The organism is Sodalis praecaptivus, from assembly GCF_000517425.1.
Taxonomy (GTDB): Bacteria; Pseudomonadota; Gammaproteobacteria; order Enterobacterales; family Enterobacteriaceae; genus Sodalis_A; species Sodalis_A praecaptivus.
The window spans coordinates 402,088-459,758 of the sequence record NZ_CP006569.1; the positions used below are offsets into that span (position 1 = coordinate 402,088).

The window sequence follows — 57,671 nt, forward strand, 5'->3', positions numbered from 1 at the left end:
GCGTTGCGGGTCCAGGCGCCTTTGGCGTGGGGATAGTAGTGAGCCAGTTTTTCCAGCGCATGTTCGGCCAGCTTGCGGTAAGTGGTGAGTTTGCCGCCAAATACCGACAGCAGCGGCGCTTTACCGTCTTCATCGCTTAACGATAGCGTATAGTCGCGAGTCACCGCCTGCGGCGAATCGGATTCGTCGTCGCACAGCGGGCGCACGCCGGAGTAGGTCCAGACGATGTCCTCGCGGCCCAGGGGCCGTTTGAAATGGGCGTTATAAACCTTGAGCAGATAGTCAATTTCACCGTCATCGATATGCACCTCCCCCGGATCGCCATGATATTCCACGTCGGTGGTGCCGATAATCGAGAACGTTTCCATCCAGGGAATGACGAACACAATGCGGTGATCTTCGTTTTGCAGAATGTACGCCTGCGGCTGGGAATGGACCCGCGGCACCACGATATGGCTGCCTTTTATCAGGCGGATGCCGTACTGCGACGGTAAATGCAGGCTGTCATCGATGAAATGTTTCACCCAAGGGCCGGTGGCGTTGGCCAGCCCCTTGGCCTGCCAGCGTTGGCTCTTGCCGGTCAGGCTATCGCGCGCCTCGACGTGCCACAGACCGTTTTCCCGCCAGGCGCGGGTCACCTGCGTACGGGTTTTGACATCGCCGCCCCGCGCCACCACTTCCTGAGCGTTGAGCACCACCAGACGCGCATCGTCCACCCAACAGTCTGAATACTCGAAACCGCGCACGATTTCCGGTTTCAGGACCGAATCCGCGCCAAATCGAACGCCCTCACTTGCCGGCAGACTGGTGCGTTTGCCCAGATGATCATACATAAACAGGCCCAAGCGGATCATCCACGCCGGGCGCAGGTGCGGCCGGTGCGGCAATCGAAAGCGCATCGGGAAGGCAATATGGGGCGCCATTTTTAACAGCACCTCCCGTTCGGCCAGCGCTTCGCTCACCAAACGAAATTCATAATGTTCGAGATAGCGCAGGCCACCGTGAATGAGTTTGGAGCTGGCGGACGACGTGGCGCACGCCAAATCCTGCGCTTCCAACAGCAATACGGACAGTCCACGCCCGGCGGCGTCGGCAGCGATGCCGGTACCGTTGATCCCGCCGCCGATGACGATCAAGTCTTTGGTTTCCACGTTACCTTCCTCCCAATGCGCGTTACAGTTCTTTTATGTTCGTTTTCGCTCATAATTGTATGCGCAAACCAACATCCACGCCAAGAACTCTGTGCAAAAAAGAGGCCATGCGTGACGCAGTTAACGTTTTTACCCGGTCAGCGCGTGTCGCCGCCACGGCGATGGGGGTTACATATCGAGTCAGACGCCGATAGGGCGCGGCCGGATGCCGGTGAAAAGCGCTGCATGCCGGCCAACGGCTTGCTACACTCTTTTCGCTGCCGCGAGGCGTGCTATCTTTTGATCAAACGAGGCGACAGGGTATGGATCAATTTGCAACAATCAGCGTAGAACTGGCCAGAGAGCGCTGGCAGCGGGGGGATGCGGTGCTGGTAGATATCCGCGATCCGCAAAGTTTCGCCGCCGGGCATCCCCGTGGCGCGTTCCATTTGACCAATGACACCCTGCCGGCATTTCTGGCGCAACAGGATGCCGCCCGGCCGGTACTGGTGATGTGCTATCACGGCAATAGCAGTAAAGGCGCCGCCCAATATCTGCTGAGCCAGGGGTTTGAGGCCGCCTACAGCGTCGATGGCGGGTTTGACGCCTGGCTGAAAGCCTTTCCGCAGGATACGGAATCGCTATAGCGACAAAAACGCGTCACGGTTCACCGGCCGTCGCTGCACGGAGAGGGGGAAGGTGGCTGCGTTGCGCTCCTCGCTTTGAGACTTAGATCGCAAAATTGGCGGGCGTCGGCGAGGCGCGTCGCAATCTACCGCGCCGGCATTTCGCCTGCCGGCGTTTCTCCTTTATCCTCAGTACATTGCCTGGACGTCTAGCGGCGTTGGCGCGCGGGGGAAGCCGTCGTCGGGCCGCGCGTTTAGCCCGCGAATCGTGTATTCTGTTCCACCATTACCTGATTATGGCAGCGTGAGTAAAACATGATTCGAGTTACCGCCTTGTCTAACGCGCGCCTGGCGTTGGCCTTCATTGATTATATGAAAACCCAGGGCGTGGACATGGAGTTGCGTCCGCAGGGGCGTTATACCGAGCTGTGGCTGGCCCAGGACGAAAAACTGGAACAGGTCGAGGCGGCGCTGGAGGCGTTTTTACTTGAACCGCAGCATCCGCGTTATCAGGCCGCCAGCTGGCGTACCGGTTCGTTGCATTACCGCGGCGTGACGGGAGCCGGCCTGCGCGCCTGGCTGCCGGCGCTGCGTCAGCAGGCTGGCCCCTTGACGTTGGGGGTAACGGCACTGTGCGTGCTGGTCTTTGTGCTAATGGCCCTGCTCGGCGATGATCGGGTAATGGCCGCGCTGGCGTATCCCGCCGGTCCGGCCCAATACGCCCAGGGCTGGCGCTGGGTCAGCCATGCCTTTTTGCATTTCTCGCTATTGCACCTGGTGTTCAATGTGGTGTGGTGGTGGTATCTGGCCGGCCTGACGGAGCGCTACCGCGGTAGGGAGTCATTACTCATTTTGTTCCTGCTCTCGGCAATCGTCAGCGGCGTGGTGCAGTCGCATTTCAGCGGGAGCTTTTTCGGCGGTCTGTCTGGTGTCGTGTATGCGCTGATGGGCTATGTCTGGTGGCACGGCGAGAAAAATCCCGGCGGGCCGTTATCTATGCCGCGCGGGGTCATCGTGTTCGCCCTGGTATGGCTCATTGCCGGCTATTTTAATATTTTGGGTATCGCAATAGCCAATGCCGCGCACGTGGCGGGTCTGGTAACGGGCCTGCTGATGGCGTTCTGGCAAACGCGGCGGCGTCGGAGTCACGGCGATCAGCGCTGATCGGCCGGCAGCAGAGGAGTCAATGTGAAGCAAACGCAGCGGCATGATGCCATTATCGAGCTGGTTCGCCAGCAGGGCTACGTCAGTACCGAGGAGCTGGTGGATCACTTTGCCGTCAGTCCCCAGACAATACGGCGCGATCTGAACGATTTGGCCGAGCAGAACAAGATCCAGCGTCATCACGGCGGCGCGGCGCTGCCGTCGAGTTCGGTCAACGCTGCCTACCACGATCGCAAGGTGATGTGGTCGGCGGAAAAGGCGCGCATTGCGGCGCGCGTCGCCAGCCAAATCCCCGACGGCGCCACGCTGTTCATCGATATCGGCACCACGCCGGAGGCGGTGGCGCACGCGCTGCTGGGTCATAAAAATCTGCGGGTGGTTACCAATAATCTTAACGTGGCGACGTTGCTTACCGCCAAAGAAGATTTCCGCCTGATTTTGGCCGGCGGCGAAGTGCGCACGCGCGACGGCGGCATTATCGGCGAGGCCACCCTCGATTTCATTTCTCAATTTCGGCTTGATTACGGCATCCTCGGCATCAGCGGCATTGATTTGGATGGCTCGCTGCTGGAGTTCGATTATCATGAGGTGCGCACCAAACGGGCGATTATCGACAATTCTCGCTGCGTGATGCTGGTGACCGACCATTCCAAATTCGGCCGCAGCGCCATGGTTAATCTCGGCAAAATGGACCTGGTAGATTATCTGTTTACCGACCAACTGCCGCCGCCGGGGGTGATGACGCTTATCGAACACTCCGATGTGAAATTGGAGCTGTGTTGAGCGTAAGGGCTCGAGCGTAAAAATTCACGCCGGCTCTCCCCTTTTTAACGCCGTTGTCTATTCTTTGATCATCACGGCGCTTAGCCAGACCCTTCCGCTAGCTTTTGCACGGCGACATGAACGGCGACCCCTTGGGGTACGCCGCGGGGGGCGTCGTGGTTTGACATGGCCACAGGCGCGGCGTGCCGCTCCGCTAAACCTTGGGATAACCGTAGTTTGCCATGGCGGTCGCTTGCGGTGGGCGCCGGGATCGCCATGACGATGGCAGGATCAGGGGGCCGGTTTTCCGGCGCTGTCCACTTTAGCCTAACAGGATAGAGACGTTCATATGCCAAAACCCAAATTTGATAAAGCTGCGTTCCAGGCGGCGCTAGATCGCCAGTGGCAACGTTATGGTCTCGCCGGCGCGCAGGAAATGACCCCGTTTCAGTGGTGGCAGGCGGTCAGCGCGGCGGTCAATGAAAGTATCGTCCCCCCAAGCGCCCAACCGGGCAAAAGTAACAAGATCCTCCGTCATGTCAATTACCTGTCCATGGAGTTCCTGCTGGGACGTCTGACCGGCAATAATCTTATCAATCTTGGCGGGTACGATACGGTCAAAAGGGTGCTCGAAGCTTATCAGGTGAGTCTTGCCGATATCCTGGAATACGAGGTCGATCCGGCGCTGGGTAACGGCGGCCTGGGCCGCCTGGCCGCTTGCTATATGGATTCCATGGCGACCGTGGGCCAGCCTGCCATCGGCTACGGGCTGAATTATCAGTACGGCTTGTTTCGCCAGACCTTCGCCGAAGGCCAGCAATGGGAATCCCCCGACGACTGGCATCGAGAAACCTATCCCTGGTTCCGTCATAACGCGGCGCTCAATGTGGAGGTCGGGTTTGGCGGCAAACTGGTGAAAGACGATCAGGGCGGCAGCCGCTGGGAACCGGCGTTCTCGCTTATCGGCGAAGCCTGGGATTTGCCGGTGGTCGGTTTTGGCAACGGCGCGGTGCTGCCGCTGCGTTTATGGCAGGCGACGCATCCGCATCCGTTCAATCTGGCGCTGTTCAATGACGGGAAATTCCTTAAAGCCGAACGGGACGGGATCGACGCCGCCAAGTTGACTAAAGTACTTTACCCGAACGATAACCATCAGGAAGGCAAACAGCTGCGGCTGATGCAGCAGTATTTCCAGTGCGCCTGTGCGGTGGCGGACATTTTGCGCCGTCACCATCTGGCCGGCCGCAGTCTGGAAACTCTGCCGGATTATGAAGTTATCCAGCTTAATGATACCCATCCGGCTATCGCCATCCCCGAGATGCTGCGCGTGCTGCTCGACCAACACCGGCTCACATGGGATGAAGCCTGGTTGATTACGTCACGCACTTTCGCCTACACCAACCATACGCTGATGCCGGAGGCGCTGGAATACTGGGATGAAAAGCTGCTGCAGACGCTGCTGCCGCGCCATTTCGCCATTATCAGGCACATTAACGACCGGCTGCGGGTGCTGGTGGAGCAGCGCTGGCCGGGCGATAACGCGGTATGGCGCCGCTTGGCGGTCGTGCAGGATAAACAAGTACGGATGGCGAATTTATGCGTGGTATGTGGCTTTGCGGTCAATGGCGTCGCCGCGCTGCATTCCGAACTGGTGAAAAGCGACCTGTTTCCCGAGTATTATCAGCTGTGGCCGCGGAAGTTCCATAACGTCACCAACGGCATTACTCCGCGCCGCTGGCTGAAACAGTGTAATCCGGCGCTGGCGGGGCTGATTGACGAAACCATTGGCAAAGGCTGGATCACCCGGCTTGAAAGATTGCAAGCGCTGGCGCCCTATGCGGACGATGCGGCGTTTCGCGCCCGTTTTCAGCAGATTAAATACGACAACAAACGGCGGCTGGCCGATAAAATCCATCAGATGACGGGCATTGTCGTCGACCCGCAAGCAATGTTCGATGTGCAGATCAAACGGCTACACGAATATAAGCGCCAGCATTTGAATCTGTTGCACATTCTGTCGCTCTATCGCCGGCTGCGGGATAACCCGGATCTCGACATTGTCCCGCGCGTCTTTTTGTTCGGCGCCAAGGCGGCACCGGGTTATGCGCTGGCAAAAAATATTATCTACGCTATCAATCAGGTGGCGCATAAGATCAATAACGACCGCAAGATAAACGATCGCTTGAAGGTGATTTTTATGCCCGATTACCGCGTGACGCTCGCCGAATGGATGATACCCGCGGCGGATCTGTCCGAGCAAATATCCACCGCCGGTAAAGAGGCATCGGGTACCGGCAATATGAAACTGGCGCTGAATGGCGCGTTAACCATCGGTACCCTCGACGGCGCCAATGTGGAAATCGCCGAGCAGGTGGGCGAGGAGAATATATTTATCTTCGGCCACACGATAAGCCAGGTAAAGGCGCTGCTCGCCGACGGCTATAAACCGGCGCGGTTTCTGAAGCAGGATAAGGCGCTAAAAGGGTTGTTGGCGGAGTTGGCCAGCGGTAGCTACAGCTACAAAGACAAGCACGCCTTCGAGCTTTTACTGCACAGTCTGCAAAAAGGCGGTGATCCTTATTTGGTGCTGGCGGATTTCGCCGCTTATTGCCGGGCCCAGCAACAGGTGGACGCGTTATATCGCCGCGCCGATGACTGGACGCGCAGCGCGGTGCTAAATACCGCGCGGGTGGGCTTCTTCAGCTCGGACCGCGCGATACGCGATTATCAGCAGCGTATCTGGCAGGCAAAACGTTGAGGCGCCACGATGGCGCTGCCGGAGATGAGCATGGTCAAGCACGGGACATGACGATGACAGGGGCGGAGGCGCTTTATCAGCGCGCGCGGCGGGCCGGCATTATCACCGACTACGTCGACGCATGGCAACGGCCGCGCAGCATCAGCCCGGAAACGCTGCGGCTGCTGCTGGACGCGATGCCAGGAGCCAACGCCGGTGACAGTTCGGCGCCGCTGCCGCCCGTATGGGTCACCGGCGGTCACCGTGAGCGCTCGCTGACGCTGCCCGCCGGGATCGTTGGAGCTTGGACGCTGACCGAGGAGTCGGGCAAACAACATCACGGGCAGACCCGGGCGGCGCCTGCGGTGGACGACGAGGCGCTTGAACCGGCGACGACGGGGCGCGCGCATCTTCTGACGCTGCCGATGGGGGTGTCCGATGGCTACCACCGGTTGACGCTGTGCGTTAAAGATGCGCGCTGGGAGTGTAGGGTGATTGTCGCCCCCGAGCGCTGTTATGAGCCGCCGGCGATCCGGGCGGGACAGCGGCTATGGGGCAGCACGGTCCAGCTCTATACGCTGCGTTCAGCACGCAATTGGGGCATCGGCGATTTTGGCGATTTGGCGCAAATGATCGCCGGGACCGGCCGGCTGGGCGGCGCTTTTGTCGGCGTTAACCCGCTGCACGCGCTGTATCCGGCGCTGCCCGATTGGGCCAGTCCTTATAGTCCCTCTTCGCGCCGCTACTTGAATATTATCTACCTTGATGTCGGCGGGCTGGACGATTTTCTGCACAGTGAGCAGGCGCAGCTTTGGTGGCGAGAGCCGGAAACCGGCCGCCGGCTACAGGCGCTGCGCGCGAATGACCAGGTGGATTATGCGCAGGTGATGACGCTGAAACTGACGGCGCTGCGTTACGCTTGGGCGCAATTTAATCGACGTGCGGCAGACGATCCTGAACGCCAATCGCTGGCGGAGTTTATCGCGGCCGGCGGTGATAGCCTTTATCAGCAGGCGACTTTTGATGCGCTGCACCTTGAACAGGTTGCGCACGGTTGCCTGAGTCCGGGCTGGCGCGACTGGCCGGCGGAATATCAGCAGGCCGACAGCGCGGCGCTGGCGCGTTTTAGGCGACAGCACCAGGACGAGATCGTTTTTTTCAGTTATTTGCAGTGGCTGGCGGCCAGGCAGTTGGATGGCTGTTACCGCCTCAGCCAACGGCTGGGGATGCCGATAGGGATCTATCGCGATCTGGCGGTGGGCGTCGGCGATGGCGGTGTAGAAACCTGGGCCGATCCCGTCCTGTACTGCTTATCCGCGTCGGTGGGCGCGCCGCCGGACCGATTGGGCCCGCAGGGGCAGAATTGGCAACTGCCGCCGCAGGATCCGAACGTGTTGCGTGAACGCGGCTATCAGCCGTTTATCGATATGCTGCGCGCCAATATGCGCTATTGCGGCGCGCTGCGCCTGGATCATGTAATGGCGTTAATGCGCTTGTGGTGGGTACCGCGGGGCTATGGTCCTGAGCACGGGGCCTATGTGCGCTACCCGGTGGCGGATTTGCTGGCGGTGTTGGCCCTCGAGAGCCAGCGCCAGCAATGTATGATCATCGGCGAGGATCTCGGCACCGTGCCGGATGATATCGTCGAGAAGCTGCGCGCCGCGGGCGTGTATTCGTATAAGGTGCTGTTTTTTGAACGCGGACAGGACCAGCAATTCCGCGCGCCGGCGGAATATCCCCCACAGGCGATGACGACGCTTACCACCCATGATTTAGCGACATTAAGCGGTTTCTGGCAAGGGGCGGATATTGATTTGGCCCACCGGCTGGGTCTATATGATGATGAGCAGACCTGGCGGCGGCTGCTGGAGGAACGACGTCTGGAACGGCAGGCGTTGCTGGACGCGCTGCGGCGCGCAGGCTGCCTGCCGGCCGCCACCCCTTTGCGGGCGGAGGAGGTGGCCATGTCGCCGGCGTTGAACGCCGCTATCCACCGTTTTGTGGCGCAAAGCCGCAGCGCGCTGCTGGGGCTACAGCCCGAAGACTGGTTGCAGATGGCAACACCGGTCAATGTGCCCGGTACCACCGATGCCTATCCTAACTGGCGGCGCAAGTTGACGCGGGATCTCGAGACCCTGTTTAACGACCCTGAGATTATCCAACTGCTGACGGCGGTCGGCCGCTGGCGGGGGCGGGGCGGCAAAGGGAACGTCGAGGATTAAGTCGGGCAAACGCCCGCTTGCCGGTCGGTTTTAACGCCGATGGCCAGGCAGGGCTAACGCCCGTTCACGGATCGGGCTTAACGCCGATGGTGTGTTTTGGCGGACGCCATCGACAGATTAGGCCTAACGCTGCTAGTCAGGTCGGGCCTACCGCCGATCAATAGTAGGAGTGTTCGCCGCGCTGATGCTCGGTCAAATCGCGCACGCCCTTCAGTTCGGGGAATTTCTCCAGCAGCTCTTTCTCGATCCCTTCTTTAAGCGTGTAATCCACCATCGAACAGCCGTTACAGCCGCCGCCGAACTGAAGGATAGCCAGCATATCATCCGTGATTTCCATGAGCGTCACCTGACCGCCGTGGCCCGCCAGCTGCGGATTAATCTGCGACTGCAGCAAATACTCAACCCGCTCGATAAGCGGCGCGTCGTCGCTCACTTTGCGCATTTTGGCATTGGGGGCTTTCAGCGTCAGCTGGGAGCCGAGCTTATCCGTGACGAAGTCAATTTCCGCATCCTGCAGGTAAGGGGCGGAGAGCTCATCCACATAGGCCGAGATTTTATCGAATTTCAGCTCCGTATCGGTGGCCTCCACCGCATCCGGCGGGCAGTATGAAACGCCGCATTCCGCATTGGGCGTGCCAGGATTGATAACGAACACGCGGATTTGGGTGCCGGGTTCCTGATTGGACAGCAATTTAGCAAAATGTTCCTGGGCAGCATCGGTAATACGGATCATAACATTCACTCAATAGTTGACTAAACTAGTCGGATATTATACGCCCTTTCCCCCACAGACTACAAGGTGCGACAAATGCTCCACAGCTGCACTTCGCGCGCGTGGTGGCGCAGCAGCAGCCGGCTTATCTCGCCGGCGGTACTGCCCGTGGTAACAACATCGTCCAACAGCGCCACCCGTTTCCCGGCGACATCCACGCGGCACAAGAAGGCACCGCGGAGGCTATGCCGGCGTTGACGGGCGCCTAAGCGCTGCTGGGGCGGCCCGCCGCGGTAGCGGAACAGCCCCTGAGCCTGCCAGGGAACCTTTAGCCAGCGCGCAAGCGCACCGGCGAGCAGTTCGGTTTGATTATAGCCCCTACACCAGTGACGATAGGCATGCAAAGGCACATTAAGCAACAAATCCGGCTTTTCATCCCCCTCGGCGGCGCGATCGCGCCAGCGCAACCACAGCAGTCGCGCCAGCACGCGGGCAAGGCCAGTGTCGCCCTGATATTTAAGTTTTGTCACCAGCCGGCTAAGCGGCGCACGGTAGTCCCCTACCGTAAGCAGACTTTGCCAGGGCGGGGCCTGCAGCCGGCAGCGTCCGCACGGCTGGCGTTCGCTGCCGGCCGGTAGTCCGCAGCGCGGGCAGGCGATTCCCTGCTCCGCAAGCAGCACTCTAACGCAGCCGCGGCAAACGCCGTGATGGCTGAACCAAAGCGGTTGCCGGCATAGCCAACACAGGGCGCTGATTGTTAGCATAGGGTTAACCTTTTTTGTTTCCGACTTTTGGACGATAACAGATGACGTCACTGTTTTGGCAAACGACCGGTACCGGCGATCGCGATCTTGTGCTGCTGCACGGATGGGGACTGAATGCCGGCGTCTGGTCTTGCATTATTCCGCGGCTAGCGCCGCATTTTCGCCTGCACCTGGTCGATCTGCCGGGCTATGGCCGCAGCCGCGGATACGGGGCGCTGACCTTGGATCAGATGGCGGAGGAAGTGGCGTCACGGGCCCCCGCCGGCGCGCTATGGCTAGGCTGGTCGCTCGGCGGGCTGGTGGCGACCACGGTGGCGTATCGGCGCCCTCAAGCGGTCGCTGGCCTGATTACCGTGGCCTCTTCACCGCGTTTTTGCGCCGACGGCGACTGGCCAGGGATAAGGCCGGAGGTGCTGGAGGGCTTTGCGCAGGAGCTGCGTTCGGATTTCACCCGAACCGTCAGCCGTTTTCTCGGTCTGCAAACGCTGGGAACCGAGTCCGCGCGTCAAGATGCGCGCTGGCTGAAAAGTGTGGTATTGGCGCAGCCGACGCCCGAGACCGAAGTGCTGGCCGGCGGGCTGGCGCTGCTGCGCGCCAGTGATTTGCGCTCGGCGCTAGGACGGCTTGACGTGCCGCTGCTGCGCCTGTACGGCTATCTGGACGGCCTGGTGCCGCGTAAAGTGGTCCCCTTGGTGGATGAATGCAGTCCCGCCAGCCAAAGCATCGTCTTTGCCGGCGCGGCGCATGCGCCGTTCATTTCTCATCCCGCGCTTTTCTGCCAGGCGCTGTGCGACTTCAGCCAGACCGTTACCTGATTGCATCAGCGGTGGCGCTGCGGCCCAAGCCGGAACCTAGGCTGATTGCGCCAATGCCCAAATCGGACCGCTGCCCGATTGCGTCAGCGCTCGGTTAGGGGTTCAAGCCAGTAGAACGTATAGGGCGCGAGGGTCAGGGGGCCGCCGCTGACCGAACCGTCGGTGGTCAGTTGGCGATAATCGCCGTCAGGCAGGGTGCAGCTCACCGCTTTATTTGCCAAATTATAGATACACAGCAGCCGCTGGCCGGCGGCGCGGCGGTAAAAGGCGAGTAGCGCATTATCCCACTCCAGCACCTCCATGGCCGCATCGGGGTGAAACGCCTGTTGCCGCCGACGCAGCCGGATAAGGGCGCTCAGCGCCCGGAATACGCGCGAGCGCAAGCCGGTCTCCTCATCCAACATCGCTTCGATGTTTTTCAGCGGGTATTTTTCGCGATTGACCGCGCGGTTATGCCCGGCGGCCTTCACCCCTTCATAATCATTACGTGACCCGAGGATACTCTGTACATAAACAGCCGGCACGCCCGGAAACGCCAACAAAATGGCATGGGCGAGGATAAAGCGGCTTAGCCGCGTCTCATCGCTATCCTCGCGCCGGTTAAGCGCATCCAGATAGGTAACGTTGATTTCATAGGGGCTGGTGGTGCCATCGGTATTTTGTTTATAGGACACCAGCGCACCCTCGCTCTCCAGATCGCGCACGAGCCGGATGATTTCCGCCTCCGGCAGAATGCCGCGCAGCGGATTCATACCGATGCCGTCATGGGAGGCGAGGAAGTTAAAAAAGGTCGTAGTGCCGCCGCCGATGTCCAGCCCGGCGGCCCAGTGCCGCAGGGCGCGGCTGCTGCCGTTGTGCAGCGCGTGCAGCACCAGCGGCGGCAGCGGAAACTGGTATACCATCTGCGCTTCATCGCGGCCGTTGCCGAAATAGCTAATGTTATCCTGATGAGGCACGTTGGTTTCGGTAATAATCACGGTTCCCGGCGCGACCTCATCGCAAATGGCGCGGAACAGTTTCACCAGCAAATGGGTGCGGGGTAAATGGATACAACGGGTGCCCACTTCTTTCCACAGATAGCCCACCGCGTCCAGGCGAATATAGTCCGCGCCTTGAATTAAATAGTGCAGCAATACGCCGATAACGGCGATCAGTACTTGGGGGCGGCCAAAGTTGAGATCCACCTGATCGGCGCTGAACGTGGTCCAGAGATAGCGAGTGCTGCCGTCTTGCGCGGTAAACGGCGTCAACAGCGGAGACGTGCGCGGGCGCGTCACGCTGCTAAGATCGGTGGCGGGGGGGAGGGCAATGAAGAACTCCTCATAGGCCTGCTGACCCGCCAGATAGCCTTTCACCCACCGACTTTCGGCGGACATGTGATTACAGACAAAATCGAACATCAACCGGGTGGAACGATTGAGCTGGCCGATCTGCTGCCAACTGCCGACGATAGGATTGACCTGTTGATAATCGATGACGGAAAAACCATCGTCGGAAGAGTAGGGATAGAACGGCAGCAAATGCACCAGGGAGAACGTGTTGCGCAGGCGGTGATTAAAAAAAGTGGTGAAGGTATCAAGGGTGGGTTTTTCCGCCTCCATAAACTGGTCGGCGTAGGTGATAAGCACTACATCGTCCTGATCCCAGTGTGTTTTGCGCGCCTGGTGCGGCGTGGACTTGGCGAAGCTGATTTGGCTCTTGATGGTGTCCAGTTGCCCCTGGCTTAAGGCGGTGGGGTAAATCTCTCTCAGCAAGCGGGTTATGGCTTCCATCATGGCACCTTGTTGATGTGACGAACGTGCTGACACAGCATAAACGTGGCAATGATACCTAGTTGTCACTGTAGCTACTGGGAGCGAAATCGCCAAGGGGATTGATGACAGTTGCGGGCGGGGAAGGCGGTAGAAATGCGGAAAACGATCGGTATATCAGTGAATTAATTCCTATGCTAAGAATGCGCCGGAAAGCGTATTTTTCCGGCGCTGCCCCGATTCAACGCACCGCCGGTGGACGCACCGTTAATAGGGCAGCCGGCAGCGGTAGCGGCGGGTGCGGCGGGTGCGGCGGGCATCGACAACCCTGTCGTCACTTGTTTGGCGCTCAGCGGGCGGCCGCCGGTGGATGCACCGTTAACAGGGCAGCCGGCAGCGGCGGCGGCGGGCATCGGTGAGCGTAGGGTCCTTTGCTTTGAGCGCAGCAGACTAAGCGGCCGGCGAACGCAATCGATAGCAGGGCAGCCGGCAGCGGGCGCTACGCGAACAGGCGCGGCAGGCGCCGGCGGCTGTATCGTCGCCGGTCACCCGCTCGGCCTGGCCCATCATCTCCAACCGTTCCAGCATCGCCGCGGCCATCGCCTGGGGCAGCCGCAGGCGCAGGCTCAGCGCGCGGGCGTCCGCTTGGCCCATCAATTCCAGCGCGTCGCGCAGCTGCATCAGTCCAGACACCGCGCCTCCTTAGTGACAGCTTTCGCCGCCGGCGGGCTGGCAACAGGGTGAGGATTCCGCCGCGGACAGCCCCGGCTGGAAACGATCCCGACAGCGGTAGAGGCAGGCAATCAAAAGACCGTTGACCACGATAACCGCCGCTATCGCCGTCGCGCTGTAAAGCGGATGCTGCATGAAAGTGGCCGCCTGATAGAACAGCGTTGCCAGCGAATAAGCCACATTAACGCCCCAGAGTGCCGACAGTAGCATCCAACCGCGGCTGCTTTCGCGGGTAATGGCGCCGAGGACCGAAATACAGGGCACATACAACAGAACGAAGATCAGATAACTGTAAGCGGCGGTGGCGCTGCCAAATTTGCTGCTCATCATTCCCATGGCGCCGCCGCTCATCTCGCCGTCGCCTTTACTGGCTTCGATAGGGTTGGCAAGAACGCTGAAGCTGAAGACATCCTGTAGGCCCTGCCAGGTTTCCGTCATGGCGCCGGACAATTCATCCAACAAATCGAACGCGTCCGGCTCAAACGGGGTACGGGTGATCTGTTCGGCGGTATACAGCGTGTTCAGCGTCCCCACCACCACCTCTTTGGCCATCGCGCCGCTAATCAGCCCGACCGTGGCCTGCCAATTATCCTCATGGACGCCCATCGGCTTGAGCAGAGGGGTCAGGGTTTTACTCACCGCCGCCAGCGCGGAGTGATTGACGCTGTCCGCCGCTTCGCCGTGCAGCGTGAAGCTGTTAAGCGCGCCGATGAGCATGCTGGCCAGGACGATGACCTTACCGGCCCGAAGCACGAAGCCTTTCAGCCGCTGCCAGGTTTGCAGCAGCAGACTTTTGATGTGCGGCACGTGGTACACCGGCAGCTCCATGATGAACGGAATCGCTTCGCCGCGCATGAGCGTATATTTCAGCATCAATCCGGTAAGGATCGCCACCACAATTCCCAGCAGATACAGCGAAAATACCAACGTTGCGCCGTGCTGGCCGAAAAAAGTCGCGGCGAAGACGGCGAAAATCGCCAACCGCGCGCCGCAGGACATGAAGGGCGCCATCATGATGGTCATCAGGCGCTCGCGCGGCGCGTTGAGCGTGCGGGCACCCATTACCGACGGCACATTGCAGCCGAAACCGACAATCAGCGGCACGAACGACTTGCCCGGCAGGCCGAGGGACTGCATCAGCCGGTCGATGACGAACGCGGCGCGCGCCATATAGCCGGAATCTTCCAAAAACGACAGGCACAAATACATTATGCCGATTTGCGGAATAAGCGGCAGCACGGTATTGATGCCGCCGCCCACGCCCTGGGCCAGCAGCAGCGTTAACCACTGCGGCGCGTGCAGCTGATAGCCCAGCCATTGGGTGCCGTCGATGAACAACGCGGCGGATCCGCCCTCAAACAGCGGCTGCAGTGCGCCGCCGAGATTGATGGCGAGGATGAACATAAGATACATCACCATAAAAAACAGCGGCACGCCAAGCCAGCGGTTGAGCAGCACGGCGTCAAGACGCGCGGTCAAGCGGTTGGTCTGCGTCAAATGGCCGTTACTGACGGCCTGACAGAGGGCGATGATGGTGGCGTAGCGGGCATCGGCGATCGCCAGCGCCGCATCCTGCTGCAGGCCCGCGCGCAGGCTTTCCAGCCGTTGGGGCGAGGTCAGCAACTCACGGCTGTGAATGTCCCCTTCCAGCATATGCAGCGCCAGCCAGCGCCGCAGGCGTGGCGAAAACGCGTGAGGGGTGAATGGCTGTAACTGTTCTACCGCCTGGCGGACGGCGGGCGGATAGTCGACCGTGAGTGACGGTGCCGCCGGTAGCGGGCCGTCCAGCCGTGCCTTCAAGGTTTCAATGCCCTCAGCGCGGGTGGATACCAGCGGGATCACCGGACAGCCGAGCCGTCGCTCCAGTGCCGGAATATCGATGTTAATGCCCTGACTGCAGGCGATATCCAGCATATTCAGCGCCACGATGCAGGGAATACCCAGCTCCAGCAACTGTAGCGTCAGATAAAGATTACGCTCCAGATTGGCGGCGTCGACCACGTTGATAAGCACATCGGCCTGGTGTTCGAGGATATACCGGCAGGCGATTTGCTCGTCCAGCGAGGATTGCTGCGACAGCGTGGTCAGAGAGTAAGCGCCCGGCAGATCGACCAGCGTAATATGCTGTGCGGCGGTGGTGAAAAAGCCTTCTTTACGTTCCACCGTAACGCCGGCCCAGTTACCGACCCGCTGGCGGGCGCCGGTCAACTGGTTGAACAGGGTGGTTTTGCCGGCGTTGGGATTACCGATCAAGGCCACAGTGCGTGTAGTGATCATGAATAAAACCTGTAAGCAGTGACAAATACAAACGGATTACCCCGGGCGCACGGCGCGTTCGGAGCAGGGCGGGTCAATGGTCGGCACGGCTCAATAGCAGCAATGACAGATCTTTTTTTCGCAATACCAGCTGTACCCGCCGCACCTCGATTTGCACGGGATCGCCCAGCGGGGCGACGCGCACCACCTGGAACGAACTGCCGGGCAACATGCCAAGGGACAGCATTTTTTGCCGAAAGGCGGGAGGGATCTCTTTGGCATAGCCGGTAATTTTATAATGGTGCTGCAATTGCAGTTGCATAGTGACCTTCTTGATGGTGACCGAAAGCACGGCGGAAACGGTAAATACCCCGGCGTCCGGGGGTATGATTTGTCAGAACGGACAGGCGCAGTGTTAATTAATGCAAATGGTAAAAGTAATAGTTATCAATAACAATAATTTTATCACCTTATCACCCGCGCTAAATAAAACAAACCATCAACCAAATTCTTTTTTTCAGCGGCGATCGCAAAAATCTATTCCCTGCGGTTTGATGCAGTGCACTGTATTTACAGTATTTAAGTTTTTTAAGCGTCTCGAAGATTCCGGGCGATAGCGTGGGGTTCGTCTATTTTTATTAGCCATGGCGCACGGCGGAAAATGAAAATAACCCTGTGCCAATAGGCAGTAAATATTAAATAAGCGTCGAAAAATAGTGTAATGAAAATATTATGTTAATTATTAAAACTTGATGTAATTATCGCCCGCATAGTGAATATAGAAATAATTATAATATTAATTTATTTACCAGTCCTCCATTCTGTGGCCGTGGTAAACACCAATGTGAGCCTAACCGCACCGGTGCCGCCGATGCCGAGAAAAAGCCGCACGGAGACCCTCACCCTGGACGTTAGGGAGACGGCGGACAGGACCGGCGCTGCGCGCCCCACCCGCAGTTAAGGCGCGCTGACCCGCGAGAGGCGCTAAATGGCAGGGGACTGGGGGCGTCGCCCAGGCAGGGCGCAGGCCCGTATTCACAGGGCGTTTAGCGCCGGTCTACCGCCCGTCAATTAGGGCGCAGGCCCCTATCCACAGGGCGTTTAGCGCCGGTCTACCGCCCGTCAGCTAGGGCGCAGGCCCGTATTCACAGGACGTTTAGCGCCGGTCTACCGCCCGTCAATTAGGGCGCAGGCCCCTATCCACAGGGCGTTTAGCGCCGGTCTACCGGCGCACAGGGATGATGGGGCCCGTCTCTACGGCCCCGCCGTTGTTAACGCCGTTTGCCCAGCGCGGCCGCCAGCGCATCGCTCATCGCGCTATTGCCGCCCGCGGCATTACCGGATTGGCGGCCGCCGCCGCGAGCGGGGGGACGAGACGCCGTTGCGCCGTTGTCCCGCCGGCGTTCACCTATATCCCGGCGCGCCGGCGCCTCCCCCGGCTGTTCGTCGAGCCGCATGGTCAAGGCGATGCGTTTGCGCGCCATATCGACGTCCATGACTTTCACTTTGACAATATCGCCGGCTTTCACCACCTTGTGCGGATCGTCGATGAACCGATCGGACAGAGAGGAGATATGCACCAACCCGTCCTGATGTACGCCGATATCCACGAATGCGCCAAAGTTGGTCACGTTGGTCACCGTACCCTCGAGCACCATACCCTGCGTAAGATCCTGGAGCGTTTCCACGCCGTCGGCGAAGGTGGCGGTTTTGAACTCGGGCCGCGGGTCGCGTCCCGGCTTTTCCAGCTCTTTGATGATATCGGTGACGGTGGGCAAACCGACGCGCTCATCGGTAAAACGGGACGGACTCAGGCCGCGCAACGTAGACGGATCGCCCATCAAATCGCTTAACGATTTCTCCGTGGCCTGTAAAATCCGCTCTACCACCGGATAACTCTCCGGATGCACGGTAGAGGCGTCAAGCGGGTTGTCGCCGTGATTGATGCGCAGGAAGCCGGCGCATTGCTCAAAGGCCTTGGGGCCTAAGCGGGGGACTTTCAGCAGCTGTTGACGGTCGCGGAAACGGCCGTTCTCATCGCGCCAGTTGACAATATTCTGCGCCATCATACGCGTCAGGCCGGCGACGCGAATCAGCAGCGGCACCGAGGCGGTATTCAAGTCGACGCCGACGGCGTTGACGCAGTCCTCCACCACCGTATCCAGTTTTTTCGCCAGCTGGCTTTGGCTGACATCGTGCTGATACTGGCCGACACCGATGGACTTTGGATCGATTTTGACCAGCTCCGCCAGCGGATCCTGTAGTCTGCGGGCGATGGAGACCGCACCACGCAGCGAGACATCCAAATCGGGGAATTCCTGCGCCGCCAACGCCGAGGCGGAATAGACCGACGCGCCGGCCTCGCTGACAATCACCTTTTGCCCTTTCACGTCTGGATAGCGCTTTTGCACCTCGGCATAAAAGCGCTCGGTTTCGCGCGATGCGGTGCCGTTGCCGATGGCGACCAGCTCGACATGATGTTTCAGACACAGCGCAGCGACCGCCGCCGCGGCTTTATCGGCCTGGCCGGTATGCGGATAAAGGGTATCCGTCGCCACCAGTTTGCCCGTGGCGTCGACGACCGCGACCTTAACGCCGGTGCGCAGACCCGGATCCAGTCCCATGGTGGCGCGCAATCCCGCCGGCGCCGCCATTAATAAATCATGCATGTTGCGGGCGAAGACTTGGATCGCTTCCTCCTCGGCCTTTTCACGCATGCTGCCCATCAATTCGGTTTCCAGGTGCATCAGAATTTTAATGCGCCAGGTCCAACTGACGACCGACTTGCGCCAGCCGTCGGCCGGCGCCTGGTTGAAGCGCACCTGCAAATGATCGGCAATCATCTCCTCGCAGTAGCTGGCGCGCGGCGGCTCATCCGTGTGCGGATCGGCGTTCAACGCCAGTTGCAGCACGCCTTCGTTGCGTCCGCGCAACATGGCCAGCGCACGGTGGGACGGCACCTGGGACAGCGGCTCGTGGTGGTCGAAATAGTCGCGGAATTTGGCGCCGTCTTCTTCTTTGCCGGGGACGACCCGCGACACCAGATGGGCGTTTTTCCATAAATAGGCGCGAATTTTCGCCAGCAAGGCGGCATCTTCGGCAAAGCGCTCCATCAGGATATAGCGCGCGCCGTCAAGGGCCGCTTTGACGTCGGCCACGCCGGCGTCGGGGTTCACAAATTCGGCCGCCGCGCTCTCGGGATCCGTGGACGCGTCCTGCCAGAGCCTATCCGCCAGCGGCGCCAGCCCAGCCTCAATGGCTATCTGGCCGCGGGTGCGGCGTTTGGGCTTGTAGGGCAGGTAGAGATCTTCGAGCTCGGTTTTGCTCAAGGTCCCCTGGATTGCCGTGGCCAGCGCCTCGGTCAATTTGCCCTGTTCGTCGATGGATTTCAGAATACTCTGACGTCGCTCGTCCAGCTCGCGCAGGTAACCCAGGCGCGTTTCCAGCGTACGCAACTGCGTATCGTCCAGGCCGCCGGTGACTTCTTTACGATAGCGGGCGATAAAAGGCACGGTGTTGCCTTCATCCAGCAGCCGCACCGCGGCGTCCACCTGCTCCGCCCGGGCTTTCAGCTCGCCGGCGATAAGATGGTTCAATGACTCTCTATTCATGCGTTACAGTTCATTTTGTCATAAGGATTGCTCGGGCCTGCACAGTTATACGGTTTGCGGCGGCAAAATGCCAGCCGCCCGGGTTCGTTAACCCTCGGCGTCGCTATGGTATATTGCCGTTATTGGCGATGTATTGCGACGATAGGTGACGATGAAGAGCAACCTTATTACCCGTCAGGGCTACCGGGAATTACACGATGAGCTGGACCACCTGTGGAAACGCTACCGGCCGGAAATTACCGAAAAGGTGGCCTGGGCCGCCAGCCTCGGGGATCGTAGTGAAAATGCGGATTATCATTATAACAAGAAGATCCTGCGCGAGATTGACCGGCGGGTGCGTTATCTGCGTCGCGTGCTGAAAGAGGCGCGGGTGGTGGATTATTCCCCGCAGCAGGAGGGGCGGGTGTTTTTTGGCGCCTGGGTGGAGGTGGAAAGCCCGGAGGGGGAGACAAAACGCTTTCGTATCGCCGGTCCCGATGAAATCTACAAACATAAGGACTACATTTCCATCGACTCGCCTATGGCGCGCGCTTTAATAACAAAGGCGGTGGATGACGAGGCGGAGGTCATGACCCCCGGCGGGCGCCGCACCTGGTATATCACCGATATCGCCTACCGCGAATAATGCCCACGGCAGGGTGACGCCGCCGTTAAACTGCGCACCGACGTGGACGTTAATTATTATTCGCGACGGCACGACAGATGTTATTATCGGGGTGATCAGGCGCGGAAAGTGTTGATAACTACGCATCTTCATATGCTTTGTAACAATTTCGCTTAGAATGGTCACCTGAAATCGCTGTCAGTGATCCACCGGTTTTTGAACAATATCCTTTACGGGCGTTTCGCCTTTGGGAGAGAGACAATGCAAGAGAATTACAAAATCCTGGTAGTGGATGACGATATGCGCCTGCGGGCGCTCCTTGAGCGGTATTTGACCGAACAGGGCTTTCAGGTACGCAGCGTCGCCAACGCTGAGCAGATGGATCGTCTGCTGACGCGGGAATCTTTCCATTTAATGGTGCTGGATCTGATGCTACCGGGTGAAGATGGCCTGTCTATCTGCCGCCGGCTGCGCAGCCAGAGCAACCCGATGCCTATCATTATGGTCACCGCCAAAGGGGAAGAAGTGGACCGGATCGTTGGCCTGGAAATCGGCGCCGATGACTATATTCCCAAGCCCTTCAACCCGCGCGAGCTGCTGGCCCGCATTCGCGCGGTACTGCGCCGGCAGGCCAACGAGCTGCCGGGCGCGCCGTCGCAGGAAGAGGCGATTATCGCTTTTGGCAAATTCAAGCTCAACCTCGGTACGCGCGAGATGTTCCGCGAAGATGAGCCGATGCCGCTGACCAGCGGTGAATTCGCGGTGCTCAAAGCGTTGGTCAGCCATCCGCGCGAACCGTTGTCCCGCGATAAGTTGATGAACCTGGCGCGCGGCCGCGAGTATAGCGCCATGGAGCGCTCCATTGATGTGCAGATTTCCCGTCTGCGGCGCATGGTGGAAGAAGATCCGGCCCATCCGCGCTACATACAGACCGTATGGGGTCTGGGCTATGTCTTTGTGCCGGACGGCAGTAAAGCATGATGCGATGGCGCATCTCTCCGCGCAGTTCCTTCGCCCGCAGCCTGCTATTAATCGTTACCTTGCTGTTCGTCAGCCTGGTAACGACCTACCTGGTGGTTCTGAATTTCGCTATTCTGCCGAGTCTGCAACAGTTCAATAAGGTTCTGGCTTATGAAGTCAGAATGTTGATGACCGACCGGTTGCAGCTGGAGGACGGTACGTTACTGGAGGTGCCGCCGGCGTTCCGGCGCGAAATTTACCGTGAATTGGGTATCTCGCTGTATACCAATCCGGCCGCGGAAGAGAGCGGTTTGCGCTGGGCGCAGCATTATGAGTTTCTGAGCCAGCAAATGGCGCAGCAGCTGGGCGGCCCCACCGACGTGCGCGTCGAGGTCACCAAAAATTCCCCCGTTGTCTGGCTGAAAACCTGGTTATCGCCGGATATTTGGGTACGCATCCCGCTGACCGAAATCCATCAGGGGGACTTTTCGCCGCTGTTCCGCTATACCCTGGCGATTATGTTATTGGCCATCGGCGGCGCGTGGCTTTTTATTCGTATTCAGAACCGGCCGCTGGTGGATTTGGAACACGCCGCGCTGCAGGTGGGGAAGGGCATTATTCCGCCGCCGCTGCGGGAGTATGGCGCCTCGGAGGTGCGCTCGGTGACCCGGGCTTTCAATCAGATGACCGCCGGCGTTAAGCTGCTGGCGGATGATCGGACTCTGTTGATGGCCGGCGTCAGCCATGATTTACGCACCCCGCTGACCCGCATCCGCCTGGCGACGGAGATGATGAGCGCGGAAGACGGTTACCTCGCCGAGTCGATCAATAAAGATATCGAAGAGTGCAACGCCATTATCGAGCAATTTATCGATTATCTGCGCACCGGCCAGGAGATGCAGACCGAGACGGCGGATCTGAACAGCATTCTGACCGAAGTGGTGGCGGCGGAGAGCGGTTATGAGCGCGTGATTGAAACCGATATCTGCGGCGAGGAGCTGATTGTTAACGTTAACCCGCTGTCCATCAAGCGGGCGGCGCTGAATATGGTGGTGAACGCGGCGCGCTACGGCAACGGCTGGATCAAGGTGAATAGCGGCCGTGATACCAACCGCGTTTGGTTTGAGGTCGAGGATGATGGTCCAGGCATTAAGCCGGATCAGCTACAGTATCTGTTCCAGCCGTTCGTGCGCGGCGACAGCGCGCGCAGCACCAGCGGTACCGGCCTCGGTCTGGCCATTGTGCAGCGCATCATCGATGCCCATGCCGGTAAGCTGGAAATCGGCCGCAGCGCCCGGCAGGGGCTGCGTATCCGCGCCTACTTACCGCTGCCGGTCGCATCAATGGATCAAGGCGCCAGCGTCAGTAAAGCCAAAGCCGCCGGCAAAAGCGCCGACTAAGCGGTGGCTTGAGCCGAGTGCGCCGTCGCCGGGTCGGTCAACGTCAAACGCCAGATGACATGGCCGCATGGCCGGCGGGCGGGTCAAAGCGCCACCCGCAAGAGAGCATGGTCGCATGTGGGCCAATCGGCGGTCGGTCAGCAAGATGGCATGACCCTATGCGGGCCGATCGGCGCGCGCAGGGCAAACGCCACACGCGTGACGGTATGGCTGCTTCCTGAGCGGCTGTCTTGCCAAGGTGTCACGGCGCGGGGGCTGACGCGCGGCCCAGCAAGTTCAGCGCTGCGGACCCGCGCTCACCAGCGCCGCCCCTGCCGGGGTGTCGGTAAATTTGGCGAAATTATCGCTAAAACGCTGGGCCAAATCTTCCGCCTTGGTCCGCCATTCGCCGGCATTGGCGTAGGTAGCGCGCGGGTCGAGGATCGCGCCGTCCACGCCCGGCAGCGCGGTAGGTATCGTAAGATTGAAGATAGGCAGGGTCGCCGTCGGCGCATCGTCAATATCGCCGCGTAAAATGGCGTTGATAATCGCCCGCGTGTCTTTGAGGGAGATCCGTTTACCGCTGCCGTTCCAGCCGGTATTGACCAAAAAGGCGCGGGCGCCGGCGGCGTTCATGCGTTTAGCCAGCACATCGGCGTAGGCGGTGGGATGCAGCGACAAAAATGCCGCGCCAAAGCAGGCGGAGAAGGTGGGCACCGGCGCCACCACGCCCCGCTCGGTCCCCGCCAGTTTGGCGGTAAAGCCGGACAGGAAATGATACTGCGCCTGTTCCATCGACAGGCTGGCGACCGGCGGTAAGACGCCAAAGGCATCCGCCGTCAGGAAAATGACGCGCGTTGCGTGTCCCGCGCGCGACACCGGTTTGACGATATTCTCGATATGATCGATGGGATAAGAGACGCGGGCGTTTTCGGTCTTACTGCCGTCGTCGTAATCCACGCTGCCGTCCGCCCGCACCACCACATTTTCCAGCAGCGCGTTACGGCGAATCGCCTGATAAATCTCCGGCTCGGCCTCGGGGGAAAGGCGGATAGTTTTGGCGTAACAGCCCCCTTCAAAATTGAATACGCCATCGTCGTCCCAGCCGTGTTCATCATCACCGATCAGACGGCGGCGCGGGTCGGTCGACAGCGTGGTTTTGCCGGTGCCGGAAAGGCCGAAGAACAGCGCGACATCCTCATCGGCGCCGACGTTGGCCGAACAGTGCATGGATGCGATCCCCTTTAGCGGCAGCAGGTAGTTCATTACCGAGAACAGCCCTTTTTTCATTTCGCCGCCGTACCAGGTGCCGCCGATAAGCTGGATGCCTTCCGTGAGATTGAAAGCGACAAAGTTTTCTGAATGCAGGCCCTGTTCACGCCAGTCGGGGTTGGTGCATTTGGCGCCGTTAAGCACCACAAAATTCGGTTCAAAGCCGCGCAGCTCCTCGTCGCTTGGCCGGATGAACATATTTTTGACGAAGTGCGCCTGCCAGGCGACCTCGGTGACAAAACGCACCTTAAGTCGGCTATCCTCATTGGCACCGCAGAAAGCATCAATGACAAACAGGCGCTTGCCGCTAAGTTGCTGGCCGACCCGCTTTTTAAGGTGATCCCAGGTCTGCTGGTCAAGGGGATGATTGTCATTGGCGCCTTTGCCCTGATCGGACCACCACAGGGTGTCGCGGGTCTTAGCGTCACGCACCAGATACTTATCGAACGGCGACCGACCGGTGAAAATCCCGGTATCCACCGCCACCGCGCCCGATTGGGTAAGGGTTCCGCGTTCGAACCCGCTGAGGGCGGGGTCGGTCTCTTCTGCAAACAGTTGGTCGTAGTCTGGGTTGTACACCAGTTCGCGGCAGCCCGTTATTCCATAACTGAGCCATTGCTGCGGGGTAATCCTCTCACTTACCATGTCACTGCTCCTTAGTTCAATAAGTATCGTTAGCGATTGTAGGGGTTAGCGGTGGGCGCGCCGAGAGATAAATCAAGGATTGACCTGACCGGGCAGGCTTTAAGTTATTTTGTGAATGGGCGCACGGAAAATAAGTTATTACCTTAACATATGCCGCCGAAGAGGCAATCGTCCGGCGGGGTAATAGGTTAAATCCTAGGCCTGTGGCGCGCGACCTTCCGCCGCCTGCCGCTGTAGGGCCGCGATGGCGTCGGCGTCAAAACGGTAATGGCTGCCGCAAAAATCGCAATGCATATCCACTTCGCCGTCCTGCTCGAGCATGTCGTTCAACTCCTGTTCGCCCAGGGTAATCAGCGCGTCGGCGCAGCGCTGGCGGGAGCAGGTACAGAGGAATTGCACCGATTGCGGCGGGTAAACCGTCACCTCATCTTGATGATAGAGGCGGTATAAAACGTCGTTGGCCGGCAGAGCGAACAATTCGTTGCCCTTCACCGTTGCGGTGAGCTGCGCCAAATGGTCGAAATCATCGGCGCGGGTATCCTGGCCGGGCAATACTTGCAGCAGCAGGCCGGCGGCGGCCACCTGACCCTGATGCTCGCCGGTGCGGATAAACAGTCGCGTCGGCAACTGCTCCGATTGCAGGAAGTAGTTTTCCAGACAGTCCGCCAGATGAGGACCTTCCAGACCGACCACCCCCTGATACCGCTCGCCCTCGGCGGGCGTCAGCGTGATGACCAGATAGCCATTGCCCACCATTTGCGCCAGGGTGGCGTCAGCGGCGATTTCGCCGTCGACACGCGCCAGCCCGCGCATATTCTGCCGATCGTCGCCGTTAATCACCGCCAGACGCAACGGGCCGTCCCCCTGCAACTGGACGGTGATTTCGCCGGTAAACTTCAGCGTGGCGGTAAGCAGGCTGGTTGCCACCAGAAGTTCCCCTAACAGCGTTTTCACCGCCGGCGGGTAGTTGTGTTGGCCCAGCACCTGCCGGTAGGTTTCCTGTAATGACACCAGTTCACCCCTGACGGAATATTTTTCAAAAAGATAACGGTGTAGCTGGTCTTGATGGGTCATTATGGTCTCTCATGCCTGCGGCGCCGGGCGGGTTATTGCGCCTCACCCGGTTCGCCATATTTAAATTTAATCAGATTGCGGCGTTCTTTTTTATCCGGGCGCCTGTCCGGATGGGGCATCGTAAGGGCATTTTGCTTGCGCGCTTCGGCCATTTTCTCCCGCTTGGCGATGCTGGCATCGGTCTCCTGATACAGCTGCTGCGCATCGCTGGCCGGGCGGCGCTGATCGCTAATGGCGCGCACGCTCACCTGACGTTCGTCATTGCCTTGACGCAGCGTGATCTCCGCGCCCAGCTCCATCGTTTTGCCCGGTTTGCTGCGCTGTCCATTGTAATGAACTTTGCCCCCTTCAATCATTTCGCGGGCCAGCGCGCGGGTTTTATAAAAACGCGCCGCCCACAGCCACTTATCCAGCCGCACGGCCGGAATCTCGCCGTTAACGTCTTTGGGTTTCATTTCACCTCCTGGGTGTCAGGCGCCATGCCGGCCAGCGCGGGCAGCAGCGCGCGGTAATCGCTCAGCGCCGGATGCCGCCGGAACGTCTGGGGCGCCAGCCCGGAATCGGGATTGCTGACGCCAAGACAATAGCGGATACCAAAGCGGCTGGCCGCATCAAGGATCGGCTCACTGTCGTCGATAAACAGCGTCCGCGCCGGATCAAAACCGGTATGCTCGCGGACGCGCCGCCACAATTGCTGATCTTCCTTGGGATAACCAAATGTATGGGTGGAAAGTAATAAATCAAGGTGCTGGCCTAAACCGGTGTGGCGCATTTTTACCGCCAGGCCATCGGGATGCGCATTGGTCAGCAGGATAGAGCGACGGCCGTGCTGGCGCAACGCGGCCAGCAGCGGCAGCGTGTCGTCGCGCAGCCGCACGGTATGGCCAAGCTCGGCGGTCATGGCGGCGATATCCAGCGCCAGCCGCCGATGCCAATAATCAAAGCAGTACCAATTCAAGGTATGGCGCACGCTGTGATACTCCAGATCTATCAGCGCGCCGGCCTCATCTGGGGTGATGCCGCGTTGCCGGCTGAGGGCCGCCGGTACGCGAGACAGCCAGAAGTCGCGATCGAAGGCTAAATCCAGCAGCGTCCCGTCCATATCAAGAATAACGGTATCAATATGGCGCCAGTCGATTGCTGCGGACATGCGGACTCCAGGACGTAAGCGGAATAAGGGAACAGGGCCGTGGCCTAACGGCGAACGGTCAGATCAGTTTTCAGGGTAGCATATTTGCCGCCCAAGCGGGGGCCGCAGTGCCCGACGGTGAGCCGCCTTGCCGCCTGAGTGGGGGCCGCAGTGCGCGCATTAAGCCGCTTGGGCGTCTGAGCGGAGGCCGCAATGGGCGGCAGTTAGCTCCGCCAGACGCGGTTGCCGCCCGAGGACACCGCCTCGTGGTTAAAACAGCCATCATAATAGCGTTGGATATCCCGCGCCCGGCGTCGTCCGTTGTGCAGGCGACGTATCAGCAAAATGGTGTTAAACGCGGCGACCGTCAGCAGCAGCAACAGCAACAGCGTGGCGCCCACGTTTCGCCACAGAGAGACTCTTTCGGGCTCGCTGTGCAGCGCGATGTGGCGGGTGCCGTTGGCGTCGACGGTGATATTGGTGATAACGCCCTCGGCGTTAAACGGCGTGTGCAGCAACTGGCTAGACAACCGTTGCAGCTCGTGCCATTGCGCCAGGCCGGCGTAATCATTGAAGCTCGCGCCGGGGGGAGGGGTCTCCACCAGCTGTTTATCTTCGTCGCTGCGGATCAAAAAACCGCCCGGCGGCGGGCTGTTAAGCGCGTTAGTGGCGTTACGCGTTTCGCTGGTAAAATAGTAGGCGGCGGCGGCGTTGACCAGCCCTTCCAGCGTATCGGCGCTTACGGGACGCAGCAGGACATTAATGCCTTTCAATGAACCCGCGCGGGCACGTTTGACGATGGTCGGCCAGTCGCGACCGTTGGCCAAATTCACCAGCGCCGCCTGTAGTCTTTGACAAGGGGCGGCGTCATCCTGACATAACGCCTGGGTCTTCAGCACGATGTCGCTGAAATCATCAAGCAGTATCATGCCAGATTTTTGAATGGCGGAGGCCAGCCCCGGCGTGATTTTATTTTCGTTGTCCTGGACCGGATGCAGCTGATTGTTCACCACCGCCAGCAGCGCTTCGGCGCGATCGACCGTATCGGATTCCGGCATCGGCAGCGGTACGGCGTTGTTCCAATAAATGGCCGAGCAATCGAAAGGGAAAAACGGTGTCTGGCTGCCGTCGCTCTGGATATAGCACATACCGGTGCCCCGGGCCGAAAGGGTATCGCCGATGCGCAGCGAGGCCTGGTTCAAGGCGGCGACGCTGTCGACGCGCACCGTTTGCGCGCCCTGTAGCCAGGCAACGCTCAGCTTCAGCGGCAGCGAGAGCGGCACATAAGCCAACAGCAACGCCAGGACCAACAGCGAACTGCACAGCATTATCAGATTCCCGCCCCAGCGCTGTAGGGGGAAATAGCTTACTTCATCATGTAGCGAGAGATAGCGTCCCTGGCGCACCACCTGGCTGTTGACATAAATATCGATGTCGGTTTTCTGGTCCAGATCGCGGGCAATATACGGCTGCCAATGTGCCGGGTATTTAAGATCGAGGCTGCCGAGGGAAATATTGCTGATGCTGCCCTGGCCGGATTCGCCGAATAGCCCCCAACGCCGTGGGATCCCGCGCAGGCAGTGGATATCCTGGCGGTTGCGCGGCGGCGTCGGGCGAAACCGCAGCCACGCGGCCAGCGCGGCGGGCAACCCGGCCAGCGCCGCCAGCCAGGCCTGGGCCACGATGGGCGCCAGCAGGCTCAGCAGTATCAACAGCAGCGCCGCGCTGCAAAGCAACGCTTCGCGTCGCCCGGAAGGACGACTGATGGCCCGCTCCTGCGGCGTTTCCTTGCGCACTTTGAGCAACTCTACCTGTTCGTTGCCCTGCTCGCGCATCGAAGAATTGGGTACCGCCGCGCGCGCCGGCGCCGGCGCCATCGCGGACGGCGCGTAATTCACCAGCGAATGGCCGTTGAGGGAGATCACCAGCGGCATGCTGTCGGTCCGTATCAGCTCAACATGGTTCTCTTCGGCGATGAATTGTTCCCATTGCGCCGGCAAATGAATTTCGATGTTGTCGAGATAGTAACGCCATTTATGCGGCGCATCGGTCGCCAGGCCATAACGGGTGATGGCGTGGGTAACAGAATAGACATTTTCGCTGCGCGGCGTCAGCGGAGCGCCCGCCGCCGCGGGCTCCGGCGCGCTCAGCGGCGTGGCGCCCGCCAGCGGCTGGCTATGATGTAAGTAATGCTCGATGGCCGCGCGCTCTTCCGCCGTCAGCTTGCGCGGAAAGGGTTGAATGAACGACAGACGTTTGACGGAGACAGGGCGGGCACGCCGGCGATAATAGCGCCAGCCGACAACCAAAACCATCGCACAGGCAAGCACGCCAGCCAATACAAAGACGATTGCGCTCATGCTAACCCCACCCACAACCTCATAAATACCACACCAAAATTAACTGTCGCTGCAAGGACTCACGCCGGTGCTGCTGCTCAAATGGGCCTGCGGCGGGCGCAGGAAGTCATCGGCGTAAAACAGGCATAGTAACCGATACTAGGGGGAGGGTAACAAGCCCACTGTTGCGGATATATCAGCATTTTCCTATTTTATTCGCCGTTTGCCAGATTTGTGCGCCACCGTTTTGACGGCATGAGAAGGGCGTTCGCGCAGACAGGTTGCGGCCTGGTCCCTTATTAACGCACAATGTTGACCAACCCGATGGCCGGGCGTCCCCTGGTCCTCCTGTGCGCAATCTGCGGGAACGATATGGATAAGAATCTGCAAAAACCCAAAATACATCGCGTGGCGACCGTTGCCCAGTCCCGCCTGTTCACCGTTGAATCCGTCGATCTGGAGTTCAGCAATGGCGCGCGGCGGGTGTATGAGCGCATGAAGCCTTCCCAGCGCGAGGCGGTGATGATCGTGCCGGTGCTGGATGACCATCTGTTGCTGATCCGCGAGTACGGCGCCGGCATTGAGGATTACGAGCTGGGTTTTCCAAAAGGGCTTATTGACCCCGGCGAAGGGGTGATGGAGGCGGCCAATCGCGAACTGATGGAGGAAGCGGGCTTTGGCGGGCGCGCCTTTACCTTTTTGCGTCGCCTGAGTATGGCGCCGTCCTATTTCTCCAGCAAAATGCATATTGTGGTAGCACAGGATCTTTATCCCCAGCGCCTACAGGGGGACGAGCCGGAGCCGCTGCCGCTGGTGCGATGGCCGATAAGCCGTATGCTGGCGTTGCTGGATGAACCTGATTTTTGCGAGGCGCGCAATGTGAGCGCGCTGTTTCTCGCTCATGCCTGGCTCAATCAGGCGCCGCGGCCAAAATAACCCCTCCCAGGCGCCCTCGGGCGCTGTGGTCAAAATAGATCCTGCCGGCGCATCAATCGTCGAGGCGAACAGAGCCCATTCCCGACGCAATCCGGCGTCGCGGGGAATACCTTGGCCGGGCCTAAATACCTTCGCCCGGCGCGGCGCTCAATTAAAACAGCTCTTGCTGCTGGCCGTTATCCATAAGTGTCGTACCGACTTCATGCACGACCCGCTCTTTCGGCTGGGTGCCGTCGATAAAGTATTCCGGCCGGCTGTTGCCGCCGCCGTCGGACAACTTGCCGCTGCTCTTATCGATAGTGACGGTAACAATGCCCGGGGGAGGATCCTGTTTCTCTTCGGGAATGCCCTCCAGCGCTATCTTCATATAATCATCCCAGATAGGCTGAGCGCTTTTGGCGCCGCCCTCGGCGCCGGAAATCTGATCGCTGATGGCGCCTGACGCCGTGGTTCTGCCCAAATTGCGGCGATGATCGTCGAAGCCTATCCAGACGGTGGTGACCGTATCGGGGCCGTAGCCGGAGAACCAGGCGTCTTTGGAGTCGTTGGTGGTCCCGGTTTTGCCGCCAATGTCATGGCGCTTCAAATCGCGGGCGGCACGCCAGCCGGTGCCCATCCAGCCGGGCTCGCCGAAGATGTTGCTGTTGAGGGCGTCGCGCATCAAAAACGACAGCGGCGTGCTAATAACGTGGGGGGCATACAGTTGCTCTCCGTCCGCTGCCGCCTGCGCCGGCGAAACCCGTTCCAGCCGCGGCATCGGCACCGTACCGTTAGCGTCGGACTGGCGTGAGACGGCCACATTTTCCATACTGTCGTCCGACAATACCGCCGATTTCGGCGTATCGCCGTAGATAACCGGCAAATCGCAGCTGGCGCACACTACCTTCGGTTTGGCGGTAAACAGCACCTGATCATTCTCGTCGGTGATTTTAGTGATGAGGTAAGGGTCGACCAGATAACCGCCGTTGGCCAACACCGCATAGCCCCGCACCAGCTGTAGTGGGGTAAAGGAGGCGGATCCCAGCGCCAGCGATTCGGTGTGGACGATATTCTGCGCCGGGAAGCCGAAACGCTGCAGGTATTCCGCGGCATAATCGACCCCCATGGCGCGCATGGCGCGGACCATCACTACGTTTTTCGACTGTCCCAGCCCCTGGCGCAGCCGAATCGGGCCGGCATAGGTCGGCGGCGAGTTGCGCGGCCGCCAGTCGGAGCCGGCGCCGGCATCCCAGCGGGAAATAGGCACATCGTTGAGAATGGTCGCCAGGGTCAACCCTTTATCCAGCGCGGCGGTATACAAGAAGGGCTTGATATTGGAACCCACCTGGCGCAGTGCCTGGGTGATACGGTTGAATTTGCTTTGATTGAAGTCGAAACCGCCGACCAGCGCTTTGACCGAGCCGTCCTGCGGATCCAGCGACACCAGGGCTGAATTAACGTCCGGCACCTGGGCAAGCCACCAGCCATCGTCCATTTGGCGCACCCAAATCTGTTGCCCCGCCTGCACCACGTCCGTCGCCTTTTTCGGCGTCGGGCCCTGCTGCGTGTCGCTTCTGAACGGCCGCGCCCAGCGCATACCCGCCAGCGACAGCGACACGTTGCTGCCGTCGGCCATCATCGCTACCGCACCGTCGACGCTGGTCTCGGTCACGACCGCCGCATGCAGCGGACCGTAGACGGGCAGGGTCTTCAGCCTATCGCGGATATGCTGCGCGTCCCAGGGCGACTCGCCGACTTTCCAAAGTACGCTGCTCGGACCGCGGTAGCCGTGGCGCATATCGTAGGCCAGCACGTTGTTGCGCACCACGGTCTGCGCCGCCTGCTGAAGCGGCTTGGTGATAGTGGTATACACCTTGAAGCCGTCGGTATAGGCATTTTCCCCATAGCGTTTGAGCATATCCTGGCGCACCATTTCCGACACATAGGGCGCGGAAAAATCGATTTCCGGCGCGTGGTAATGGGCCACCAGCGCCGCATCGCGCGCCTGCTCGTATTCGGCCTGGGTAATGTAGTTTTCATCGCGCATGCGCGCCAGGACGGTATTGCGCCGCGCCAGCGCCCGTTCGGGGGAGTAGAGCGGATTAAAGGTGGAAGGGGCTTTCGGCAATCCGGCAATCATGGCCATCTCGCTTAGCGAGAGCTGGCTGACGTCCTTGCCGAAATAGACCTGTGCCGCCGCGCCCACGCCGTAAGCGCGGTAGCCCAGGTAAATTTTATTCAGATAAAGTTCAAGGATTTCATCTTTGCTGAGCAACTGCTCGATCCGTACCGCCAGAAACGCTTCTTTGATTTTACGAATAAGCGTCCGTTCCGGGCTTAGGAAGAAATTGCGGGCCAACTGCTGAGTAATGGTACTCGCGCCCTGCGAGGCGTGGCCGGAGAGCAGAGCAATGGAGGCCGCGCGCAAAATGCCTACCGGATCCACACCGTGATGCTCGTAGAACCGGCTGTCTTCCGTGGCGACGAAGGCATGCACCAATTCCGGTGGCATTTGATCGAGCCTGAGCGGGATGCGGCGTTTCTCACCGTATTGGGCAATAAGTTTGCCGTCCGCCGAGAAGACCTGCATTGGCGTTTGCAGGCGGATGTCTTTCAGCGTTGCCACATCGGGCAATTGGGGCGCGATATAGCGGTACATGCCATATATCGAGGCGGCTCCCAACAAAATGCAACACACTGCAAAGATAAATAAATATTTTACGAACTTCACCTGAGAATTCCCATTTTTTGTCATTTGGGCAGTTTATAAACAACCGCGCGCTAGTATAAAGGTTAGCCTTGCTATTGGATACGTAATTTAAGTGACCAGCCTCAGGGAAGGGGGGAATCATGGCGTTTGACCGCTGGCGAATAGGCATGGATATCGAGCCGGACGTGCTGCGCGCGCTGGCTTTGTCGCGCGAACGCACGCAATGGCGCTGTCGCGGCTGGTGGCAATTTCCCTTACCAATGGGGCGTGACGCGCAGGGCGATCCCTGCCCTGTGGCGGCCACCGTGGATGCGCTGCGCCGCTGGCGCCGCCAGCTTCCCCGGCGCCTTTCAGTCCGGCTTTGCCTGACGGGACTGCCCGTCACGCTGACGCGCCTGCCGGCGCCCGACCGTCGCCTCGGCGAGAGCGCCTGCGGCTGGTATCTTGAAACTCAGTTGCGTCGTCGTCTGCCGAGTCTGCCGGCGTCGCTGGCCTGGGACTGGTGTCTTGACGCCACGCAGCCCGGCCGCGTGCTGGTCGTCAGCGCCCGGCTGGCGCCGCTGCTCCCCTGGCGCCGCTGTCTGCGCGCCGCCGGTTTGCCCGCGCAACGGCTGGATATCCCCGCCGCCGCGCTGCGCCGCGCGGCCCGCGCGTGCGCCTTGAACCCCGCTTTGCCGCTAGTGCATCGGTGTGTCAGCGGCGCTTATCACGTCGCGCCGCTGGCGCAGCCGCTCGATTTTGCCTTTGACGTTGGGACGCTGGCGGCCTGCCACTACACCTGTATCGAGCCCGGTCCAGTACCGGAGGGCGGGGATCTGTGGTCGCCGTTCGACGCCTTGCGTCCCTCCGTGGAGCGACTATTCGCGTCCGGCTCCATGCCGCGCGGGCGACGGTGGCCACGCGCTGCGTCGGCGGACCGCAAGCCGGTGGCGCTTCCTGATTGGCCGGCGGCGTGGGTCATTGCCGCCGGCCTGGCGCTGGCGCCGGATGAACGCCTATGGAGCAGGTGAACCTGTGGCCCTGGCGGCAGGCCCGTCTTCGGCGACGCGTTCGCTGCCTGCTGGTGTTGACGCTGGTACCACTATTACTGGCGTTGGCGCTTATCGCCACGCCCGCGGTCTATTGGCGCCATCAGCGCTTAACGTTGGAAACCCGCCTGGCTGAAACGCATCCGTCCCCTGAGGCGGCGCAGGCGGAACCGACAGCCCGCGCCGCCGCGCTGTCGGCAAGCGCGGCGCGAACGACGCAGCGCCAGCGCCGGCTGGCGATCGCCAATCAGCGTTATGTGCACCTGTTTCGGCAGCTACCGGCGCTGTTGCCGCCGCAGCTGTGGCTTACCGAGATTGAGCAGCGCGGCGACCGGCTTTATATCAGCGGCTGCAGCGAGGGTTATCCGCCGGTGGTTACCCTGCGGCGCCGGCTAATAGATCACGCAACGTTACCCGATTTCCGCTGGCGGGAGGTCAGGCGGCGGGATGCGTCGCGCTGGCAATTTTTCCTTGTAGCGGCCTGGCCGCCGGAGGAGGGGGCATGACTTCGCCGGCCGCGGGAACCGGACGCGATCGGCCGGCGATAAAATGGCTGGCGGGTTACGCGCTGGTGGCGGCCGTCGTTATTTTAGTCGGCGGCGTGTGGGTCGTGCTGCCGGAGAAGCGCCGTCTGGAGCAGGTGCAGCGCCAGTTCATTGCCCAACGTTCGCCGCCGCGCGCCGAGAGCCGCGGCCTGTGCCCGTCATCAAGCGCGCAAAGCGGTGAGCCCGGGCGGCGGTTGTCTGCCGGGGGCGCGGCAATCTTGCCGCCGCCGACCGGCGACATAACCGGCGCCGCGCCGGCGGTCGAGAGCAATAGTCACCGGCCCGCGGACGCCGCCGATGCCGCCGGGCAACGGCGCTGCCAGCGGCTGGCGCAGGACCCTTTATCGCTGTTTATGACGCCGGGGCACGATCCCCCCGCCGGGTTACGCTGGCGGGCCATGTCCGCGGGGGACCATGGGGATCGGCCGGGATGGACGGTCGCAGCGACCACGGACTTCGCCGGGGTTGAGCGTTTACTGAGCGCTATTGCGGCGCTTAACGGCTGCATTGGCCTGCAGGCATTATCGTTAAAAGCGACACCCGAAGGACTGATGCTGGATTTCAGATTAACCCGTGCGGACGAATCAACGCCTGCGGTCGCAAAGGAGAACGACGATGGGGAGATGCCGGCTGGGGCATACTAAGACATTCCGGGTGCAGCAGGGAAAGGGGCGGCATGGCGCCAGAGCAGGTTTAGCACGGGGACTTTGGCTGCTGTTGGTCATCGTCCTGGCCACCCCCGGGGCCGATCCGCCGAGCGTCTCAGCGGGCGAGGCCCCGGCGACCGCGGGGGGGTTATCCGCGATCCCCGCGGCGGCGGGCGTGACACCCACGATCCCGGCGGGCGAAGTCCCTGCGGCGGCGGGCGTGACACCCACGAACCTGGCGGGCGGAGTTCCCGCGGCGGCGGGCGTGACACCCACGATCCCGGCGGGCGGAGTTCCTGCGGCGGCGGGCGTGACACTCGCGATCCCGGCGGGCGAAGTCCCCGCGGCGGCGACAGACGATCCGCCTTCTCTCGCCACGAGCAGCGGCGGCGCGGCGATACGGGATCCGTTCCGGCCGGTGCGGATTCCGCCATCCGAGTCTCCCGCTCGGGAAAACCACCGCCCGGGGGTTCACTCGCCGTCTTCCCCTTTTTCTCTGCGGCGTGGTAGCGGGCAGGGCACGCTATCGCTGCACGCGGATGATGCGCCGGTACGGCAGGTATTGCAGGCCCTGGCCGCCCAGCGCGGGATGAATCTGGTAGTGACACCGGGCGTTGAGGGCGAGATCACGCTGCGGCTGCAAGAGATGCCCTGGCGCCAGGCGCTGGCGCTGGTTCTGACGGCAGGCGGCCTGCAGATGACGCGTCAAGGTCAGACGCTGGTGGTATCGCAGCAGGAAGCGCAGGACGAACAGCAGCAGGAAAAAGCGGCGTCGACGGCGTCGCGAGAGGAGGGGGCGCCGCTGATTAACCGGTTAGTCACCCTGCAGTATGCCGACGCGAGCGAAGTGGTTCGCAGCATTGACGCCCAGCGCACGTCGCTATTGTCATCCAGAGGCAGCGTTCGGCTCGATAAGCGGACCAACTCGCTTGTGCTGCGCGATACCGCCGCCGCCCTGGCCGCCGTGAGCGATTGGATAGCCGTGTGGGATGTACCGCTTGAGCAGGTGCTTATCACCGCCCATATCGTCACCATCAGCCGGGAAAATCTGCGCGAGGTCGGGGTTAACTGGCGCTACCCGGGGGGAAGCGCGTCGGAGGATGCGCGCGCCAGCGTGAAAATGCCGGTTGACGGGCATTTTGCCCGCATCGGGCTGCCGCTGGCGCGTCTCAATGGCCGGATGCTGGAGCTGGAGTTGACCGCGCTGGAGCAGGAAAACAAGGTGGATATTCTGGCCAGCCCGCGTCTTTATACCGCCCATCAGCAGACCGCCAGCATCAAGCAAGGCACGCAAATCCCGTATCCGATGACCAGCGGCCACGGCAAACATCCCTCAATTCAGTTCAAAGAGGCGGTGTTGTGCATGGAGGTAACGCCGCGTATTCTGCGCAACGGGCGCATCACGCTGGATTTGCGGCTGAGCCAGAATGTTCCGGGCAGTGTCATCAAGCAGGGAGAAAGCCAGAGCGTGACCATCGATACGGAAGAGATTAAAACACAGGTAACGATTGCAGACGGCGAGACCATCGTGCTCGGCGGCATATTCCAGCATCAAAAGCAGCGGAGCAACGATCGGGTGCCGCTTTTGGCCGATATCCCGCTAGTCGGGGCGTTATTTAAGCGCCAACGAGCTAATTATAAACAACGTGAATTAGTTATTTTTATTACACCCACCCGCATATCAGGATAGACTACCGCCGCTTAAACCGGGCGAAAGCGGGTATGCGGCAACAATTTATGCGTTTTTTTCGTTATCAATTTGACGCTGTCGGCGATTTCGCTTACAAGGGTAACCCATTGAGCATCGCTGATTTTGCGTCAAATATCATACCGGTGATGATACCGGGGATCCTGCTTGCGGTGTAGGCATCAATTTAATCGGTTGCCAAACTACCCGGAGTGTTGAGATAATTTTCGTCTGATTCTCGCACTAACGCTCATGAGGTTTCAGTTTAGGTCCCGCCGCTAATTTGATTGGCGGGGCGGGTTGTCATTAACGAATAATCTTAGTAATACCGAAAAACATGGCAGAGAAACGCAATATCTTTCTGGTTGGGCCTATGGGTGCCGGCAAAAGCACTATTGGGCGTCAGTTGGCTCAACAACTTAATATGGAGTTTTTCGATTCTGATCAAGAGATTGAGCGACGCACCGGGGCTGATGTAGGCTGGGTATTTGACGTGGAAGGCGAAGACGGCTTCCGCGATCGAGAAGAGAAAGTCATCAACGAACTGACCGAAAAGCAGGGGATTGTGCTGGCTACCGGCGGCGGCTCCGTGAAATCGCGCGAAACACGTAACCGCCTCTCCGCTCGCGGTGTGGTTGTTTATCTCGAAACCACCATTGAAAAACAGCTGGCCCGTACGCAGCGTGATAAGAAACGCCCGCTGTTGCAAGTTGAAGCTCCGCCGCGCGACGTCCTGGAAGCGCTGGCTCGCGAGCGTAACCCGCTGTATGAAGAAATAGCGGACGTCACTATCCGCACCGACGAACAAAGCGCCAAGGTTGTTGCTAACCAAATTATCAATATGCTGGAAAGCAGCTAATCTGAATTAACGAGATGCCGAAAAGGTCATTGAGCGTCCCATGGAGAGGATTACCGTTACATTAGGGGAGCGCAGCTACCCGATTACCATTGCCGCCGGATTATTCAATGATCCGGCGTCTTTCTGGCCGTTAACGCGCGGCGATAACGCCATGCTGGTGACCAATGACCGCCTCGCGCCTTTGTATCTGGACTCCCTGAGCGGGCGACTGAGCCAGGCCGGCGTCAAGGTCGATCGGGTGGTCTTGCCCGACGGCGAGCAGAACAAATCGCTGACGGTGCTGGATCGCGTTTTCACCGCGCTGTTGGCCAAACCCCATGGCCGCGATACCACCATCATCGCGCTCGGTGGTGGCGTCATCGGTGATCTGGCCGGCTTCGCCGCCGCCAGTTACCAGCGGGGCGTGCGGTTTATTCAAGTTCCCACCACCCTACTTTCTCAGGTCGACTCGTCGGTGGGCGGTAAAACCGCGGTCAACCATCCTCTCGGCAAGAACATGATCGGCGCCTTCTATCAGCCCGCCTCGGTGGTTATCGATTTGGACTGTCTGAATACGCTGCCGCGGCGGGAACTTTCCTCGGGCCTGGCGGAAGTCATCAAGTACGGTATTATTCTTGATGCGGCGTTTTTCGCTTGGCTAGAGGACAATCTTGACGCGCTGCTGGCCCTGGAGCCCCGGGCGCTCGCCTACTGCATCCGCCGCTGCTGCGAGCTGAAAGCGGACGTGGTGGCCGCGGATGAACGCGAGCAGGGGCAGCGCGCGCTGCTTAATCTCGGCCATACCTACGGCCACGCCATCGAAACCCATATGGGTTATGGCAACTGGCTACATGGCGAAGCCGTGGCCGCCGGAATGATGATGGCGGTGCGCACCGCGCGCCGCCTGGGCCAGTTCAGCGATGCGGAGGCCGAGCGGGTCAGCGCGCTGCTGTTGCGTGCTGGCCTGCCGGTCAGCGGGCCGGCGGAAATGGCTGCGGAAGATTACTTGCCGCATATGATGCGCGACAAAAAAGTCATCGCCGGCCAGCTGCGTCTGGTGCTGCCGGTGACGCTCGGCAACGCGGAAGTGCGCGCCGGCGTGGCTGATGATATGGTGGTGGCATCGATTAAGGATTGCCAGGCCTGAGCCGGTCGGCCGTACGCCAGGGCGCGTCGGCATGGCCGGTTTAGTTGATAACCCTTCCCGCGCTCCGGCGCTGGAAATACCCCTCTCAGTCGGAGAGTTTTATATGGATGAGTTCAAGTCGGAAGACGAACTGAGACCCGATAGCAGCGATCGCCGCCCCCCCCGCCAGCGGAAAGGTCCTACCGTGCCGAAAGTGCCGGTATCCAGGCAGCATTTGATGATAGGTATCGGCATTCTGGTGCTGCTGTTGCTGGTGATCAGCATCGGTTCGGCGCTTAAATCCCCGTCGCGTACCGATTCAAGCCGCCAGGGCGCTGACAATAACGGCCAGCGTAATATCGATCTCTCCGGCTCGACCTCCGGCTCCGACGCCACTTCGTCCTCCCCTGGGGCCCCCGCGCCGGCGGCGAACAATTCGCAGACCAACGGCGCCCCGGCGGCGGTGAACGGCAGCGATGGCGCCTCCTCGCCGCAAGAGCTGCGCGGGCCGCAGGTCGCCTCAACGCCAACGGAAGCCGCGCCGGTCACCACGCCGAGCGGGCAGCAGCGCGTGGAATTACCGGGCAATATGGCCGACGCGCTGACCCAGCAGGGAAATCAGGTTAACGGCGTAGCCGCGCAAATGAACGGTCAGGGGCCGGTTTCGACTCTGCCCACCGCGGCGGCCACGCTGACGCCGGGCAGCCGCAGCAGCACACAACCGCACAAATCAGCGTCGACCGCGCCGGCGAAGGCGCCTGCCGCCGCGCGTCGCGAACCGAAACAAACGCCGATGGTGCCCAGCGCCGGCCGCCAGACCGCCAGCGCGCCGAAAGCGACCTCGAGCGCTCGAGCGCCGTCCGCCCCTGCACCCTCCGCGGCCGCGGGCAGCGCAGCGGGAACGATTCAATCTGCACCGGCCGGTTATTACACGCTACAGTTAAGCAGCGCTTCGCAGCCGGCTACGCTTAACGCCTATGCGCGCCAACAGCAGCTGAGCCATTATTGGGTGTATCAGACCCGACGCGACGGCAAGCCTTGGTACGTGCTGGTCAACGGGGTTTATCCTTCGCTGTCGCAGGCCAAAAATGCGGTGGCGCAATTGCCCGCTGATGTGCAGGCCAAGAAACCCTGGGCGCGGCAAATTGGTCAGGTTAAAAAGGACCAAAATAATTAAGCGTTCCTGAAGATAGCGCTGTAGCGCTATGGTAAACAGGGTACAATCCGCGGCTCTGAAGAGTGTGAGTAAGTAGCGAAGGCATGAAGAAGAACCGCGCGTTTTTGAAATGGGCCGGCGGCAAGTACCCGCTGATTGAGGCTATCCGCCGTCACCTGCCGGCGGGCGATTGCCTGATAGAGCCTTTTGTCGGCGCCGGCTCGGTGTTCCTCAATACGGATTACGACCGCTACATCCTCGCTGACATAAACAGTGATCTCATCAATCTGTTCAATATCGTTAAAGAGCGCCCGAACGACTTTATCCGCGACGCCCGTGAATTGTTTGCCGCTGATGCCAACATCTCGGAGGTTTACTACCTGCTGCGCAGCGAGTTTAATCTCTGTACGGACGCCCACCGGCGCGCGGTATTGTTTCTTTATCTCAACCGGCATTGCTACAACGGCCTGTGCCGATATAACCTGAGCGGTGAGTTCAACGTCCCTTTCGGCCGCTATAAAAAGCCGTATTTTCCGGAGTTGGAACTTTACCGGTTCGCCGAGAAAGCCCGCCGGGCGGTATTTGTCTGTGAGCACTACCAGCAAACGCTGTCTCGCGCCGTACCGGGCTCGGTGGTGTATTGTGATCCGCCCTATGTGCCGCTCTCTACCACCGCGAACTTTACGGCATACCATACTAATAGCTTCAATTTGACCGAACAGCAGAATCTGGCGCGCCTCGCGAGCCAGCTGGCTCGCGAAAGCCGGATACCGGTGCTGATTTCCAATCACGATACCGCGCTGACCCGGAAATGGTATGGCGATGCGGTGCTGCATCATGTCACGGCGCGACGGACCATCAGCAGCAATATCTTCGGGCGCAGCAGCGTAAATGAGCTGTTGGCGTTATATCTTTGAGCGGGGTCGCCCCGCCGCAGACTGACCGTAACTGACGGGAGACATGGATGAAAAACTTTTTAATCGCCCCTTCCATCCTTTCCGCGGATTTCGCCCGCCTGGGTGAAGATACCGCCCGAGTGATATCCGCCGGGGCGGACGTCGTGCATTTTGATGTGATGGATAATCATTATGTTCCTAATCTGACCATGGGGCCGATGGTGCTTAAAGCGCTGCGCAGCTATGGCATTACCGCGCCCATTGATGTGCATTTGATGGTGAAACCGGTCGATCGCTTGATCCCGGATTTTGCCGCCGCCGGCGCCAGCTATATCACCTTTCACCCGGAAGCCTCGGAACATATCGACCGCTCGCTGCAGCTCATCAAGGAGCACGGTTGCAAGGCCGGACTGGTGTTTAATCCCGCCACGCCTCTGAGCTGCCTTGAGTATGTGCTGGATAAACTTGATGTCATCCTGCTGATGTCGGTCAACCCCGGTTTCGGCGGTCAGTCGTTCTTACCCTCTACGCTTGATAAACTGCGTCAGGCGCGGCGGCTAATCGATCTTAGCGGCAGGGATATCCGGCTGGAGGTGGACGGCGGCGTCAAAGTAGACAACATCGGCGCTATCGCCGCCGCGGGCGCCGATATGTTCGTCGCCGGCTCCGCCATATTTAGCCAGCCGGACTACCGTACCGTCATCGATGCCATGCGTCACGAATTGGCGGGAGCGGCGGGGAATGCGTGAAGAACGGCCTATCCGCGGTATCGCGTTTGATCTTGATGGCACCCTAACCGACAGCGCCCCCGGCTTAACCGCCGCTCTCGATCGGACGCTTTCAGAGCAGGGCCTGCCTCCGGCCGGTCTGGCGCGCATCGCCACCTGGATCGGCAACGGCGCCGATGTACTGGTGGAGCGCGCGCTGCGCTGGGCTACCCAGACGGAACCGGACGCCGCGCTGCAGCGCGCCACCCGCCTGCGCTTCGATGAGCACTATGCCGGGACGGTGGCGGCGGGCAGTACGCTATTTCCCGAGGTCGCGGATACGCTGGCGCGGCTGGCGCTTCTGGGGCTGCCGATGGCGGTGGTGACCAACAAGCCCACGCCCTTCGTTGCGCCGCTGCTGGCCTCGCTCGGTATCGAGCGCCATTTCACGCTGATTATCGGCGGCGATGATGTTTCCGCCAAAAAGCCGCACCCGGCTCCGCTTTATCTGGTGCTCGGCCATTTGGGGCTTTACGCCCGCGAACTGCTGTTCGTCGGCGATTCACGCAATGATATCCTCGCGGCCAAAGCCGCCGGCTGCCCAAGCGCCGGCATGACCTATGGCTATAACTACGGTGAAGCGATCACCTTGAGTCATCCGGATTACGTTCTGGACCGTTTTGCCGATCTTTTGCCCGTGCTCGGGCTGTCATCTTCCGTTAATCAGGACGTTTAAAATGAGTAAGCCCATCGTATTTAGCGGCGCGCAGCCGTCAGGGGAACTGACCATTGGCAACTATATGGGTGCGCTGCGTCAGTGGGTCAGTATGCAGGATGATTATGACTGTATTTATTGTATCGTTGACCTGCATGCCATCACCGCCCGTCAGGATGCCCAGCAGCTGCGCAAGGCGACATTGGACGTTCTGGCGCTGTATCTAGCCTGCGGTATCGATCCCGCCAGAAGTACGGTTTTCATTCAGTCGCACGTGCCGGAGCATAGCCAGCTGGGCTGGCTGTTGAACTGCTATACCTATTTCGGCGAACTGAGCCGGATGACTCAGTTCAAGGATAAATCGGCCCGTTACGCCGAAAACATCAACGCCGGGCTGTTTGATTATCCGGTGCTGATGGCGGCGGATATCCTGCTCTACCAGACCAATCAGGTGCCGGTTGGGGAAGATCAGAAGCAGCACTTGGAGCTCAGCCGCGATATCGCCAAGCGGTTTAATGCGCTGTATGGCGACATTTTTACCATTCCGGAACCGTTTATTCCTAAGTCTGGCGCACGGGTGATGTCGTTGTTGGATCCGACGAAAAAGATGTCGAAATCGGATGATAACCGCAATAACGTGATAACTCTGCTTGAAGATCCGAAATCCGTGGTCAAGAAACTCAAGCGCGCGGTAACCGATTCCGACGAGCCGCCGGTGGTGCGCTACGATCCCGTGACGAAACCCGGCGTTTCCAATTTGCTGGATATTCTTTCAGGCGTGACCGGCACGCCGGTGGCTGAGCTGGAGCAGGCGTTTGCCGGCAAAATGTACGGCCATTTGAAAACCGCCGTCGCGGATGCGGTGTCGGAAATGCTGACGTCGTTACAGGCCCGCTACCATGCCCTACGCGCCGACGAGGCCTATTTGAATCAGGTCCTGCGCGACGGGGCGGAGAAAGCCCGCGCTCAGGCCAGCGTGACCCTGGCCAAGGTTTATGACGCGGTGGGCTTTGTCGCCAAACCCTGATTGTTGCACACCCCTCGCGCGCCAGTCTGATGCCGCCATGCTCAGGTCGGCGCGCCTTTTGCCATGCTTTTCTGCCCCTCCCGGCAAAGGTAATGAATTTTAAGCGGTTGTCATTCTGCCGCGGTTACGCTATCTATCATTCAGGCCCCTGATAAAAGCGAGGTAACCCGTGCCTAATCCCCTGCTGCAAACGATCAGTCACGTCCGGCTGCCCTGGCGTGAAGGTTTATGGCAAATCACCCTCGAGCAGGGAATCATCCGCCGCCTGGCACCGCAAAATCACGGCCAGCGGGACGGCGAAGGGGTCCTCAACGCCGAGGGCGGATTGGCGATACCGCCCTTTGTGGAACCCCATATTCATCTTGATACCACTCAAACCGCCGGCGATCCGCGCTGGAATGAGTCCGGCACGCTGTTTGAAGGGATTGCCCGCTGGGCGGAGCGCAAGGCCGAGCTGACCCACGAGGATGTCAAAACCCGCGCCTGGCAGACGCTGAAATGGCAAATCGCAAACGGCATTCAGCACGTACGCAGCCATGTGGACGTCTCCGATCCGTCTCTGACGGCGTTAAAAGCGCTGTTGGAAGTCAAGCGGGAAGCGGCGCCTTGGGTGGATTTACAACTGGTGGCGTTTCCCCAGGAGGGGATCCTCTCTTTCCCGGACGGCGAGGCCCTGTTGGAGGAGGCGTTGCGACTGGGCGCGGATGTGGTTGGCGCGATCCCCCATTATGAGTTTACCCGCGAGTATGGCATCGCTTCTTTGCATAAAGCTTTCGCGTTGGCGCAACAGTACGATCGGCTGGTGGACGTTCATTGTGATGAGATAGATGACGAACAGTCGCGCTTTGTGGAAACCGTGGCGACGCTGGCGCTGGAGGCCCGGCTGGGCGGCAGGGTCACCGCCAGCCATACCACCGCCATGCATTCCTATAATGGCGCCTATACCGCGCGCCTGTTTCGTCTACTGAAACTGTCGGGCATCAATTTCGTTGCCAATCCGCTGGTGAATATTCACCTGCAGGGCCGTTTCGATGATTATCCCAAGCGCCGCGGCGTCACTCGCGTGAAAGAGATGCTGGCGCAGGGCATCAATGTCTGTTTCGGCCATGATGATGTGTTTGACCCCTGGTATCCTCTCGGCACCGGCAATATGCTACAGGTGCTGCATATGGGCCTGCACGTATGCCAATTGATGGGGTATGAGCAGATTAATAACGGGCTGAACCTGATTACCGGCAACGGCGCTCGGACGCTCAACCTGAGTGGGTACGGCATCAAATGCGGTTATCAGGCCAATTTGTTGATCCTGCCGGCGGAAAATGGTTTCGATGCCGTACGGCGCCAGACGCCGCCGCGCTATGTTATCCGCCGCGGGCGGGTGATAGCACACACCTTGCCGTCGCAATCGATGCTCTGCTTGCAGGAGCCGGAGAGCGTGAATTTTCGCTAAAAGCGTCGCTGGCTACTGCCCATCCTGCGCCGCTTCCGCCGCCGGGGTCAGCAAGGCGCAGGCTTCCAACTGCTGCGCTACCGTTTCGCCGATGCATTTTACCGCCGCTTCAATAGCCGGTGTCATGCGGTTGGCGTAATTGAGCCGCAGGCAGTGGCGGTATTTCCCGGAAGCGGAGAAAATGGGTCCCACCGCCACCTGTACGCCTTTGCTCTCCAATTGACGGTTCAGCCGCAGGGTATCAAACGCCGGCGGCAACTCTACCCACAGCAAAAATCCCCCCTGCGGCCGGCTTATCCTAGTCCCTGCCGGAAAATAACGCTGCACCCATTCCGTCATGATGTCGCGATTTAGCTGATAGCGGGCGCGCATCCGGCTTACGTGTTTCAGGTAGTGCCCCTGGCGCAGAAATTCGGCAATGGCCAACTGCGGTTGCGTGGAGGTGGCGCCGGTGCCGATATATTTCATATGCAATACCTGCTCCATATAGCGTCCCGGTTCGATCCAGCCGATACGCAAGCCCGGCGCCAGCGTTTTGGAAAATGAACTGCATAGCAGCACCCGGCCGTCTTCATCAAAGGACTTGATCGTCCGCGGGCGGGGATAGTGATAGGCAAGATCCGCGTAAACGTCATCTTCGATTATGGGGGTATCGTAGCGTTGCGCCAGCGTCAACAGCGCCACCTTGTGGGCGTCAGGCATCAAATAGCCGAGTGGATTATTACAATTGGGGGTCAATTGGATAGCCTTGATAGGCCATTGCTCGAGGGCGAGTTCCAGCGCCTCCAGGCTGACGCCGGTGAGGGGGTCGGTGGGAATTTCCAGCGCCTTCATGCCGAAACCTTTCAGGATTTGGGTGACGCCGTGAAAGCTGGGGGAGTCCACCGCCACAATATCCCCCGGCTGACATAGCGCATGGATGGCGATCGACAGCGCTTCGTGGCAGCCGGTGGTGATGATGACACCTTCCGGCGCCACATGGCTGCCGCTGTCTATCATCAGGCGCGCGATCTGCTCGCGCAGGGGAGCGGAACCGCTTAATTCATCATAATGCAGGCTGCGAAGATCCGGGTGGAGCGCCACGCGGCTCAACAATTTACGTAAAGGTTTCAAGGTATTGGCGGTGACGTCGGGGACGCCGGGGCCGAGGTGAATGACATCGCGCGCGCTGCGGGTGCGGGTGAGCTGCAATACCAGATCCCATTGTGAAATTTCCACCGGTCGCTGTGCGGGCCGGCACATCTCCGGCAGCGCCGGCAGCCCGTGCTGCTGACAGACGAAATAGCCGGATTTGGGGCGGGCGGTGATTAACTGCCGGTGCTCCAGCACCCGATAGGCCTGCTGCACGGTGCTGATGCTGACGCCATGTTCCACGCTCAGCGCGCGCACCGAGGGCAGCCGCTGGCCGCGGTTGTATAGGCCTTGTTTGATGCGGTCGCCGATGATATCGGCCAAACGATGGTAACGGGTCATACATGCCTCATACAGATGGCCAATAAAGCGCAGAAACCGGTACAGATCGCGCAGTAGATTACCATTACAGTTTAATTATTCGCAATCTGTATGATTAAAATAGTGCATTTCTGAATCTGTACCGTAATAGGACAATCTTCCATCATATTCCTGTCACCCCAGCCACAGGAGCTATGATGAAAACGTCACCGCAATGCCTTACCGCCTCAATACCGGCGGCAACCGACCCCGTCGCCCGCCCGACCACCCCTGGATGGTCAGGCTTTGTACGCCGCGGTTGGGCACGGTTACGCCGCTGGCGGCTCTATCGGCGCGACAAACAGATCCTGTTAGCGCTCAGCGACGACCAATTACGGGATATTGGTCTGACGCGTGGTGATATTCATCACTATAACGAAGCGCTGCATCAGCATTGGCGCGCCCGGCGGCGCTGAAAACGCCAACGGCGGGCGGGGGGACATTCGGAAGGTATGGCGCACGGGCGCTAGCGGTAACCTCGCCCGGTCGTTTAACCAAAAGGAACTCTCGGCCGCCCTGGACGCGCCTTGGCGAACCGAGCTTATTGACGACGCGCGGTGGGGCGCGCCCGACGATGTGTCACACGTCGGGCGAGAGCATCAAATGGGCAGTTGATCGTAGCGCCGCCAGCGATAGTTAAGCGCCGAAATGCCCCAGCAGACGGCGAACAGGCCAATTACCACAAAGCCGGCGTTGCCCAGATGATCATTAAGGGACGCCACGAGCCGCCAGGGGGCGCCCTGCAGATCGAACTTTTCCGCCAGCAGTCCCGCCGCCTCAAGCCCGCCTATCACCAGCGCCACCAGTACCGAGGTGGCGGTGACCGTCATATTGTAATAAAGCCTGCGCTGCGGCTTATTCAGCGCCCAGCCATAGGCGTTAATCATCATCATATTATCCAGGGTATCCACCAGCGCCATGCCGCTGGCGAACAGTGCCGGGAAGACCATTATCGACCAGATGGCAATGCCCGCCGACGCGCCGGCGGCGGACAAGCCAAGCAGCCCGATTTCGGTGGCGGTATCAAATCCCAGCCCGAATAAAAACCCCACCAGGTACATATGCCAGCTTTTACGCGTCAGCCGGAACAGTTTGCCAAGCAGGCGGTACATCAGCCCGCCCCCCATCGGCTCCTCGGGTGCCGCACCGTTGCCCTGTTTGAGCCGACGGAAACGGCGCCAGATGCCTTGCAGAATAAGGAGGTTACTCAGCGCCATTAGCAGCAGAAAACCGCTGGAAACGGCCGAGCCTATCAATCCGCCGTAGGTATGCAGCCAACCCATGTGGTCCTGGAAGGCGGAAGCCGTCAGCGCGATAGTCAAGGTGGCCAGAATGACAATCGTAGAGTGCCCCAGGGAAAAAAAAGCCCCCACCCCCGTCGGGCGCTGGCCCTGCTGCATCATTTGACGGGTTACGGTGTCGATGGCGGCGATATGATCGGCGTCGACCGCATGGCGCAAGCCGTAGCTCCAGGCGAGGAGGCTGGCGGCGATAAGGGCGCTATTGTGTCCAAAAGCGAGCAGCGCCCAGGTCCAGCTGAACAGATTGGCCCCAATCAGCGCCGCCAACAACAGCGGGGCGCGGGAAACGGCGGGGGAAGATCCGGTCATGTTCACAAGGTCCTTATAGACAGGGATAAGTTTATGTTCGCGCCCCCGGCGCGCAGGCGCATAGGGCGTCAGGGCGCCAGGGCGACGGCGGACCGGCGCGGCTGTCGGCCCTTCGCTACGCAAACGTTTGCTAGCAAGGCCGATCCTACCCCAGCCGGTGCGCGGGACTACTATGACATGACAGAGATAAGTGAACAAACAGATGATGTTGAGTGATAACACATGCACGGTCAAACTATTGCGCGGCGAGGGCCGCCGGCGCCGGCTCGATTGACAAGCCGGCGCGCAACATCAGACGATCGCTTGAGTATGAGTGCGATGGCGGCTAACGAAACCCAGCAGCAGGCACAGAATGAATACCGTAACATACAGCAGATTGGAGGTTTGCAGCGCCGCGCCCACGCCATAGCGGGCCACGATGGGGCCGGTCACGACAAACGTTAGCATGGTGCCGATGGTGCCGCAGGTCAGGATAAAATTGACCAATCTGGGGGAGGTCACGCGGGTTTGCTGCGATCCCAGCGTGATGATGGTGGTATAAATCGCGCTGGAAACAAAACCCAGCGCCAGCAAACACCAGGGCAACCAGGCGGGATCGCCGGCGTGGATGAACAGATACATGAAGACCGCCGAAAGCGCCGCAAGCACGGTCACGATGCGCTGCAAATCGAAGAACCGCAGCAGAGCGCTAAAGACCCACATTCCGACCATGTAAGCGGTCCAGAAATGACTGACCAATCCGCCGGCCTGCTGGATATCCATTTGGAAACGCGTCGTGGCGTATTCCGGTACCCAAGAAATAAAACCTAGCTGACCCAAGATATAACAGAGCGCGGCCAGCGCCAACAGCGCCACGCCCGGTCCCCAGGGCTCCCGGGTTTGCAGCGTCTGGCCGGCGGTGGCGCGGGATTTCAGCACGGGAAAATCGGACAGCAGGGTAAGGACAAAAATTACCACGTAGATCACGCCGATACAGGCATAAACCCAGTACCAGGTGATATGGCGCGCCAGCAGTACGCCGGCCAGCATCGGGAACAGGGTACCGGCCATACTAAAGAACGAGTCGGTAAACAACAGGCGCGAGCCGCGCTGCCGTCCCGCATACAGATGGGTGATGAGGTAGGTGCCGATAGACATGGTAATGCCGCTGACCACGCCCAGTACAAACATCGACAGGGAGAATACCGTCAGATTATGGCCGCTCATCAACCCCAATACCGCCAGCACCATCAGCAGAAAGCCGAACATCAACTGCCGTTTCAGGGGAATTATCTCCATCAGCCAGGCATTGAGAAATATCGCCGCTAAAATGCCTGAGTTTAGGAAAGTAAAGGTATTGCTCATACTGGAAACGGGTAACTGGAAGTAGTCGGCGATGTTGCCCAGTACCACGCCGGTGACAATCACCAGCGCGCCGGTTAGCCCATAAGAAAAAAAACTAATCCATGTTAGTCTTAATGTGTTGTTTTGATTCATTGTAAACCTAGTTCTCGTCTGATGACGACCGGTGAAAAACGGGTCTGGAAACGGATATCACCCTGCTTGCTCGCGGGAGGCGCGATACTATCATGGCTTATTTATTATTTGCTGTTAAATGTCTAGCAGATAATATTGTTCCCGGCGGCAGGTGGAAAGGATGGGCGCCTCATCACAGTTTGGCCGGCGCCGGCGTAAATACTCCGTTACGTAAAAAAAGGTAAATGGCTGGCACTGCCGGAAGCGGCTCTTTAGAATCTAAGCGCTTCCTGTGGCCTTATCTCTTAAAAGGAATTCTTATGCTCAAACGCTCTCTGGCGACCGCTGCTACCTTGCTTACCCTGACATTTTGCTCTTCGGGTGCTTATGCCGCGGCACAGGACTCCCATGTGCTGCTGACCACTTCAGCAGGCAACATCGAGCTGGAATTGGACAGCGCCAAAGCGCCGGTTTCGGTGAAAAACTTCGTGCAATACGTTAATAGCGGTTTTTATAACAACACTATTTTCCACCGCGTGATCCCCGGTTTCATGATCCAGGGCGGCGGATTCAACCAGGACATGTCGCAAAAGCCGACCCAGGCGCCGATTAAAAACGAAGCCGACAATGGCCTGCGCAATACCCGCGGCACGATCGCCATGGCGCGTACCGCCGATAAAGACAGCGCCACCAGCCAATTTTTCATCAACGTGGCCGACAACGCCTTCCTCGATCACGGCCAGCGCGATTTTGGTTATGCCGTCTTCGGCAAGGTGGTAAAAGGTATCGAGGTGGCGGACAAAATCGCTCAAGTACCCACCAAGAATGAGGGGCCGTACCAGAACGTGCCGGTTAAGCCGATAGTCATTCTTTCCGCCAAAGTCTTGCCCTAAACCCGTCGCCTGACGACATCGACGCGTAACGTCCCATGGCGTTACGCGCTATTCGTCTCTTCGAGGTGAGGTCTGGGATTTACGGCTTCAGGCGCCTGCTAATATTTCGTTTAGGGCGCCCGGCGTTCGGCCCTTCATGCCGTACGGCTTCGGGTGTGCGATGGCGCGCGATGTGGCGGCGGCAGGCGGCCTAACGCGTTGCCGCGCGTGCCCCGCTGACCCGCGATAGCGTGCCGGCGTTGTCCGGCAGACGATTCGGGCATCGTGCCGGCGCTAAGAGGCGTTTGATCCACATGAGTCTCTCTTATTTACGCCTGTTCTGAGTGAGGGGCGTAGGGGGGCTCACCCCGAAATGCCTAACCGCCAGCCGGTTTTCCGCCTCCTCCCGCCACGAAAACCCGCCAGGATCCGCCATTCCTCTCTGGCGCGGTGCGCGCCAGCCCTCCGCGCCCTTCACGGCGAAGCCGCTAATGCACGTTATACTTATTCTTTCCAGGAAACCGGCAGCGTCTGACAGGAGCGGCTGATGAAAAAAATGACCGAAAAGCAAAAAGCGCGGCTATTTGCAAAGCGACGGAATGACAATTTTTGCGCCAGTACCCGGCTCGAAGGCTATGACATTGCGCCGGTCACGCTGGAAGGCGAAGCGCTATCCGCACGCCTGGACGCGCTGAGGAGGCATTATGAACGATAAAATCGGCGACGACCGCGATCCCTATTTTTATCCGGGTCTGAAGGTGCTGCGTAACGTCCTGAACATTCATGAAGCCGCGGGCCTACAGGAAGCGGAATTGGCGTTGACCGCGCTGCGCGCCGCCTCGTTGACGCTGGGGCCCGCCAACATGGGATTGCCTTGGCTGTGCGCCATTCACCACACGCTTTTCCAAGATATCTATCCTTGGGCGGGCCAATTGCGCAGCGTCGATATTTATCAGAACGATGTCCGTTTTTGTCACTTCGCCTATCTGGAAACAGAAGGAAACGCGGTGATGCAGCGGCTGGAAGAAGAGGATTATCTGCGCGATCTGCCGTTTGAGCCGTTCTGTGACCAATTGGCGGTCTTTTACGCCGATATCAATATGTTACATCCCTTCCGCGAGGGTAACGGTCGCGCGCAGCGGATTTTCTTTGAACAGCTGATTATTCACGCCGGCTATGATATCCGCTGGCATCCCCTCGACCGGCAGGACTGGCTGCGCGCCAATGAGGCCGGCGCGTTTGGCGATCCGGCGCCGCTGGCCGCTTTGTTCAAAAGGGCGGTAAGCGAGCCGGGTGACGATGTGTAATGTCCCCGCCACCCGCCACCTACCGCTTGCCGCGCTGAGCCCGTGCTAACCCGGCGTGCGGGGTGCGGAGCGTCAGGTAGATCGTCGCCTCCCCGTCAGCCTGTGGCGTCGTATAGCTGGCGGACGTCCGGGCGGCGTCCACCTCTGTGATGGGAGCGTCTCTTGGCCGTCTGGTCTGCGGCGGCGCCTTCGGTTCATCCCCCATCGCCCGCCGTTAACGCTCACGGTTGAACGGGGCAGCGCTGGTTTCTGCCTGAGTCCAGGCCGCCGCACTGCGCGTAACGCCAAGCCTGTAGGTAAAGCGATTCAGCTACGATAACCAGACACCGCGGGCGCGGTCGACGCCCTGTCTTTTGGTCTTTGTCTCCCGGACAATGCGGTAATGGTCGTAGTCACGTCGCCGCCGTTGTCATACACTCGCTGCTCATCAAGGTTCGGCGTCAATCACCGCGTAACGACGTCGCGGCAAAGGCGCAATAGGTTATGTTTCAAGGAGTATTATGAATGGATTGCTAATAATCGATAATTACGACTCATTCACCTGGAATCTCTATCAGTATTTCTGTGAGCTGGGGGCGCAGGTGATGGTGCGTCGTCATGACAGTCTGGATATCGCGGATATCGAGCGGCTGGCGCCGGCGCGTCTGGTCATCTCCCCCGGCCCGGGGACCCCGGACCAGGCCGGTATCTCCCTGGCCGCTATCCGGCATTTTGCCGGCAAGCTGCCCATCTTGGGCGTTTGTCTGGGGCATCAGGCCATCGCGCAGGCGTTCGGCGCCCGCATTGTCCGTGCGCGTAACGTCATGCACGGCAAAACCTCCGTTATTCGCCACGATGGTCAAGGGGTATTTGCCGGTCTGGCGCAGCCGCTGACGGTAACGCGTTATCACTCGCTGGTGATTGACGCGGCCAGCGTGCCGTCCTGCCTGGCGGTAACCGCCTGGAGTCAGCGCGAGGGAGAACCGGATGAAATTATGGCCATCCGCCATCGCTCACTGCCATTGGAGGGTGTACAGTTTCATCCTGAAAGCATCATGAGTGAACAAGGTCACCGGTTGCTGGCGAATTTCCTCGACCGCTAACGGCGGTCTAATTTGCGTTTCGCTGGCGATAGCGCTTGACTTGGGTGTGATTTTTTATTCATATTCTATGACTATATTTTCATTTCTCAACCCACCTTAGACAGAGTAAACGCCTTATGAAAACAGACGATGCCGCAGTTACCCGGGAAACGTTCGATCAGGTCATCTTGCCGGTTTATGCACCCGCCCAGTTCATTCCGGTGAAAGGCAAAGGCAGCCGGGTTTGGGATCAGCAGGGCAAGGAGTATGTCGATTTTTCCGGCGGCATCGCGGTCACCGCGCTGGGGCACTGTCATCCGGCGCTGGTGGCGGCGTTAAAAACCCAAGGGGAAACGCTGTGGCACACCAGCAACGTCTTCACTAACGAACCGGCGCTGCGCCTGGCGCGTAAGCTTATCAATGCCACCTTTGCCGATCGCGTGTTTTTCGCCAATTCCGGCGGCGAGGCGAATGAGGCGGCGTTCAAGCTGGCGCGCCATTACGCCATTACCCGCCATAGCCCTTATAAGACCAAAATCATTGCGTTTCATAACGCTTTCCACGGCCGCACGCTGTTCACCGTGTCGGTGGGTGGGCAGCCGAAGTATTCAGACGGTTTCGGGCCGAAACCGGCGGATATCGTCCATGTGCCGTTCAACGATCTTGATGCGGTAAAAGCCGTTATCGACGATCACACTTGCGCTATCGTCCTGGAGCCGATCCAGGGGGAAGGGGGCATAACCCCGGCGACGCCGGCGTTTTTGCGCGGCGTACGGGCGTTGTGCGATGAGCATCAGGCGCTGCTGGTGATGGATGAGGTGCAATGCGGCATGGGCCGCAGCGGCAAACTCTTCACCTATATGCATTATGGCGTGCAGCCGGATATTCTCACCACCGCCAAAGCGCTGGGGGGCGGCTTTCCGATAAGCGCGATGCTAACCAGCGAAAATATCGCCTCGGCTATGGCCGTTGGCACCCACGGCACGACTTACGGCGGTAACCCGCTGGCCTGCGCGGTGGCGGAAGCCGCGCTGGACGTGATCAACTCTCCCGAGGTGCTGGCCGGTATCAATGAACGCCACGAGCGTTTCGTCCAAGCGCTGCAGGACATTAACGAAAAATATCAGGTCTTTACACAGGTGCGCGGTATGGGACTTCTGCTCGGCGCGGAGCTGGCGCCGCGCTATCAGGGGCGGGCGCGGGATTTCCTGCATGCCGCCGCCCTGGAAGGGCTCATGATTCTCAATGCCGGCCCCGATGTGATTCGTTTCGCGCCGTCGTTGGTGGTAACGTTTGCCGATATTGACGAGGGCTTGGCGCGGTTTGAGAAAGCCGTGGCGCAGGTGACGGGCGCGGCCTGACAGAGGGACAACGGCAACGCCGGCGCCGCATCGGCGTTCCTGTCGTCCGCATCGGTGTTGCTATTGTCCGCATCGGCGTTCCTGTCGTCCGCCGCTTTTCTGCGCGGGCGGTTTTTCACGCGTCCGGCGCTGCGCTTTCAACCCCGGCATCAGGGACGTTTACCAAGACGCCATCGCTATCGGCCGGTCTGCGCTACGCCTGTCGTTGCGCCGGCCTGAGGCGGTTTTGCCCTCTCACCGGCCACGGCGCTAGTTTGGCGGCGTATCGCGCAAACGGCGCGCGAGCCAAAAACCGTGCTGCGGCCGCTGCGGCCACGCCACCGACGAAATCGTATGCATCACGCCGAGATGGAACAATATGCGCCGCAAGTGACGTTCCATGAGCGTCACCGCCTGATCCTGCGGGCCATCAGTGTTGAAAATACCCGGATTTTCGGTGCTCGGGCCGTCATATTCCAGCCGTTGCTGACAGCTTTGCAGCGCCACCTCGCAGGAGGCCAGATAGTCGGCGGCCAAGGTATCGGTCAGCATATAGTGATCGCGCGCCAGCGTCGTCATGGCGTTGATGTGTTCGACAATGAACTGACTATGGGTGACCCATAAGCGCATATCGCTCAGATAGCGGGAATTAAACCCCGGCTCCTGCATCGCCTGGCTTAGGGAGGTGAACAAGGCATTGTGCGCTTGGTTGACCCGCATGCGGGCATAAGCCAGCGCGGGCGCGCCGGGGTCGGGCTGCAACAGCAGCCGCAACGCTTCCTGATCCCGCTCCAGCGCCTGATGGGCGTTTTTGCGCAACAGCCCGCTCTGCCATTGCGGCCACAGCCACAGCGTGCCGCCAAAGGCCAGCATACAGCCAATCAAGGTATCCACCAGCCGCGGCAGCAGGAAATGCGCGCCGTTCAACGACAACAATTGCAGGGTATACACCGTCACCACCGTCATACCGGTCATCGCCAGACCGTAATTTTTGCGCAGTACCAAATAGCCGGCCAGAGTCACCACCAGCATGCCGCTCAGGATGACGCCGTCGCCCATCTTTAGTTGCAGCGTACCCGCGGCAATCACCAGCCCCGCCAGGGTACCCAGCGCCCGATGTTGTATACGCACCCGGGTCGCGTTGTAACCATTCTGACTGACAAACATGATGGTCATCAGGATCCAGTAAGGTTTCGGCAGATTGAACACCAGGCCCAAACTGCTGCCGATCGCCAGCATGAGGCCCAGGCGGGCGGCGTTGCGCAGCGCCATCGATTTCAAGGAGCAATAACTGCGCAGCGCCGGCCAGAACGGCAACCGCTGCTGATTATCCGCCATCACATCGCGACGATAGAGGGGGCGCTGGGAACGCAACAGGCGATAGATGCGGCTGAAATGGAAATAGCAGAACTGGCCTACCGGATTATCCGGATGGTGGCGGGCAATTTTTTCCAGCGCCGACAGGCCGGCATCCGCGGCAAACCGGTCAGGTTGGCGGTGATAGAGAATATCGTCCGCCAGGACGCGCAGCCGGGCGGCGACGATACGCGCGTTGTAGCGCAACACCGCCTCGGCGTGGCTTTGCTGCACCAGCTTTTGCACTTCATCCGGCTGATGCAGACTCACCGCGATATGCTCTTGCAAATCCAACGCGACCTGGAAGGCGCGCAACAGTCTTTTGTACTGGCTGAGATGGTTGGCCGAGAGCATATGCAACTGCTGATACACTTGGGCAATCTGGTCGATGACCTTTTGCTGGCGGGCGAACAGCGGCGGTAGCGCACTGTCCGGATCGGTGTGCTGAGTCAGCAAACTGTACTTCGCTTCGATATAATCCGCCAGTTCGCGGTAGAGCAGACTGAGCGCCTCGCGCATCGGCTGCTCTTGCCATAGCCGGAACCACAGCGCGTTAAACAGCCCATACCAGGCAGTCCCCGCCAGATAGAGCAGCGGCGGCAGCCAAAGCGGCACATTGCCGGTCAGCCCCAGGGTAAATACCGCGGCAATTAGCGATGCCGGCAGCAAGCGGCCGTGTAGCGGGCTGATTTCGCCGCTGACGCCGAACAGCAGCGCCAACCCCAGCATGACAAACGGCAGCGGCACGCCGTGCGCCAACAGCAGCTGGATAAAAATACTGCTCAGGGCGAACAGCGAGCCGCCGACCACCAGCCGCTTAAAGAAACGTTTATGGAGCTGATCAAGCCCGGCGATGTTGCAACAGGCGGGTACCAGCGAGAACAGCAGACCTTGCTGCAGGCTGCCGAACATCAGTCCGATGGCGACCGGCAGGCAAAGCACAATGGTCTGCCGCAGGGCATAATTTACTTCGGGGTGGTAGATGAGTCTGCGCCACATAAGTCAGCTAAAGAGGCATGGCCGTCCTGACCATGCCCGTGGTGAAAGGGGATTAGCGGGTTCCGTAAACGACAATGGTTTTTCCGTGGGCAGAGATGAGATTTTGATCCTCAAGCATTTTCAAAATACGGCCGACCGTTTCCCGTGAACAGCCAACTATTTGGCCGATTTCCTGCCGGGTGATTTTTATTTGCATACCGTCCGGGTGAGTCATGGCGTCCGGCTGCTTGGCTAAATTCAGTAACGTTTGCGCGATACGCCCGGTCACATCCAGGAAAGCCAGGTTGCCGACTTTCTCTGAGGTCACCTGCAGGCGGCTGGCCATTTGTGAAGACAGGCGCATCAGAATGTCGGGATTGACCTGAATCAACTGGCGAAATTTCTTGTAGGATATCTCAGCCACTTCGCAGGCCGTTTTCGCCCGCACCCATGCGCTGCGCTCCTGCCCCTCTTCAAACAACCCCAGTTCGCCGATAAAATCGCCCTGATTGAGGTAGGAGAGGATCATCTCCTTGCCTTCTTCGTCCTTGATAAGCACTGCGACGGAGCCTTTGACGATATAGTAGAGCGTTTCTGCCTTTTCACCCTGGTGAATCAACGTACTCTTCGATGGATACTTATGAATATGGCAATGAGACAGGAACCATTCGAGAGTCGGGTCTGTTTGCGGTTTGCCGAGAACCATTCGCTGTTATCCTCTTTTGTCATCGCCGCCCTGTTTAGGAACGGCGTATTCCCTGTAAGGTAAGGTGTTATTATGATGTCATTCCGTTCATAAACGGAACCTCGCAAGGGAACTTATCAGGGTCCAATGTTGGTGACGTTTCGATCGCTCTCTTGCTCTTTCACTGTCGGTGAGTTCGATCCTGCCTTGTTTTTTAGCATAGCTTTAAGAGACTGTCTTGTGTTGTCTCGCTTCAGCATGATGCATCTGCGGTTACATTGCCAGTTTGGCGGCAAAAAGGTAGTCTTTCACAAAGAATATTATCAGGAGTTAACGATATGCAAGCGCGAGTAAAGTGGGTGGAAGGGCTGTCTTTTATCGGCGAATCCGCCTCGGGCCACCAGATTATCATGGATGGCAACAGCGGCGAAAAGGCCCCAAGCCCAATGGAAATGCTGCTTATGTCCGCCGGCGGCTGTAGCGCTATTGACGTGGTTTCGATTCTGCAAAAGGGCCGCGCCGATGTGCGCGACTGTGAGGTCAAGTTAACCTCAACGCGCCGCGAGGAAGCGCCGCGTCTGTTTACCCAAATCAATCTGCATTTTATCGTCACCGGCCGCGATTTGACGGATAAGATCGTCGAGCGCGCGGTCGCGCTGTCGGCGGAAAAGTATTGTTCGGTCTCGCTGATGCTGGGGAAAGCCGCCAATATTACCCACAGCTTTGAGGTACGTCACCTCGACTGAGCGCGCGGGGCGCGCTTGACTGTCGGGGCGCAGCGCTAAGCCGCATCATGCCCCACCCGATTGGCGCCGCGCGTCGTTCCCGCGCGCGGCGCCCGCGTCAAGCCGCTTAGCGAATCGGTTTCCCTTCCAGCAATTGCTTGACCAGCGGCGCCATGATCAATTCCATCGCCAGACCCATTTTGCCGCCCGGCACCACCAGCGTATTGATATTGGAAATAAAAGATCCCTGCAGCATCGCCAGTAAATAGGGAAAATCCATGGCGTCCAGGCCGCGGAAGTGAATAACCACAAAGCTTTCGTCCAGCGACGGGATCGCTTTGGCGGCGAACGGATTGGAGGTGTCCACCGTCGGCACCCGCTGGAAGTTGATATGGGTACGGGAAAATTGCGGCGTGATAAAATTGATATAATCTTCCATGGATCGCACCACGGAATCCATGACCGCTTCGCGGGAGTGGCCCCGCTCGTTGGTATCGCGCACCAATTTCTGGATCCACTCCAGATTGACTATCGGCACCACCCCCACCAGCAAATCCACGTGCCGCGCAACGTCATTATGCTCGGTCACAACGCCGCCGTGCAGCCCCTCGTAGAATAGGACGTCGGTAGGCTCCGGCAGGGGCTGCCAGGGGGTAAAGG

At 59.7% G+C, this 57,671-nt stretch carries 49 protein-coding genes (2 of these 49 only partly in view); 29 read left to right on the forward strand and 20 right to left on the reverse strand.

Going from position 1 to position 57,671, the window contains the following annotated elements; genetic code table 11:
• A protein-coding gene (gene glpD, locus SANT_RS01790; RefSeq protein ID WP_025420612.1) for a glycerol-3-phosphate dehydrogenase crosses the window boundary here: on the reverse strand, window positions 1-1,151 show its 5' portion. 358 nt of this gene lie to the left of the window's left edge; only the first 1,151 of its 1,509 coding nucleotides appear in the window; it begins with the start codon at window positions 1,149-1,151; the stop codon falls past the left edge of the window.
• 302 nt (window positions 1,152-1,453) lie between these two features.
• Between glpD and glpE the strand changes: the two genes are divergently transcribed.
• From glpE to malQ, 5 genes are all read left to right on the forward strand, one after another.
• A complete protein-coding gene (gene glpE, locus SANT_RS01795) occupies window positions 1,454-1,777 on the forward strand; it encodes a thiosulfate sulfurtransferase GlpE (RefSeq protein ID WP_025244061.1) in 324 nt (107 codons plus the stop codon).
• A gap of 294 nt (window positions 1,778-2,071) precedes the next feature.
• A complete protein-coding gene (gene glpG / locus SANT_RS01800) occupies window positions 2,072-2,920 on the forward strand; it encodes a rhomboid family intramembrane serine protease GlpG (RefSeq protein ID WP_025420613.1) in 849 nt (282 codons plus the stop codon).
• 24 nt (window positions 2,921-2,944) lie between these two features.
• Complete coding sequence (locus tag SANT_RS01805) at window positions 2,945-3,703, forward strand: DeoR/GlpR family transcriptional regulator (protein ID WP_025420614.1); 759 nt, start codon at window positions 2,945-2,947, stop codon at window positions 3,701-3,703.
• Window positions 3,704-4,031: 328 nt separating this feature from the next.
• The gene (gene malP, locus SANT_RS01810; RefSeq protein ID WP_025420615.1) at window positions 4,032-6,440 is read left to right on the forward strand and encodes a maltodextrin phosphorylase; all 2,409 of its coding nucleotides are present in this window, start codon (window positions 4,032-4,034) and stop codon (window positions 6,438-6,440) included.
• A 53-nt stretch (window positions 6,441-6,493) separates the two neighbouring features.
• Complete coding sequence (malQ, locus tag SANT_RS01815; RefSeq protein ID WP_038668986.1) at window positions 6,494-8,641, forward strand: 4-alpha-glucanotransferase; 2,148 nt, start codon at window positions 6,494-6,496, stop codon at window positions 8,639-8,641.
• A 157-nt stretch (window positions 8,642-8,798) separates the two neighbouring features.
• Here malQ and nfuA read toward each other — a convergent pair whose 3' ends face one another.
• Together nfuA and SANT_RS01825 are read right to left on the reverse strand one after the other, a co-directional pair.
• Entirely contained in the window at window positions 8,799-9,374 is a 576-nt protein-coding gene (gene nfuA, locus SANT_RS01820) for a Fe-S biogenesis protein NfuA (protein WP_025420617.1), read from the reverse strand.
• A gap of 59 nt (window positions 9,375-9,433) precedes the next feature.
• The gene (locus tag SANT_RS01825; protein WP_025420618.1) at window positions 9,434-10,117 is read right to left on the reverse strand and encodes a hypothetical protein; all 684 of its coding nucleotides are present in this window, start codon (window positions 10,115-10,117) and stop codon (window positions 9,434-9,436) included.
• 41 nt (window positions 10,118-10,158) lie between these two features.
• Here SANT_RS01825 and bioH point away from each other — a divergent pair, with 41 nt between their 5' ends.
• On the forward strand, window positions 10,159-10,932 hold the full coding sequence (bioH, locus tag SANT_RS01830) for a pimeloyl-ACP methyl ester esterase BioH (RefSeq protein WP_025420619.1): 774 nt from the start codon (window positions 10,159-10,161) through the stop codon (window positions 10,930-10,932).
• 83 nt (window positions 10,933-11,015) lie between these two features.
• On the opposite strand, the gene SANT_RS01835 is transcribed toward bioH, so the two are convergent.
• From SANT_RS01835 to SANT_RS01860, 5 genes are all read right to left on the reverse strand, one after another.
• Window positions 11,016-12,704 (reverse strand): alpha-amylase family glycosyl hydrolase, encoded by a 1,689-nt coding sequence (locus SANT_RS01835; RefSeq protein ID WP_025420620.1) that lies wholly within the window; start codon window positions 12,702-12,704, stop codon window positions 11,016-11,018.
• 429 nt (window positions 12,705-13,133) lie between these two features.
• The gene (locus tag SANT_RS01845; RefSeq protein WP_025420622.1) at window positions 13,134-13,376 is read right to left on the reverse strand and encodes a FeoC-like transcriptional regulator; all 243 of its coding nucleotides are present in this window, start codon (window positions 13,374-13,376) and stop codon (window positions 13,134-13,136) included.
• Window positions 13,377-13,385: 9 nt separating this feature from the next.
• On the reverse strand, window positions 13,386-15,689 hold the full coding sequence (gene feoB, locus SANT_RS01850; RefSeq protein ID WP_025420623.1) for a Fe(2+) transporter permease subunit FeoB: 2,304 nt from the start codon (window positions 15,687-15,689) through the stop codon (window positions 13,386-13,388).
• 76 nt (window positions 15,690-15,765) lie between these two features.
• Window positions 15,766-15,993, reverse strand: coding sequence for a ferrous iron transporter A (feoA, locus tag SANT_RS01855; protein ID WP_025420624.1), 228 nt, complete (start codon window positions 15,991-15,993; stop codon window positions 15,766-15,768).
• 949 nt (window positions 15,994-16,942) lie between these two features.
• Complete coding sequence (locus SANT_RS01860) at window positions 16,943-19,282, reverse strand: Tex family protein (protein ID WP_025420625.1); 2,340 nt, start codon at window positions 19,280-19,282, stop codon at window positions 16,943-16,945.
• A gap of 151 nt (window positions 19,283-19,433) precedes the next feature.
• Here SANT_RS01860 and greB point away from each other — a divergent pair, with 151 nt between their 5' ends.
• The 3 genes from greB to envZ all read left to right on the forward strand — a co-directional run bounded on the left by greB (window position 19,434) and on the right by envZ (window position 22,246).
• On the forward strand, window positions 19,434-19,907 hold the full coding sequence (gene greB, locus SANT_RS01865; RefSeq protein WP_025420626.1) for a transcription elongation factor GreB: 474 nt from the start codon (window positions 19,434-19,436) through the stop codon (window positions 19,905-19,907).
• Window positions 19,908-20,147: 240 nt separating this feature from the next.
• Entirely contained in the window at window positions 20,148-20,867 is a 720-nt protein-coding gene (gene ompR / locus SANT_RS01870; RefSeq protein WP_003853014.1) for a two-component system response regulator OmpR, read from the forward strand.
• Window positions 20,864-22,246 carry a two-component system sensor histidine kinase EnvZ gene (gene envZ, locus SANT_RS01875; RefSeq protein WP_025420627.1) on the forward strand — a complete coding sequence of 461 codons (1,383 nt, stop codon included), beginning with the start codon at window positions 20,864-20,866 and terminating at the stop codon, window positions 22,244-22,246. The genes ompR and envZ overlap by 4 nt, the downstream gene beginning before the upstream one ends.
• A gap of 276 nt (window positions 22,247-22,522) precedes the next feature.
• Here the strand turns inward: envZ and pckA are convergent, their stop codons facing one another.
• The 5 genes from pckA to SANT_RS01900 all read right to left on the reverse strand — a co-directional run bounded on the left by pckA (window position 22,523) and on the right by SANT_RS01900 (window position 28,705).
• Window positions 22,523-24,142 carry a phosphoenolpyruvate carboxykinase (ATP) gene (pckA, locus tag SANT_RS01880; RefSeq protein ID WP_025420628.1) on the reverse strand — a complete coding sequence of 540 codons (1,620 nt, stop codon included), beginning with the start codon at window positions 24,140-24,142 and terminating at the stop codon, window positions 22,523-22,525.
• A 195-nt stretch (window positions 24,143-24,337) separates the two neighbouring features.
• The gene (gene hslO, locus SANT_RS01885) at window positions 24,338-25,216 is read right to left on the reverse strand and encodes an Hsp33 family molecular chaperone HslO (RefSeq protein WP_025420629.1); all 879 of its coding nucleotides are present in this window, start codon (window positions 25,214-25,216) and stop codon (window positions 24,338-24,340) included.
• Between the two features lie 32 nt (window positions 25,217-25,248).
• The gene (gene hslR, locus SANT_RS01890; protein ID WP_025420630.1) at window positions 25,249-25,671 is read right to left on the reverse strand and encodes a ribosome-associated heat shock protein Hsp15; all 423 of its coding nucleotides are present in this window, start codon (window positions 25,669-25,671) and stop codon (window positions 25,249-25,251) included.
• On the reverse strand, window positions 25,668-26,366 hold the full coding sequence (yrfG, locus tag SANT_RS01895) for a GMP/IMP nucleotidase (protein WP_025420631.1): 699 nt from the start codon (window positions 26,364-26,366) through the stop codon (window positions 25,668-25,670). The genes hslR and yrfG overlap by 4 nt, the downstream gene beginning before the upstream one ends.
• A gap of 203 nt (window positions 26,367-26,569) precedes the next feature.
• The gene (locus tag SANT_RS01900) at window positions 26,570-28,705 is read right to left on the reverse strand and encodes an IgaA/UmoB family intracellular growth attenuator (protein WP_025420632.1); all 2,136 of its coding nucleotides are present in this window, start codon (window positions 28,703-28,705) and stop codon (window positions 26,570-26,572) included.
• Window positions 28,706-29,056: 351 nt separating this feature from the next.
• Here SANT_RS01900 and nudE point away from each other — a divergent pair, with 351 nt between their 5' ends.
• Window positions 29,057-29,620, forward strand: a complete 564-nt coding sequence (gene nudE / locus SANT_RS01905) for an ADP compounds hydrolase NudE (protein WP_025420633.1) — start codon at window positions 29,057-29,059, stop codon at window positions 29,618-29,620.
• A 151-nt stretch (window positions 29,621-29,771) separates the two neighbouring features.
• On the opposite strand, the gene mrcA is transcribed toward nudE, so the two are convergent.
• Window positions 29,772-32,330, reverse strand: coding sequence for a peptidoglycan glycosyltransferase/peptidoglycan DD-transpeptidase MrcA (mrcA, locus tag SANT_RS01910; RefSeq protein ID WP_025420634.1), 2,559 nt, complete (start codon window positions 32,328-32,330; stop codon window positions 29,772-29,774).
• Between the two features lie 119 nt (window positions 32,331-32,449).
• Here mrcA and SANT_RS01915 point away from each other — a divergent pair, with 119 nt between their 5' ends.
• From SANT_RS01915 to SANT_RS01970, 12 genes are all read left to right on the forward strand, one after another.
• Window positions 32,450-33,319 carry a hypothetical protein gene (locus tag SANT_RS01915; RefSeq protein WP_025420635.1) on the forward strand — a complete coding sequence of 290 codons (870 nt, stop codon included), beginning with the start codon at window positions 32,450-32,452 and terminating at the stop codon, window positions 33,317-33,319.
• The gene (locus SANT_RS01920; RefSeq protein ID WP_025420636.1) at window positions 33,307-33,843 is read left to right on the forward strand and encodes a PilN domain-containing protein; all 537 of its coding nucleotides are present in this window, start codon (window positions 33,307-33,309) and stop codon (window positions 33,841-33,843) included. The genes SANT_RS01915 and SANT_RS01920 overlap by 13 nt, the downstream gene beginning before the upstream one ends.
• Window positions 33,840-34,526 carry a hypothetical protein gene (locus SANT_RS01925; protein ID WP_025420637.1) on the forward strand — a complete coding sequence of 229 codons (687 nt, stop codon included), beginning with the start codon at window positions 33,840-33,842 and terminating at the stop codon, window positions 34,524-34,526. Before SANT_RS01920 ends, SANT_RS01925 begins: the two co-directional genes overlap by 4 nt.
• Window positions 34,498-36,219, forward strand: a complete 1,722-nt coding sequence (gene pilQ, locus SANT_RS01930) for a type IV pilus secretin PilQ (RefSeq protein WP_200867265.1) — start codon at window positions 34,498-34,500, stop codon at window positions 36,217-36,219. Before SANT_RS01925 ends, pilQ begins: the two co-directional genes overlap by 29 nt.
• A gap of 334 nt (window positions 36,220-36,553) precedes the next feature.
• Window positions 36,554-37,075 (forward strand): shikimate kinase AroK, encoded by a 522-nt coding sequence (gene aroK / locus SANT_RS01935; RefSeq protein ID WP_025420639.1) that lies wholly within the window; start codon window positions 36,554-36,556, stop codon window positions 37,073-37,075.
• Window positions 37,076-37,115: 40 nt separating this feature from the next.
• Complete coding sequence (aroB, locus tag SANT_RS01940) at window positions 37,116-38,201, forward strand: 3-dehydroquinate synthase (protein ID WP_025420640.1); 1,086 nt, start codon at window positions 37,116-37,118, stop codon at window positions 38,199-38,201.
• A gap of 103 nt (window positions 38,202-38,304) precedes the next feature.
• Complete coding sequence (locus tag SANT_RS01945; protein WP_025420641.1) at window positions 38,305-39,357, forward strand: SPOR domain-containing protein; 1,053 nt, start codon at window positions 38,305-38,307, stop codon at window positions 39,355-39,357.
• An 83-nt stretch (window positions 39,358-39,440) separates the two neighbouring features.
• Entirely contained in the window at window positions 39,441-40,253 is an 813-nt protein-coding gene (dam, locus tag SANT_RS01950; protein WP_025420642.1) for an adenine-specific DNA-methyltransferase, read from the forward strand.
• Window positions 40,254-40,300: 47 nt separating this feature from the next.
• Complete coding sequence (gene rpe / locus SANT_RS01955; protein WP_025420643.1) at window positions 40,301-40,981, forward strand: ribulose-phosphate 3-epimerase; 681 nt, start codon at window positions 40,301-40,303, stop codon at window positions 40,979-40,981.
• Window positions 40,974-41,675 (forward strand): phosphoglycolate phosphatase, encoded by a 702-nt coding sequence (locus SANT_RS01960; protein ID WP_025420644.1) that lies wholly within the window; start codon window positions 40,974-40,976, stop codon window positions 41,673-41,675. Before rpe ends, SANT_RS01960 begins: the two co-directional genes overlap by 8 nt.
• A 1-nt stretch (window position 41,676) precedes the next feature.
• A complete protein-coding gene (gene trpS, locus SANT_RS01965; protein ID WP_025420645.1) occupies window positions 41,677-42,681 on the forward strand; it encodes a tryptophan--tRNA ligase in 1,005 nt (334 codons plus the stop codon).
• 169 nt (window positions 42,682-42,850) lie between these two features.
• Window positions 42,851-44,131, forward strand: coding sequence for a cytosine deaminase (locus SANT_RS01970; protein WP_025420646.1), 1,281 nt, complete (start codon window positions 42,851-42,853; stop codon window positions 44,129-44,131).
• A 12-nt stretch (window positions 44,132-44,143) separates the two neighbouring features.
• Here the strand turns inward: SANT_RS01970 and SANT_RS01975 are convergent, their stop codons facing one another.
• Entirely contained in the window at window positions 44,144-45,604 is a 1,461-nt protein-coding gene (locus SANT_RS01975) for a PLP-dependent aminotransferase family protein (RefSeq protein WP_025420647.1), read from the reverse strand.
• Between the two features lie 173 nt (window positions 45,605-45,777).
• Here SANT_RS01975 and SANT_RS01980 point away from each other — a divergent pair, with 173 nt between their 5' ends.
• Window positions 45,778-46,038, forward strand: coding sequence for a DUF1127 domain-containing protein (locus SANT_RS01980; protein WP_081730402.1), 261 nt, complete (start codon window positions 45,778-45,780; stop codon window positions 46,036-46,038).
• Between the two features lie 183 nt (window positions 46,039-46,221).
• Here SANT_RS01980 and SANT_RS01985 read toward each other — a convergent pair whose 3' ends face one another.
• Window positions 46,222-47,232 (reverse strand): HoxN/HupN/NixA family nickel/cobalt transporter, encoded by a 1,011-nt coding sequence (locus SANT_RS01985; RefSeq protein WP_038668099.1) that lies wholly within the window; start codon window positions 47,230-47,232, stop codon window positions 46,222-46,224.
• A 291-nt stretch (window positions 47,233-47,523) separates the two neighbouring features.
• On the reverse strand, window positions 47,524-48,708 hold the full coding sequence (gene tsgA / locus SANT_RS01995; protein WP_025420651.1) for an MFS transporter TsgA: 1,185 nt from the start codon (window positions 48,706-48,708) through the stop codon (window positions 47,524-47,526).
• Window positions 48,709-49,007: 299 nt separating this feature from the next.
• On the opposite strand from tsgA, the gene ppiA reads away from it, so the two are divergent.
• From ppiA to argD, 5 genes are all read left to right on the forward strand, one after another.
• Window positions 49,008-49,580: a peptidylprolyl isomerase A gene (gene ppiA / locus SANT_RS02000; RefSeq protein WP_025420652.1), complete on the forward strand. Its 573-nt coding sequence runs from the start codon at window positions 49,008-49,010 to the stop codon at window positions 49,578-49,580.
• 526 nt (window positions 49,581-50,106) lie between these two features.
• Window positions 50,107-50,274: a YhfG family protein gene (locus tag SANT_RS23165; protein ID WP_071881989.1), complete on the forward strand. Its 168-nt coding sequence runs from the start codon at window positions 50,107-50,109 to the stop codon at window positions 50,272-50,274.
• A complete protein-coding gene (locus SANT_RS02005) occupies window positions 50,264-50,866 on the forward strand; it encodes a putative adenosine monophosphate-protein transferase Fic (RefSeq protein WP_025420653.1) in 603 nt (200 codons plus the stop codon). Before SANT_RS23165 ends, SANT_RS02005 begins: the two co-directional genes overlap by 11 nt.
• 500 nt (window positions 50,867-51,366) lie before the next feature.
• A complete protein-coding gene (locus SANT_RS02015; protein ID WP_038668103.1) occupies window positions 51,367-51,948 on the forward strand; it encodes an aminodeoxychorismate synthase component II in 582 nt (193 codons plus the stop codon).
• A gap of 116 nt (window positions 51,949-52,064) precedes the next feature.
• Window positions 52,065-53,288: a bifunctional acetylornithine/succinyldiaminopimelate transaminase gene (argD, locus tag SANT_RS02020; RefSeq protein WP_025420656.1), complete on the forward strand. Its 1,224-nt coding sequence runs from the start codon at window positions 52,065-52,067 to the stop codon at window positions 53,286-53,288.
• A 249-nt stretch (window positions 53,289-53,537) separates the two neighbouring features.
• On the opposite strand, the gene SANT_RS02025 is transcribed toward argD, so the two are convergent.
• Both SANT_RS02025 and crp read right to left on the reverse strand, forming a co-directional pair.
• Window positions 53,538-55,622 carry a YccS/YhfK family putative transporter gene (locus SANT_RS02025; RefSeq protein WP_025420657.1) on the reverse strand — a complete coding sequence of 695 codons (2,085 nt, stop codon included), beginning with the start codon at window positions 55,620-55,622 and terminating at the stop codon, window positions 53,538-53,540.
• A gap of 52 nt (window positions 55,623-55,674) precedes the next feature.
• On the reverse strand, window positions 55,675-56,307 hold the full coding sequence (gene crp, locus SANT_RS02030) for a cAMP-activated global transcriptional regulator CRP (protein WP_011412109.1): 633 nt from the start codon (window positions 56,305-56,307) through the stop codon (window positions 55,675-55,677).
• A gap of 317 nt (window positions 56,308-56,624) precedes the next feature.
• On the opposite strand from crp, the gene SANT_RS02035 reads away from it, so the two are divergent.
• Window positions 56,625-57,032, forward strand: a complete 408-nt coding sequence (locus tag SANT_RS02035) for an OsmC family protein (RefSeq protein WP_025420658.1) — start codon at window positions 56,625-56,627, stop codon at window positions 57,030-57,032.
• Window positions 57,033-57,138: 106 nt separating this feature from the next.
• On the opposite strand, the gene SANT_RS02040 is transcribed toward SANT_RS02035, so the two are convergent.
• Window positions 57,139-57,671 carry the 3' portion of a phosphoribulokinase gene (locus tag SANT_RS02040; RefSeq protein ID WP_025420659.1) on the reverse strand. Its footprint extends 337 nt past the window's final position, so only the last 533 of its 870 coding nucleotides appear in the window; its start codon lies beyond the right edge, outside the window; its stop codon occupies window positions 57,139-57,141.

Excerpts from the sequence above, each read along its gene's own strand:
- glpE (WP_025244061.1), top strand. The coding sequence starts at position 1,454 with ATGGATCAATTTGCAACAATCAGCGTAGAACTGGCCAGAGAGCGCTGG.
- glpG (WP_025420613.1), top strand. The coding sequence starts at position 2,072 with ATGATTCGAGTTACCGCCTTGTCTAACGCGCGCCTGGCGTTGGCCTTC.
- malP (WP_025420615.1), top strand. The coding sequence starts at position 4,032 with ATGCCAAAACCCAAATTTGATAAAGCTGCGTTCCAGGCGGCGCTAGAT.
- malQ (WP_038668986.1), top strand. The coding sequence starts at position 6,494 with ATGACAGGGGCGGAGGCGCTTTATCAGCGCGCGCGGCGGGCCGGCATT.
- nfuA (WP_025420617.1), bottom strand. The coding sequence starts at position 9,374 with ATGATCCGTATTACCGATGCTGCCCAGGAACATTTTGCTAAATTGCTG.
- SANT_RS01825 (WP_025420618.1), bottom strand. The coding sequence starts at position 10,117 with ATGCTAACAATCAGCGCCCTGTGTTGGCTATGCCGGCAACCGCTTTGG.
- bioH (WP_025420619.1), top strand. The coding sequence starts at position 10,159 with ATGACGTCACTGTTTTGGCAAACGACCGGTACCGGCGATCGCGATCTT.
- SANT_RS01835 (WP_025420620.1), bottom strand. The coding sequence starts at position 12,704 with ATGGAAGCCATAACCCGCTTGCTGAGAGAGATTTACCCCACCGCCTTA.
- feoA (WP_025420624.1), bottom strand. The coding sequence starts at position 15,993 with ATGCAACTGCAATTGCAGCACCATTATAAAATTACCGGCTATGCCAAA.
- SANT_RS01860 (WP_025420625.1), bottom strand. The coding sequence starts at position 19,282 with ATGAATAGAGAGTCATTGAACCATCTTATCGCCGGCGAGCTGAAAGCC.
- greB (WP_025420626.1), top strand. The coding sequence starts at position 19,434 with ATGAAGAGCAACCTTATTACCCGTCAGGGCTACCGGGAATTACACGAT.
- ompR (WP_003853014.1), top strand. The coding sequence starts at position 20,148 with ATGCAAGAGAATTACAAAATCCTGGTAGTGGATGACGATATGCGCCTG.
- envZ (WP_025420627.1), top strand. The coding sequence starts at position 20,864 with ATGATGCGATGGCGCATCTCTCCGCGCAGTTCCTTCGCCCGCAGCCTG.
- pckA (WP_025420628.1), bottom strand. The coding sequence starts at position 24,142 with ATGGTAAGTGAGAGGATTACCCCGCAGCAATGGCTCAGTTATGGAATA.
- hslO (WP_025420629.1), bottom strand. The coding sequence starts at position 25,216 with ATGACCCATCAAGACCAGCTACACCGTTATCTTTTTGAAAAATATTCC.
- hslR (WP_025420630.1), bottom strand. The coding sequence starts at position 25,671 with ATGAAACCCAAAGACGTTAACGGCGAGATTCCGGCCGTGCGGCTGGAT.
- yrfG (WP_025420631.1), bottom strand. The coding sequence starts at position 26,366 with ATGTCCGCAGCAATCGACTGGCGCCATATTGATACCGTTATTCTTGAT.
- SANT_RS01900 (WP_025420632.1), bottom strand. The coding sequence starts at position 28,705 with ATGAGCGCAATCGTCTTTGTATTGGCTGGCGTGCTTGCCTGTGCGATG.
- nudE (WP_025420633.1), top strand. The coding sequence starts at position 29,057 with ATGGATAAGAATCTGCAAAAACCCAAAATACATCGCGTGGCGACCGTT.
- SANT_RS01915 (WP_025420635.1), top strand. The coding sequence starts at position 32,450 with ATGGCGTTTGACCGCTGGCGAATAGGCATGGATATCGAGCCGGACGTG.
- SANT_RS01920 (WP_025420636.1), top strand. The coding sequence starts at position 33,307 with ATGGAGCAGGTGAACCTGTGGCCCTGGCGGCAGGCCCGTCTTCGGCGA.
- SANT_RS01925 (WP_025420637.1), top strand. The coding sequence starts at position 33,840 with ATGACTTCGCCGGCCGCGGGAACCGGACGCGATCGGCCGGCGATAAAA.
- pilQ (WP_200867265.1), top strand. The coding sequence starts at position 34,498 with ATGGGGAGATGCCGGCTGGGGCATACTAAGACATTCCGGGTGCAGCAG.
- aroK (WP_025420639.1), top strand. The coding sequence starts at position 36,554 with ATGGCAGAGAAACGCAATATCTTTCTGGTTGGGCCTATGGGTGCCGGC.
- aroB (WP_025420640.1), top strand. The coding sequence starts at position 37,116 with ATGGAGAGGATTACCGTTACATTAGGGGAGCGCAGCTACCCGATTACC.
- SANT_RS01945 (WP_025420641.1), top strand. The coding sequence starts at position 38,305 with ATGGATGAGTTCAAGTCGGAAGACGAACTGAGACCCGATAGCAGCGAT.
- dam (WP_025420642.1), top strand. The coding sequence starts at position 39,441 with ATGAAGAAGAACCGCGCGTTTTTGAAATGGGCCGGCGGCAAGTACCCG.
- rpe (WP_025420643.1), top strand. The coding sequence starts at position 40,301 with ATGAAAAACTTTTTAATCGCCCCTTCCATCCTTTCCGCGGATTTCGCC.
- SANT_RS01960 (WP_025420644.1), top strand. The coding sequence starts at position 40,974 with ATGCGTGAAGAACGGCCTATCCGCGGTATCGCGTTTGATCTTGATGGC.
- trpS (WP_025420645.1), top strand. The coding sequence starts at position 41,677 with ATGAGTAAGCCCATCGTATTTAGCGGCGCGCAGCCGTCAGGGGAACTG.
- SANT_RS01975 (WP_025420647.1), bottom strand. The coding sequence starts at position 45,604 with ATGACCCGTTACCATCGTTTGGCCGATATCATCGGCGACCGCATCAAA.
- SANT_RS01980 (WP_081730402.1), top strand. The coding sequence starts at position 45,778 with ATGATGAAAACGTCACCGCAATGCCTTACCGCCTCAATACCGGCGGCA.
- SANT_RS01985 (WP_038668099.1), bottom strand. The coding sequence starts at position 47,232 with ATGACCGGATCTTCCCCCGCCGTTTCCCGCGCCCCGCTGTTGTTGGCG.
- tsgA (WP_025420651.1), bottom strand. The coding sequence starts at position 48,708 with ATGAATCAAAACAACACATTAAGACTAACATGGATTAGTTTTTTTTCT.
- ppiA (WP_025420652.1), top strand. The coding sequence starts at position 49,008 with ATGCTCAAACGCTCTCTGGCGACCGCTGCTACCTTGCTTACCCTGACA.
- SANT_RS23165 (WP_071881989.1), top strand. The coding sequence starts at position 50,107 with ATGAAAAAAATGACCGAAAAGCAAAAAGCGCGGCTATTTGCAAAGCGA.
- SANT_RS02005 (WP_025420653.1), top strand. The coding sequence starts at position 50,264 with ATGAACGATAAAATCGGCGACGACCGCGATCCCTATTTTTATCCGGGT.
- SANT_RS02015 (WP_038668103.1), top strand. The coding sequence starts at position 51,367 with ATGAATGGATTGCTAATAATCGATAATTACGACTCATTCACCTGGAAT.
- argD (WP_025420656.1), top strand. The coding sequence starts at position 52,065 with ATGAAAACAGACGATGCCGCAGTTACCCGGGAAACGTTCGATCAGGTC.
- SANT_RS02025 (WP_025420657.1), bottom strand. The coding sequence starts at position 55,622 with ATGTGGCGCAGACTCATCTACCACCCCGAAGTAAATTATGCCCTGCGG.
- crp (WP_011412109.1), bottom strand. The coding sequence starts at position 56,307 with ATGGTTCTCGGCAAACCGCAAACAGACCCGACTCTCGAATGGTTCCTG.
- SANT_RS02035 (WP_025420658.1), top strand. The coding sequence starts at position 56,625 with ATGCAAGCGCGAGTAAAGTGGGTGGAAGGGCTGTCTTTTATCGGCGAA.